We start from the raw sequence: 55,895 nt of genomic DNA, 5'->3' as shown, positions 1-55,895 counted from the left end.
GGACTCCGGCACGCCGGCAAACAGCTCGCGGATCGGCGTGAACAGCCCGGTGTAGGTCGCCGGGTTGGAGCGCGGCGTGCGACCGATCGGGCTCTGGTCGATATCGACGACCTTGTCCAGATGCTCCAGGCCCTTGATGCTGTCGTGCGCTGCCGCTTCCAGAGTGGTCGCGCCATTGAGGGCCGTGGCGCTCAGCGGAAACAGCGTGTTGTTGATCAGCGTCGACTTGCCGGAGCCGGAAACACCGGTCACGCATGTCAGCAGGCCGATCGGGATCTCGAGGTCGACATTGCGCAGGTTGTTGCCCCGCGCGCCCTTGAGCGACAGGACCTGTTTCTTGTTGCGCGGCGTGCGTTTGGCCGGCACTTCGATCTTGACCCGACCCGACAGGTATTTGCCGGTGAGCGAGTCCGGATGCGCCATGACTTCATCCGGCGTGCCTTCGGCGACGATCTGTCCTCCATGAACGCCGGCACCCGGACCGATATCCACTACGTAGTCAGCCAAGCGGATCGCATCTTCGTCGTGCTCGACCACGATGACCGTGTTGCCGATATCGCGCAGGTGCTTGAGGGTGCCGAGCAGACGGTCGTTGTCACGCTGGTGCAGGCCGATGGACGGCTCATCGAGGATGTACAGAACCCCGACCAGACCGGCGCCGATCTGGCTGGCCAGACGAATCCGCTGGGCCTCACCGCCGGACAGGGTATCGGCACTGCGATCCAGCGACAGGTAATCCAGCCCTACATTGACCAGGAACTGCAGACGCTCACGGATTTCCTTGAGAATCTTGTCGGCAATTTCGCCACGGCGGCCGGTCATCTTCAAATCGCCGAAGTAGTCGCAGGCATCACCGATCGGCAGGTTGGTCACCGCCGGCAGGGTTTTCTCGCCAACCCACACGTGCCGCGCTTCGCGACGCAGGCGGGTACCGCGGCAATCCGGGCAGGACTGGGTGCTGAGGAACTTCGCCAGTTCTTCACGCACACTGGCCGACTCGGTTTCGCGGTAGCGGCGTTCGAGGTTCGGCACGATGCCTTCGAACGGGTGCGAACGCTTGACGATGTCACCCCGGTCATTGAGGTACTTGAAGTCGACGTTCTGCGAACCGCTGCCATGCAGAATGTATTTCTGCTGATCCGCCGGCAGTTCGTTGAACGGCTGCTCCAGGCTGAAGCCGTAATGCGCAGCCAGTGAGCCAAGCATCTGGAAGTAATAGACGTTGCGCCTGTCCCAGCCACGTATTGCGCCTTCGGCCAGGGTCAGCTCACCGTTGACCAGACGCTTGATGTCGAAGAACTGCTTCACCCCCAGACCGTCACAGGTCGGGCAGGCGCCGGCCGGGTTGTTGAAGGAAAACAGCTTGGGTTCCAGCTCGCTGATCGCGTGGCCGCAGATCGGGCAGGCGAAGCGCGCGGAGAAGATCATCTCTTCACCCGGCTCGTCGTCCATCGGTGCCACCAGGGCGATGCCATCGGCCAGCTTCAGTGCGGTCTCGAAGGACTCGGCCAGACGCTGCTGCAAATCTGCGCGAACCTTGAAGCGGTCAACCACGACTTCAATGGTGTGCTTTTTCTGTTTATCCAGCTTTGGCAGCTCGTCGAGCTCACAGAGCCGGCCGTTGACCCGGGCGCGGACGAAGCCCTGGGCGCGCAGCTCTTCGAACACCGAAAGATGTTCACCCTTGCGCTCACGGATCACTGGCGCCAGAAGCATCAGCTTGCTGCCTTCCGGCTGTGCCAGCACCAGGTCAACCATCTGGCTGACGGTCTGGGCTTCCAGCGGAATGTCGTGATCCGGGCAGCGCGGCGTACCGACGCGTGCATAAAGCAGACGCAGGTAGTCGTAGATTTCGGTGATGGTGCCGACCGTGGAGCGCGGGTTGTGCGAGGTCGACTTCTGTTCGATGGAGATCGCCGGCGACAGGCCTTCGATGGTGTCGACGTCGGGTTTTTCCATCATCGACAGGAACTGCCGGGCATAGGCCGACAGGGATTCGACATAGCGGCGCTGACCTTCGGCATAGAGCGTGTCGAAGGCCAGGGACGACTTGCCGGATCCGGACAGGCCGGTGATGACGATCAGTTTGTCCCGTGGCAGGGTCAGGTCGATGTTCTTCAGGTTGTGGGTACGGGCCCCACGTATCAGGATCTTGTCCAAAGTGGCCTCGCTCGGCGGGCGTCGAAAACACAGGAGTATACGGCCAAATACTGGATGGATGCACACTATCGAATGAAGGGTTTTCCACCTTGCATGAAGAGAGTTTCATCTATACGCGTCATAGCGTCGCGATATACCCCGTCTTTCGATGGGACTGGTAGAATCGCCGCCGGTTCACACGAGGTTTTTCCATGCACGATCCCCACAGCGAACGCATGAGTGGCAGCGAGACCCGCGCGGCGAGCGGTCTGGCCCTGGTGTTCGCCTTCCGTATGCTTGGCATGTTCATGGTGCTGCCGGTACTGGCGACCTATGGCATGGATCTGGCGGGAGCGACCCCGGCCCTCATCGGGCTGGCGATTGGCGCTTACGGCCTGACCCAGGCGATTTTCCAGATCCCGTTCGGGATCATCTCCGACCGTATCGGTCGTCGCCCGGTGATTTACCTGGGGCTGATCGTCTTTGCCCTCGGCAGCGTGCTGGCGGCCCAGGCCGACTCGATCTGGGGCGTGATTGCCGGTCGGATCCTGCAGGGTGCCGGCGCGATTTCCGCAGCGGTCATGGCACTGCTTTCCGACCTGACCCGCGAACAGCACCGCACCAAGGCCATGGCGATGATCGGCATGACCATCGGCCTGTCGTTCGCCGTGGCCATGGTGGTCGGTCCGTTGCTGACCCGCGCATTCGGTCTTTCCGGCCTGTTCCTGGCCACCGGCGGCATGGCGCTGGTGGGTATCGTGATCGTGCTGTTCATGGTGCCGAAATCCACCGGGCCGCTGAGTCATCGTGAGTCCGGCGTGGCGCGCCAGGCATTGATGCCGACGCTCAAGCACCCGGACCTGCTGCGCCTGGATCTCGGCATTTTTGTGTTACATGCGATGTTGATGTCGAGCTTCGTCGCGCTGCCCCTGGCCTTGGTGGAAAAAGCCGGGCTGCCCAAGGAACAGCACTGGTGGGTCTACCTTACGGCCCTGTTGATCTCCTTCTTCGCCATGATCCCGTTCATCATCTACGGCGAGAAGAAACGCAAAATGAAACGAGTTTTGCTCGGCGCTGTCATGACGCTGATGCTCACTGAGCTATTCTTCTGGCAGTTCGGTGACAGCCTGCGGGCTCTGGTGATCGGGACGGTGGTGTTCTTTACCGCGTTCAATCTGCTGGAAGCCTCGCTGCCGTCGCTGATCAGCAAGGTTTCACCGGCAGGTGGCAAGGGCACGGCCATGGGCGTGTACTCCACCAGCCAGTTCCTCGGTTCGGCACTCGGCGGGATTCTTGGCGGCTGGATGTTCCAGCATGGCGGTCTGTCGGTTGTGTTCCTCGGATGTGCCGGGCTGGCTGCCATCTGGCTGGCCTTTGCTGTTACCATGCGCGAACCACCCTACGTGACGAGCCTGCGCTTGCCGTTGTCGCCCGAGGCGATCCGCGAAGCGGGTCTGGTCGAGCGCCTCAGGGCCCTCGTAGGGGTAACAGATGCAGTGATAGTCGCCGATGAAGCGGCTGTTTACATCAAACTGGATAAAGAATTAGTGGATCGCGACACCCTCGAACGCCTGGTGAACAACCCGGCCGGGGCTGCTTGCGAAGCCTAGGAGAACGTTATGGCCCGTGGGGTTAACAAAGTCATATTGGTCGGCACTTGCGGCCAGGATCCCGAAGTTCGCTACTTGCCTAACGGTAACGCCGTGACCAACCTGAGTCTGGCAACCAGCGAACAGTGGACCGACAAGCAGACCGGTCAGAAGGTCGAGAAGACCGAGTGGCACCGCGTATCGATGTTCGGCAAGGTCGCCGAAATCGCCGGCGAATACCTGCGCAAGGGTTCGCAGGTGTACATCGAAGGCAAGCTGCAGACCCGTGAGTGGGAAAAAGACGGCATCAAGCGTTACACCACCGAGATCGTGGTCGACATGCAAGGCACCATGCAACTGCTGGGCGGCCGTCCACAACAGGGCGACCAACAAGGCGGTGGCAACAACTATCAGCAACAGGCGCCACGCCAGCAGGCTCCGCGTCCGCAGCAGTCGGCTCCTCAGCAGCGTCCGGCCCCGGCTCCACAGCAGGCCGCACCGCAACCGGCTCCGGATTTCGACAGCTTCGATGACGATATTCCGTTCTGATCGAAGTCGCTGAACCAGGCCCGGTCTGGATTCGAAGCCCCCGCATTGCGGGGGCTTCGTCGTTTTGACGGTTGCACACGGCTTTGGGATGTTCGTGAACTGACTGAACAGTTCCGGCGCTCAGGGCGGTAAAGTTCCGCGAAGAGTCTTGAAGGCAGCGGCAAGCCGATCCATGATCGGTCCCGGCGCTTTCGGGCCCGTCCATTTTTGCAAGAGCGGGCTCCCCGGCATCGGGTGTCAGTTCTCATCACAAGAACAAGAGAAACCGATGAGCAGTAGCAAGAACAAGGAAATCGAGTACCTGCGCGGTGTGGCCATCCTGATGACGGTGTTTACCCACAGCACGCAGCTACTGCCATTTCATGGCGCGTTCATGGAAAAGCTGTTCAACGTGTATTCCCCCTGGTCAGGGGTGGATCTGTTCTTCTGTATTTCAGGTTTTGTCGTCAGCAAGGCCTACCTCGACTATTTCGACAGCAACCGCGAGCAGAGCCGCTTCGGTCTCGCCGCAACGTCATTCTGGATTCGACGGGCCTACCGCCTGCTGCCCACTGCCTGGCTGTGGGTGCTGATACCGTTGGTATTCTCGATCTTCTTCAACCAGTCCAATGCGTTCCAGTCGTGGTTCGACAATGTGCGCAGCTTCACCGCCGTCGCGACATTCACCGGTAACCTGGCGAACCAGTACGGTGCGATCCTGGGTCCAAACTCGGTGTATTGGAGCCTGGCGCTGGAGGAGCAGTTCTACTTCATTTTTCCGCTGTTCCTGCTGTTGATCACTTCGACACGCTGGCGGGTGATCGCCTTGATCACGCTGATCGCCGTGCAGTTTCCGCTGGATCGCAATGCCTTTGGCGCAGCGCCGGCCAGCATGCTGTTTTCGTTCCGTCTCGACGCCATGATGTGGGGCATCCTGCTCTGCCTGTTCACGCGCACATCCTTGTACAAGGACATCGAGCCTGTGGCGTTGGGTGGCAACCTGTTCAAGCGGCTGGGTATCACGCTGTTCCTGCTGTACATGTTGGGCGCCATTGCCGGTCAGCTCATCGCAACACCGATCGCGGTCGGGCTGTTGGCTATCAATGCATTGATCCTTGTCTGGCTCTCCAGTTACCAGAAGGGCTACATCTACTGCCCGGCCATCTTGAGCGGGCTCGGCCAATGGCTGGGTTCGCGTTCCTATGCCTTGTACGTCGTGCACGTATTTGCCTACCACTTGAGCACCGAGATCTGGACGCGTGTGGCCCGCGAGCGTGGCGTCGAACTGGGCAGCGAGTTCACGGTTCAGCTGTTGCTGACGTCGTTCGCGATCATGGTGGTGTGCAGCGAGTTGAACTATCGTTTTGTCGAAACCCCATTGCGTCGTCGCGGTGCGGAAATCGCGCGGCGGAGAATGGCCGGGGTCATCACCGCCGAGTCAGTCAAGGAAACGCCTGCGTCCGAGGTGCCGGCACGCCCGACCGAGCTGTCGTAACCGGCGCCGGAAACGAAAAAACCGTAGCGCGCAAACGCTACGGGTTTTTTATTGTCAGCCTCGAATCAGTCAAGAATCAGGTGCGGTAAAAAACGGCTCGAGTCCTTGGTGATCAGACTGTTGTCTTCGCGCACGCCGATTCCTGCGGCCTGGTCGCCAATCACCCAGGAACCGATCAGCGTGTAGCTGTCATCGAACCTTGGCAGTGGCGCAAATTCCTGCAGGATGAAGGGCGCATCCGTGTAGGGACCATCCTCTTTGACGATCAGACCCTCGGCAGTTTGCAGCTCGATGTTGGCACCTTCCCGGGAGAAGTACGGTTTGCGTACCCAGCCTTTCGGCACTGCGCTGCCCGGATTCGGATCGAGATGAGCGGCCAGCAGATTCGGATGGCCTTTGTGCATTTCCCAAAGCAGGGGCAGGGCGCCTTTATTGGAGAGAATGGCCTTCCATGCCGGTTCGAAAAACTGCGTATCGCAATCGGCAATGGCTGCGCCGAACGGCTCGTGGAAGATGAACTCCCAGGCGTGCAGCTTGAACAGGTGCGGGATCCAGCGATCTTCGAGGTCGACGAAACGTCCTTCGGTTGTCAGGCCGATGTCTTCAATATCGATGTGCCGCGATTCGATGCCGACCTTTTCCGCGATCAATCGCAGGTAGTCCGTGGTGCCCTTGTCCTCGACCGAGCCTTTCATCGAGGCAAAGTAGAACGGGCGCTTGAGCTTCAGCGCGGCAAAGGCCTCATGCAGTCGGGTGTCGATGCTGTTGAACTGGTCGGCATGGCGCGGCAGCATCCCGCGCTCGATGCACTGCTCAAGCCAGCCCCACTGGAATGCGGAGGCCTCATAAAGACTGGTGGGCGTGTCGTAATTGAGCTCCAGCAGTTTCGCCGGGCCGTTGCCGCTGTAGGAGAAGTCCATGCGTCCGTACAGATGCGGATGACCTTCCAGCCAGGACGTTCGGATCATGTCGTAGTACGGCGCGGGGATGCTCAGGCGATCGAGCAGTTCCTCACTGCGCACGACCCGGTCCACCAAGTCCATGCACATCTCGTGCAGTTCGGTGGTCGGATCCTCGAGATCGTTCTCGATCTGTGCAAGCGTGAACTGATAGTACGCGCGCTCGTCCCAGTAGGGCTCGTCGTCGATGGTGTGAAACAGAAAACCGAGGCTTTCGGCCGTCTGTTTCCAGTCGTGGCGCTCGGCGCAATGGATCTTCTTCATCAGCTGCTCGAACTGCCCCAGCCGCCCCAACCGCTGCGTGCGCTGGACTGGCTGCCGAAACCGCCCCGGGAGGTAGAGGATGCCACGTTGACCGATTTACTACGGGAGCTGGTGTAGTCCGAATTGCTGCGCGTGGTCGGAGCCGATTCGATCCGCCGGTTCAGCGTCGAAGTGTCGTACGTCTGGCGCGTATCGCGATCGCGATAAACCGTCCGCGAGTTGTTGCTCATGGCGTTACCGATCAGCCATCCGGTGAGCCAGCCGTTGCTCGATCCGCCACCGCTGGAGACGTGGGTCGTGTTCTGAGTGGTCTGCACTGGCTCGGCATTGCCTTCCGGCATCTGCGCATTGGCAATTGCATCGAGGTTCTGTGCCGGCTCGGTGTTTTGCGGCACCTTGAAACCACCGAGCTTCGGCACAAAGCGGCCGTCGGAATTTTTCTGACACCAGCCAGCGGCGAAGTCCGCGTCGCACTTCGCTTTGTCGTCATAAGCAGGGGCGATGCGCCGGTGTTCGGCCAGAGCCGCGACGTAGGCATTCGAGCAGGCATCGGCAGCCACTTCGGCGTCGACACACTGTTCCACGCTCTGGAAGTTGCGTTGTTCCTGGGCGGCCGCTTCACCGGAAATCGCCAGGGCCACCGAGGCGGCCAGGGATAGTTGAACGTACTTGCTTCGTTTCATCTCGGGCTTCCTGCCGATCAGTAGGACGGGGTCATGCACGCGGCGTTGAGCATGCCGACGCTGATCGCCACCGCAGCGACGTAGATGCCGGCGGCAACTTCACCGTTGGCGATGCGCTGGGACGTGCCTTTGAGCACCAGCCCGGTGGCCAGGAATGCCAGCAGTTGCACCGCAGCGGCGATCACGGCCCAGAGGACGAAATCGAGGACGTTGATCGAGTGGGCGATGATGTTGCTCGCCGGGATCGCGAAACCGATGATCGCACCCGACAGAGCGATGGCAGCAGCGTTGTTGCCGCCGCGAATCAGTTCGAATTCCTTGTGCGGCGTGATGCGGGTGTAGACGAACTGAAACAGCATGAACAGCAACACGGCGCCGATCAGATAGGCGGCGAAACCGACCAGCGCGGCCTTGTTCAGGGAAACGGACAGCACTTCCAGCATGGGGAACTTCCTTTTAAATGGTGCTCAGATCGGTGGTGTACAGCGAGATGCCCAGCGATGTGCTCAGGCTGACAGTGCCTTCTTCGTCCTGTTCGACGGAGAACAGCAGCAGTTCGCGACGGTCGGTCAGGCCGGTTTCCCGGGCGTACAGCATCGAGTGGTGTTCGATGGTGTAGGACTCGTCGGGATTGACCACTTGCTCCGTGAGCGGGACCAGTTCGGTCTGACCGCGTTCGGTGCCCCATTCCCGGGTGAAGGACACGCCGTCATGGGTGTAGGCCGGCAGGCCGATCAGGCTGTTCGGGCCCGCCAGGCGCTGCAGTTCGGCGTCACTGTTGACCGTGACATAGCTGACGTAATTGAACAGCGTCACCGATTCGATCTGATCGTCGCCGGTGACGTGGACCTGCAGCCAGAAATCTTCGTTGTCCAGGTAGTAGCGATACAGCTTGTTCGACTGGCCGAGGTCGATCCAGCCGGCGCTCCAGATGGCCTGGGCATCGGGGACCCGGACCGAGGTGCTGCCGTCGAGCAACAGGGCGAGGGTCGTATCGAAACGGATCGCCTTGCCCTGCGCCAGGCCCAACGGGCCGCTGGCCGCCTCGCGTGCAGGTGCCGAGCCGGTGCCGAGCAAGTTCTTTAACCATCCCATGGGTACATTCCTTGAAGCGGGTGGAGGTGTTCGTTGGCAAAACGCCGCTAGTGTACCGGCCTCGTGACAAACGAGCAGGCAAAAAAGAAGGGCACCCGGTGCCCTTCCTTTCGCTGGCTGCCCTTACTGGGTCGACTTCTGCTTCAGACGCTCAAGGATCGCGTTGGCGCTGCCCTCGTTCGGCGTGATGCCGGCGTCGCGCAGCTTGCGCTCCAGGTCGTTGCCGGTCGTGGCATCGGCCAGTTCGTCCTGAGCGTTCAGCTCGGCGGCGCGCTGCTTTTGCTTCTCTTGCAGACGGTTCAGGGTGCCGACTGCGGTTTCCAGCTTGCCATTGGCGCCGCCGCTGGCGATGGATGCGCTGACCTGGGCTTTCTGCACGCTTTCACGGGCCTTGGCCATGTCCACTTGCTGACGCAGGCTCTTGATCCGCGCTTCGGCCTTGTTGATGTCCTTGCGCATGTTGTCGGCGTAGGTGCCGAACTCGTCGCTCTGGGCCTTCTCGGTGGTCAGGTCGTTGGTCAGGGTCGAAATCGCTTCGGCCACTTCCATCGCCAGATCTTCACGGCCGGCGTTCAGTGCGGAGACAGCCTTGGCTTCCAGGTCCTTGATCTTGGCGTCGTACTCGCTCACGCGGTCGGCGGACAGCTTGTGCTTGGCCATGATGGTGACCAGTTCGCGACGGGCGTTGGACAGGGCGCTGTCGGCGTCACGGATTTCCTGATCGAGGATGCGCAGGGCCTGTTGGTCGACGATTGCTTCGCCGACTTCATTGGCGCCGCCGCGCAGTGCGGTGAACAACTTGTTCCAGATGGACTGAGTCATTGGACTTTCCCTGTTGATTACTTGAAGAAGTGTTCGAAGGCTTCGCTGGCGCGCTGCACGTTGTCGACCAGGGTTTTCACCTCGGTGACCACGTTGGTCAGGCTCGAATCCGCACTCAGCGCGCCGAACATGTTGTAGACGGTCTGACCGTTGGGCATGGTCTCGATGCCGATCGACGACAGCGGGAACATTTCCCGGCTGCGCAGCACCGCGTCGTTGAAGGTGCGCACGTCGGTAATCGAATCGATGTCCACCAGCACGGTGTCGACGATGATCTGCTGACCCGCGATGGCGATGTGAATCGGCAGGCCGCCGAATTCGTTCATTTCCAGCTTGAGGCTGGGTTCGGCGCTCTGGATCAGGGACAGCGTGATCTCGTGGGAAGCCACCTCGTCCAGTGCCTTGAAAGCGTTGTAGAGGCTATCGATGTTCCAGTTGTTGCCTGCGCTCATGTAATTCTCCGACATGAAAGAGCCAGCCAGAATCGGTTGGCGTAGCTGTTGCTCCATTTGCTTGAGCAAGCTTCGGTTTTCGGGAAGCACCCAAGTTTCGTGTTTCACATAACCGGCGGCAGCCAGGCCCGCGCGCATCTGCTTCATATAGAAGCTCGACGGTTTTTTCGCGGACGTTGTCGAGCGCACTCCCTTCGGGCTCTCCGATTTTGTTGCAGGGGAGTTGCTTTTCATGGCGATGACTCCGTTATGAACATCTCACGCGTGAGCCACACTACAACCAATTCAAAGTGCCATCAATGGCTCACGCGTGAGATTTTTTCAGCGCACGAAAAAAGGCCCGCAACGAGGCGGGCCGGGTTTCATTCGGAGACTGGCGACAGGCGCTCAACGATTGTTCGAGAGAAACTCCTGCGCGGAAACCACACTGGCGTAGGCAAACCCCAGCGAAGACATGAACGCCGCATGCACCTGGGCGGCCGGCACGATCAGACCATTGAATTCCAGGTCGCGGGTGGCGCAGGCATCGTGGATCACCGTGACGGTGTAGCCCAGATCCGCCGCTGCCCGGACAACGCCGTCGATGCACATGTGGCTCATGCTGCCTACCACCACCAGTGCCTTGATGTCTTGTTCATCGAGGATCGATTGCAATTCGGTTTCGCGGAACGCGTTGACGAAATGCTTGAGCACCACCGGTTCATCGGCGCGGTTGAGTACCTTGGAATGCAATTTTGCGCCCTCGGAGCCGGGGGTGAAGAACGGCGCATCCGCCGAGGTGAATTCGTGACGGATATGGATCACCGGATCACCCGCTTCACGGAACGCGGCGATTAGTCGGGCGGCGTTGTCGACGGCGGCGTCGACGCCTGCCAGCGGCCACTTGCCTTGGGGGAAGTAGTCGTTCTGGATATCGACTACGATGAGCGCTTGCCTGGCCATGGGTTTTTCCTCGAAGTGTTTGTTGGGAGTGGATTCAGTATCGGCGCCCGCTACGTCTTCGAGGATTGGCCGCACCGACAATAGACAGGGGAAAACTGACAATGGGTGTTGAAAGGGCCGTTGCCGAGCTGGGCGTGCTGATTTATCCCGGCGCGCAACTGGCGGCGGTGCATGGTTTGACCGACCTGTTCGGCGTGGCCGACCGGATCGCGGTCGAGCATCAGGCCGCGCAATTGCCGCGTCTGCGAGTGAGTCACTGGCAGGTCGAGAACGAGCAGGCACCGGTCAGGGTTTACGACAGTCATCCCGCTGCCGAAACGGGCTTGCTGGCGGTGCTGATCCCGCCGTCGATCGCCGGGTTCAGCGCAGAGCAGGCATCGCCGGGATTGCTGCAATGGCTGCGCGACCAACATGCTCGCGGTGCAACGCTGGGCGGCGTCTGCGTGGGCTCGTGGCTGCTGGCCGAAAGCGGCCTGCTCAACGGTCGCAGCGCCACCACTCACTGGGCCTCGGCCAAGGCCTTTGCCGAGCGTTATCCGCAGATCAGGCTCAAGGCCGACACACCGATTGTCGACGACGGCGACCTGATCACCACGGCCGGGTTGATGGCCTGGTCGGAACTGGGGCTGCGGCTGGTCGATCGTTTATTGGGGCCGAGCATCGCCAGCGCTACCGCGCGTTTCCTGGTGATGGAACACAGCGACAGCGCCAGTGCCTGCGGCAGCAATTTCGCGCCGATCCTCAACCATGGCGACGCGTCGATTCTCAAGGTCCAGCACTGGCTGCAAAGCACCGGCGCGACTGACGTTTCGCTGGCTGCGATGGCCGAGCGCTCGGGTCTGGAAGAGCGCACGTTCCTGCGTCGTTTCCGGGCGGCGACCGGCCTGAAACCCACCGAATACTGTCAGCACCTGCGGGTCGGTAAAGCCCGGGAAATGCTCGAGTTCACCAATGGCACCATCGATCACATTGCGTGGACGGTGGGTTATCAGGATCCGGGAGCCTTTCGCGCCATCTTCAAGAAAATCACCGGGCTGGCGCCGAGTGACTATCGCAATCGGTTCGGCGTGACCCCACCGACCGCGCTGGCGAGATAGCACCGCGCGGTCGTGCAAAATGCCGTGGCCATGGCGGCCATCGTGCAGATTGAAACGGGCGCAACGCCAGTACGAAAAGGCTAATCGACTGATCCGCAAAGGTTTTGGCGTCGTCATCGTTTGGCCTGATCTCTGCACCCTCTGACCTACACTCACCGAGCCGCTGGAAGGGGGACGCATGACCCCGACACCTTGCAACAGAATAGTGGTCGCCCATTCCGTACGCCCCGACGCGCCGCAACACGAAGTGCAGACCAACAAGGCGCTGGCCCGCTGGCTGGCGCAGATTCTCGGACTGAAATTCGGCGGCAGCTACGACGCGCAAAAGCACCATGGTCGCGACCTGTATCTGCTGCCGACCCAAACCATCGTCGGCGCCGCCAAGGCCCATGAGCTGGGCATCAAGGGCCCCGAGGATCTGTGGGGTGGTTTCGTCGAACACGATTTCATCTGCACCAAAGCCATCAGTCATGGTTTGCGCAGCCATCAGGCCAAAGCACCAGAAGGCTGGTCGCCGCTGTTCTCCGAACGCACGCGCAATGTCGTACTCGACGGGCTCAGTGTGTTTGATCTGAAAGATGCACGACCTGCCGCCGAGCACCTGTTGTACAGCGGCCCGATCCGTCTCAAACCGATTCATGCGTGCGCCGGTCGCGGACAGGAAGTGATCAAGAGCCTCGATGCGTTCGACGAAATCCTCGCGCGGCCCGATATTGCCAGACAGTTCAGCCAAGGCGTGGTGCTCGAACAGGACCTGAGCCAGGTAGTCACCCACAGCGTCGGCCAGTCGTTCATCGGCGACCGGGTGCTCAGTTACTGCGGTGATCAATACTTGACCGAAGACGCCCACGGCGAAGAGGTCTATGGCGGCTCGAACCTGCTGGTGGTGCAGGGCGGTTATGACGACTTGCTGAAACTGAAACTGCCGGACGATGTGCGGCTGGCTATCGAACAGGCGCAGGTGTTCGACCGGGCGGCGGACGAAGCCTATCCACGGTTCTACGCCTCTCGGCGCAACTACGACATCGCTCAAGGCCTGGACAGCGAAGGCCAGCCGCGTAGCGGCGTGCTCGAACAATCCTGGCGCATGGGTGGTGCCAGCAGTGCCGAAGTGGCGGCGTTGCAGAGCTTCGTCAACGACCCTGCGATGCGCGCGATCCGCGTGTCGTCGGTGGAAACCTATATCGACCAGGCCCTGCCGGCGGATGCCATCGAGGTCTATCGCGGCCCGGCCGAGAACAGCGACTTTCTCCTCAAATACGTAACGGTCAAATCCTATGACGGCTAGAAGCGAAAGCATTCAGATCGACATTGATGACGAACAGATGAGCGGGACTTTCCTCAGTCCCAAATCGAAAGTCCCCGGCGTGTTGTTCGTGCACGGTTGGGGCGGCAGTCAGGAGCGGGACCTGGAGCGGGCCAAAGGCATCGCCGGTCTGGGCTGCGTCTGTCTGACATTTGACCTGCGCGGGCACACCGGCGGCACCGGCATTCCGCTGAGCCGGGTGACCCGTGAAGACAACCTGCGCGACCTGCTCGCAGCTTACGATCGGTTGCTCGCCCACCCGGCGCTGGACACCTCGGCCATCGCAGTGGTCGGCACCAGCTACGGCGGTTATCTGGCTTCGATCCTCACCTCATTGCGCCCGGTACGCTGGCTGGCGCTGCGGGTGCCGGCGCTGTACCGCGACGAGCAATGGCACACGCCCAAGCGTGATCTGGACAAGGCCGACCTGCGCGATTATCGCGGCACGCTGGTGCGGGCCGACAGCAACCGGGCGTTGCATGCCTGCTCGCAATTCACCGGCGATGTGCTGCTGGTGCAATCGGAAACCGACGATTATGTGCCTCACGCGACGATCATGAGTTATCGCGCTGCGTGCCAGCAGACTCACTCGCTCACCCACCGGATCATCGATGGTGCTGACCATGCCCTGAGCGATCCGACTTCGCAGCAGGCCTACACCTCGATCCTGGTCGACTGGATCACCGAGATGGTGGTGGGCGAACGGTTGAGCATCATTCAATCGCGCTGATCAGGACTTGGGCTTTTTCTCGATCCGCAGCGCCTTGGCCTTGGCTTCCACCACCAGGTACATCACCACGGTGATCAGCAGCGGCAGCAGGAAATAGATCGCCCGATAGGCCAGCAACCCCGCCACGAGACTGCCGCGCGAAGCCTCGTGTTGCAGCAGCGCCACGAACACCGCTTCAAGCACCCCGAGCCCGGCGGGAATGTGGGTGATGACCCCGGCAATCGCGCTGATGAGCAGCACGCCGAGCACCAGCGGATAGTCGAGCTTGCCGGGCAGCAGGGTGAAAATCACCGCCGCCATCAACGACCAGTTCAGCGCGCCGAGCAGCAGTTGCAGGACCGCCATGCGCAGCGAGGGCAGATTGATTTCCACCCCGCGAATCGACCACTCGCGCCGTCGGGAAAACCGGCAGGCGACCAGGTAACCGAGGCTGATCAACAGCAGCAACACACCAATGCCCTGCAACGCTTCGCTGCTGACTTTCCAGCCCGGCGGCATGCTGACCAGCCCGCTGCTGAACACCGCGCCGGCGATGGTCATGTAGCCGAACCAGTTGGTCGCCAGGCTCAGCCCGAGAATCTTGGCGATGTTGCTTTTGCTCACGCCGAGCCTTGAATACAACCGATAACGCATGGCGATCCCGCCGACCCAGGCGCTCAGATTGAGGTTGAACGCATAACTGATGATGCCCACCGGCAGGATCTGTTTCCACGTCAGGTCCTGACGGATGTAAGTGCGGCCGATCAGGTCGAAACTGGCGTACACCAGAAAGCTCAACAGCGTCAGGCTGGAAGCGATGATCAGCGTGCGCACCTTGAAGTCGGCGAGGGTTTGCAGCACCTCGGACCATTCGATGCGGCTGGCGAACATTGTCAGCAGGACGATTAGCGCGAGGAAAAACAGCAATGTCAGCGGGCGCTTCCAGCGGCTCCAGCGAGACGTTGCGGCTGGCGGCGAATGCGTTGCGGACTGAGCATCGGAACGACTCATGACGGATCGCTCCCGCTCTTGCCGATGAAGGGTTTCAAACGAGGTTTATGCGCGGGGAGCCAACCGGCCATCGCTGGAAAATGACGCAGGAAGTGAAACACCAGAAAGCCCACGGTCATGTGCCAGAGGCGCCCGCGCGGGGACTTGCTGGCGTCCATCGTTTTGCAGTGGTTGTTGCTCAGATCTTCGAGACGTTCAAACAAATGAGCATTGAAGGCCCGGTCGCGGATCAGCACGTTGGCTTCCAGGTTCAGCGACAGGCTCAGAGGGTCGAGATTGCTTGAGCCCACGGTGCTCCATTCCTCATCCACCAAAGCGACTTTGCCGTGCAGTGGCCGCTGGCAATATTCGTGGATCTGCACCCCGGCCTTGAGCAGGTAGTCGTAGGTCATGCGCGCCGCGAGTTTGGCCACCAGCATGTCCGGCTGGCCTTGCAGGATCAGTCGCACATCGACGCCACGCCGGGCCGCGTTGCGCATCTCGCGCAGCAAGCGATAACCGGGGAAGAAATACGCGTTGGCGATTACCACCCGGCGTTTCGCACGACGCAGGACCTGCAAGTAAACGTCTTCGATATCGGTGTGGTGCCGGTCGTTGTCGCGAAATACCAATTGCACCTGACCGTCGTGCTCGGTGAACGCCATCTCCGCCCGACGCTGGCGCCGGCGTTGCCACCAGAAGCGTGCCCGGCCGGGGCGACCGCTTTGTAGCAGGGCAAAGTGATGGATGTCGGCCACCGCCGGGCCCTGAACTTCCACGGCGTAATCCTGCTTCGCCTCGGGGCCGAAATCAGCCAGGTGATCGCCGGAAAAATTGATCCCGCCGATGAACGCAATCAGCCCGTCGACCACCACGATCTTGCGGTGCAGGCGGCGGAACCAGTTGGTGCGAAAGCCCAGGCGTTTGGGTGCCGGGTCGAAGATTTGCAGGTGCACACCGGCCTCGCTCAACGCGGTGAGATATCCGGTGCTCAATTCTCCGCAGCCGAAGCCATCGAGGCTGACGGTGGTGCGTACGCCACGCCGGGCGGCATCGATCAGGATCTGCTGCAATTCGTTGCCGACCTTGTCTTCGAAAACGATGAAGGTCTCCAGCAGGATTTCACTCTTCGCCGCGCGCATGGCGTCGAAGACTCGCGGGAAGTATTCCTCGCCGTTTTCCAGCAGTTCCACGCGGTTGTTGCCCTGCCAGCCATAGTCGACATCGACGTGGCCGGGCTCGCGGATCGGCGGGGTGATGGTGATCGGTTCCACGGCGGATTTTTCCAGCGGCGCGCTGCTCATAGTTCGATCTCCACGGACAACGGCACGTGATCGGAAAGGTGCGACCAGGGCCGGTTGGCAAGCACCTTCGGCTGGCTGGCCTTGAGGTTGCGCACGTAGATCCGGTCCAGCCGCAGCGCCGGCCAGCGCGCCGGAAAACTGCGCGCCGGTTTGCCCTGATGTTCGGCAAACACTTCACGCAGACCGCAAGGTTCCAGCAGCGCATCGGCGCGCTGGCGCCAGTCGTTGAAGTCGCCGGCGACGATGACCGGCACATCGTCCGGCAGGTTGGCGAGGCGTTTGCCCAGTAGCCTCAGCTGTGCGTTGCGATGACTTTCGCGCAGGCCCAGGTGCACGCAGATCGCGTGCAGTTCGCGATCGTCTCCCGGCAGGCGCAGGACGCAATGCAAGAGGCCACGGTTTTCGTGGCCGCTGATGGAAACATCCAGGTTGTCGTGGCGCACGATCTGGAATTTCGACAGCAGCGCGTTGCCATGATCGCCCTCCGGGTACACCGCGTTGCGCCCGTAGGCAAACTGCGGCCACAGGCTGTCGGCGAGGAACTCGTACTGCGGCATCGTCGGCCAGTTGTTGTAGCGCTTGGGATGGTGTTCGTGGGTGCCGTGCACTTCCTGCAAAAACACCACGTCAGCGGACACACTGCGCACCGCATCGCGCAGTTCCGGCAGGATGAAACGCCGGTTCAGTGCGGTGAAGCCCTTGTGGGTGTTGATCGTCAGCACGGTAAAACGGGTGACGCCCGTGCTGATCGAAGTCTGCTCGTCGGTGACGCCGATGGGTTCGCGGATGCTCATGCCAGCACCCCTTCGGCAGCCGGTTCGCCGGGAGCGGTGGCGAGGTCTTTGTCGAGGTCGAATCGATGCAGCAGGCTGCGGGCATCGAAGGGCGCGCGGACTTTGATGTCGTTGTCGAAGTAGCAAAACACTTCCCGCGACTTGCGCGCCCGGGGTTTGAGGCGTGGGGCGATCAGGTGCGCATCGCCGGGTTGTCGACCGTGCTGCCAGGCGTCGATACGTTCGGCCCAGCGCTTGATGGCGGGCTCGGTGTAGCCGCTGGCGTAGAGCTCTTGCGCACCGTGCAGACGCAGGTAGACGAAATCGCTGGTGAGGTCTTCACGATACGGCCACTTGCCTGCGGTATCGGCGATCACCAGAGCGGTGTTGTAGCGTTTGAGCAGGCGCACGAAATCGGCGTCGATGAAACTGTCATGGCGGATTTCCACGGCATGGCGCAAAGGCTTCTTGCCGTGGGCCTTCAGGCTCGCATGGCCATGCAGGTGTGAGTCATGCCGGCGGGCGAGCGTGGCGGCAGCTTCGGTGTCGTGGGGGAGTTGGGCAAGGAAGTGTTCGAAGAGGGGCGGATCGAATTTGAAGCTGGGCGGAAACTGCCAGAGGATCGGCCCGAGCTTTTCCCTCAGTTCGAGAATTCCGGAGGCAAAGAAATTCGCCAGGGGTTTTTCGATCTCGCGCAATCGACGGATGTGCGTGATGAAACGCGGAGCCTTGACGCTGAACACGAAACCTTTCGGCGTCTCGGCATACCACTGGGCGTAGCGTTCCGGTCGTTGCAGGGCATAGAACGAGCCATTGATCTCGATGCTGTTGACTGCCCGCGAAGCGAACTGCAGTTCGCGTTTCTGAGCCAGTCCCCGCGGGTAAAAATCCCCGCGCCACGGGGCGTAGCGCCAGCCTGAAATACCGATGTGAATCGTCGCCATGCCGCCCTCCCGTCGAAAGTCCCCGTGTTGCCTCTGTCTGTGGATGACTGCGGGCGGTTCGGGAAAGTTTCGACGGGAGTACGGACGGTATGTGGGAGCGAGCCTGCTCGCGATAGCGGAGTGTCAGGCACATCAATTTTGAATGTGCTGCCGCAATCGCGAGCAGGCTCGCTCCTAAAAGGGTATTTCTGGATCAGTGGCCGGTGACGACTCGCGCCGAGCCGCCAGCAGGTTCGGCATACACCGGGCCCAGTCGGTCGAGGCGGCCGCTCAAGGCTGTCAGGGCCAATGCCACCAGCACCACCAGCCCGCCGATCCACGCGGTATGGATCAGGCCGATGTGTTCGACGATCAACCCGCCGCCCCAGGCACCGCCGGCAATCCCCAGGTTGAACGCAGCAATGTTCAGCCCCGACGCCACATCCACCGCTTGCGGCGTGTGATGTTCGGCCTGACGCACCACATACACCTGCAGGCCCGGCACGTTGCCGAAGGCGACCGCACCCCAGACCAGCACGGTAGCCAGTGCCAGCCACGGATTACCGGCGGTGAAGGTGAGCACGAACAGCACGGCGGCGAGCAGGGCGAAGATGATTTTCAGGGCGCTTATCGGCCCGCGCTTGTCTGCCAGTTTGCCGCCCCAGATATTGCCGACGGCCACCGACACGCCGTACACCAGCAGCACCAGGCTGACCGTGCCGGCGCTGAAACCCGAGATGTCCTGAAGAATCGGCGCGAGGTAAGTGAAGGCGATGAACGAGCCGCCGTAACCAATGGCGGTCATGGCGTAGACCAGCAGCAGACGCGGTTGCTTGAGTACTTGCAACTGTTGCAACAGCGAGGCCGGTTTGCTGTGGGCAATATTTTTCGGCACGTAGAGCAAGCTGCCGATGAACGCGATGACACCCAGCGCCGACACGGCGAGGAAGGTTTCACGCCAGCCGAAATGCTGACCGATGAAGGTGCCCAGCGGTACGCCGGTGACCAATGCCACGGTCAGGCCGGTGAACATGATTGCAATCGCGCTCGCGGCTTTTTCCTTGGGCACCAGGCTGGTGGCGATGGTCGAACCGATGGAGAAGAACACGCCGTGGGCCAGACCGGTGACGATCCGTGCCAGCACCAGCGATTCATAGCTCGGCGCCAGCCAGGCCAGCAGGTTGCCGAGGGTAAACAGCACCATCAGCGACAGCAGCAACAGTTTGCGCGGGACTTTGCCGGTGAGCGCAGTCAGCACCGGCGCACCGATTGCCACGCCAAGGGCGTAGAGACTGACCAGCAGCCCGGCGGACGGCAGACTGACACCGAGATCGGCGCCGATGGTGGGAAGCAGGCCAACGATGACGAACTCGGTCGTCCCGATGGCGAATGCGCTGAGAGTCAGCGCGAGCAAGGCAATGGGCATGACGGCACTCCGGTAAGGGGATTGGATGGAGCGCAGTGTCGGTGTTTGGCAGGGGACGAAAAATACAGGGATGGGCATTTGATATTTGACCTGAGAGCAAAGATCAAAAGCCGCCTTTTAGGCGTTCTTGAACTTTGCCGAGCAAAAAACGCTCAGTTCCTTACAGGTTCAACCAAGGGAGCTCTGAGTTTTGACCAGGTTCAGGATCGCGATTCTATTGGGGGCATTGCTGTTGTTCGGCGGCAATGCAGTGCAGGCCGCCAGCCTGCCGGGCGTCCCGGCAGCCACCGCAAAAGCCGCCGAACCCGAGCCATTGGTGCAGGGCGGACTGCTCGGTGCAATCAGTTCCAGCATCGACGACGTGCAGGACAAACTCGATCTCAACGAGCACCTGGTCGACGCCTGGCGCCTGCGCGCCGACCGGGCGGCGGATGAAGTCGACAGGCTGGTCAATCAGCCGTCGGATCGCTCGGGGTGGAGCGTGGCCGGGGATTTCATGATGCTGTCCGGCGTGTGGCTCGGCACCTTCGCCGTGTTGACTGTGCTTGGCAGCGTGCTGGCCAAGCGGATGCGCGAGGGCCGCTGGTTGCGCACCCGCCAGCGCAGTCAGGACCTGCTCGGCTACCTGTTGCCCTACACCTTGCCCGCACTGATTTGCCTGCCGTTGACCCTGTATGTCAGCCATTTCCTGCCAGCCTCGGTCGGCCGGGCACTGGCGCTGTGTTTTGCCTACGCCACCAGCAGCGGCATCTTTTCCACCTCGATGCTTTTGTGTGTGGTGGTGATGTTCAACACCGGCCACAAGCGCCGCGCGGTGCAGATCATTCGCGACTACTGCCCGAAACCGCTGTTCCTGATCGGCTTCCTCGCCGCATTGAGTGATGCGCTGACCAGCCCGCAGATCGCCCGGCAACTGGGCGGCAATATCACCAGCAGCATCGCGGTGTTCACCGGTCTGCTGGCGTCGATCATCTTCGGCTTGCTGGTGATTCGTCTGCGCCGGCCGGTGGCGCACCTGATCCGCAATCGACCGCTGGCCCAGCGTCTGAAACAACCGTCGCTGCAGGAATCGCTGCGGATCTTTTCCGGGCTCTGGTACTGGCCGATCGTGTTGATGGTGCTGGTCTCGGCGGTCAATCTGATCGGCATCGGCGAGGACAATCAAAAGGCCCTGCGCTGTGCGCTGTTCACCACGGTGCTGTTGATCGGCACGGTGTTTCTCAGCACGGTGCTGCAGCACCTGTTCAAGTCGCGCCGGGCCGAGGCGATCCAGCTCAGCAGCGCCTACAAGGAGCGTTTTCTCAGTCTGTTGCATGCGTTGCTGCGGATCGTCATCGCGATTGCGTTCATCGATATTCTCGGGCGGATCTGGGGTGTTTCGCTGATCGATTTTGCGCAAAGCAGCACGGTCGGCCGGGCGATCAGCAATGCCTTGAGCAGCATCGGTCTGATCTTCCTCGTGACCTGGCTGCTGTGGGTGGTGCTCGACACGGCGATTCAGGAAGCGCTGAAACCACCGGTCAGCAAACGCTCGGCGCGCCAGCCCAGCACCCGGGTGAAAACCATCCTGCCGCTGCTGCGCAACGCGATCAAAATCATCCTGGTGGTGATCTGCGCAATCACCACCATGGCCAATCTCGGGATCAACGTCGCGCCGCTGCTGGCGGGTGCCGGGGTGGTCGGTCTGGCCATCGGTTTTGGCTCGCAGCAATTAGTGCAGGACGTGATCACCGGGCTGTTCATCATCATTGAGGACACCCTGTCGATCGGTGACTGGGTGGTGCTCGATTCCGGGCATGCCGGCACGGTCGAAGGCCTGACCATTCGCACCCTGCGACTGCGCGACGGCAAGGGCTTCGTGCACTCGGTGCCGTTCGGTCAGATCAAGGCCGTGACCAACCAATCGCGGCAGTTTGCGTTCGCGTTTTTCTCGGTGCAGTTCACCTACGACACCGATGTCGAAAAAGCCATCGAGCTGATCCGCGAGACCGGAGACTCGATCCGCGAAGACCCGTTCCTCAAGTACAACCTGCAAGGGCCACTGGACGTGTTCGGCGTGGACAAGATGGACTTGAACGGCGTGGTCCTGACCGCGCAATTCCGCACAGTGTCGGGCGGACAATATGCGGTGAGCCGCGCGTTCAACCAGCGTTTGAAAAAGCTTGTGGATAACAGCCCGTGGGTGCATTTCGCGCAGACTTATCCACAGCAGGTTTTGTTGCCGAAGCGACAAGACGATGAGGTGGCGGCGCATTCGTCGGTGGTGCTGCCGGAACAGGCGCGGACTCAGTGACGGGTCAGTTTGCTGCGGATTTCGCCCATGGCGGGTTGCTCCAGTTCCACCCAGAGTTGCTGCTTTCCGGCAATTTCGGCAGCAACTGGCAATCCGTCGCGATACACCAGCCGATTGCTCGCCAGTGCCGGTACTTTTGCGCCCGGTAGCAAGGTGCCGGCGAGGTTCAGCGGATCGACCCCGCACACCGCGATCAGGCTGCCGTCGTGAGGGCGACGGCGCACTTCACGCAGCAGTGGTATCGCCTCGAGCAAGGCGAATTGTTCACCGGCCAGGCCACTGACAAACCGCCCGCCACGAATCTCGCCGCGGGCCTCCAGCCGGTGAAAAGTGCGCAGCAATTCGCGCCAGCTCGGCAGCCAGTCTGCCTCCCGTTCCAGCAGGCGCCAGAACACCACGCCGTAACGGCGCAACAAGGTCATGGCGATGTGTTCGAGGGTTTCGGGCGACGCTGTCTGGCTGGTTTCCACAACCGGCCCGCGACGCAGCAACGCCCAGCGTCCGGCATCGTCCATGCCCCCGACAAACGCCCCGCGCCCGCGTCGACTGCTGCGTTGCTGGCGCTTGCTCGCCGGGGTGATCAGTGCCCGCAACCCGGCAAAACTGTCGGCATTCACCAGACCGGCGCCGACCAGTTCCTGCAAGGCGATTTCCAGTTCGGTGCGCAGCAGGTGCGCTTCATGAATCAGCTCATCGAAAAACAGCGCGCCGTGCTGGCTGAGGGCCTCGAAGACTTTCTGCGTTTTAGGCGACAGTTCACTGATCGGCGTCTGTTCGGCCAGCGAACTCCACAACCCGACCTGACTGCGCGGCAATAGCACAACGGGCGTACTGCGCAGCGCCGTGCCGCTGGTTTTCTGCCGGGCGCTGAGGCGTGTCCACACCAGTTTTCCGCTGCGGCACAGATCATCCAGCCAGCTCGGTGAGTAGTCCTTGAGCCGCGCCGGGAGGATGTCGCTGTCCCACGCCGAAGCAGCAGCCGGATAGCCTTCGAACTGACCGACAATCGCCGGCAACACGGCGCTGCCCTGACCCCGGGTGGACGGGGACAGATGCTGCCAGTCGAACAGGAAACGCATGAAGTCCTGCAACGCCACCGGTTCGATTTCCCGGCGCAGGCGCTTGACCGTGTAGCGGTGAATTCGCGCCAGCAGATGCCGTTCGCACCATTCTTCAATGCCCAGCCCCGGGGTGAACCGGCCGCGCAGCACGTAGCCTTCACGCTCCAGTCGGGCGAGGGCTTGATGGATGTGTGCGGGTGGCAATGACAATGGCTGGGCAATGGCCTCCAGTGGTAGCGGGCCGAATGCACTCAGCCGTGCGCGGATGACTTCCACCAAGGCATCGTCGGCGGTCCAGACCTCATCGAAACCGGGTAGCGCTGGCAGTGCCGAATGCGCCTGTGGATAAAGCGCTTGCAGGCAGGTCAGGCGTTCCCGTGCCAGCCACAGCGAGTGCTCGGGATCGATCTGCAATCGGCAGGCTCGACCGGTGTCGGCCAGGGCATTCAGCCAGTCGCGCCAATGCGGGTTGGCCTCGACTTCGCGGTCGCTGATGCAGGCCATACTCATCAGCGCTTCGTGCATTTCATCGGCGCTGTTCGGTGACGGCCAAGCCTCTTCGCGTACGGCGGTGATCGCGTCGGCGTCCAGCGCACCGAGGTCATCGGTGGATTGCGGATCGCTCCAGCGGCGATTCAGCACGGCCTGGGTGCGACGCTCTTCCAGCGGCGCGTCGTCGAGAAAGGTGTAAGGCCGGGCGCTGAGAATTTCCGCGGCCAGCGGCGAAGGGGCGGGAAGGTCACGGGCGATCAGCCGCACTTCGCCGCGCTCCATACGCCGCAGCAATTGCAGCCAGCCTTCGCTGTCCATCGCCTCGTGCAGGCAATCGTCGAGGGTTTGCTCCACCAGCGGATGCTCGGGAATTTCCCGTTCACCGGCGAGGTTTTCCAGGCAGGCGATCTGATCGGGAAACACGCTGGCAATCAGGTCTTCGCTTTTCATCCGCTGCAATTGCGGCGCGACTTTGCGCCCGCCGGTGTAGCGCGGCAGGGCCAGCGCCACCCCGGCGTTCCAGCGCCAGCGCACACCGAACAATGGCGCATCCAGCACCGCTTGGATCAGGATGTGTTCGGCGCTGTTGCTGTGCAGATAACGCCAGACCTCGTCGAGTTCGAAACTGTGGCTGGTGGACAGCGACAGCACGATCGCGTCTTCGCTGGCGGCGGCCTGCAATTCGAAGTTGAAGGTGCGGCAGAAGCGCTTGCGCAGGGCCAGGCCCCAGGCGCGGTTGATGCGGCTGCCGAACGGCGAATGGATGATCAGTTGGGTGCCGCCGGACTCGTCGAAAAAACGTTCCATCAGCAACGTGTCCTGGGACGGCAACGCGCCGAGGGCGAGGCGTGCCCGGGCCAGATAATCCACAAGCTGTTCGGCGCTGGCCTGAGCCAGTCCCAGGGTTGCGCTCAGCCAGTCGAGGGCCGGTTGCAGATTGCCGGGGCTGGCGCTCAGCAGTTGATCGAGTTGTGCTTGCAGGCGTGCCACAGCCATCGACAATTCGGCGCTGCGACCGGGCGCTTCGCCGAGCCAGAACGGAATGGTCGGCGGCTGGCCCTGAGCGTCCTCGACCCGCACCTTGCCGGTTTCCACCCGCAGGATTCGGTAGGAGGTATTGCCGAGCTGGAACACATCGCCGGCAATGCTTTCCACGGCGAAGTCTTCGTTGACGCTGCCGATGTTCAGGCTTTGGGGTTCCAGCAGCACGCTGTAGTCGGCGTTGTCCGGGATGGTGCCGCCGCTGGTAACCGCCGTCAGCCGTGCGCCGCGCCGCCCACGCAGGGTTCGACTTACCGCGTCGCGATGCAGGTAGGCGCTGCGGATGCCCTGACGACCGTTGTAGCCCTCGGCGAGCATGGTCAGCAGCGCCTGATAATGCTTTTCGTCGAGGCGGGCGTAGGGCTCGGCCCGACGGAACATTGCGAGCAAATCTACCTCGGCCCACTCCTGGCAACTGACCTCGGCGATGATCTGCTGGGCCAGTACGTCCAGCGGTGCTTCGGGGATGTGCAACGTATCGAGTTCGCCCCGGCGCACGCAGTCGAGCAGGGCCGCACACTCGATCAGGTCGTCGCGGGTGGTGGCGAACAGGCGTCCCTTGGGTGTGCCGCCGACCTGATGTCCGGAGCGGCCGACCCGTTGCAGAAACCCGGCAATCGAACGCGGCGAGGCGATCTGGCAGACGAGGTCGACTTCACCGATGTCGATCCCCAGTTCCAGCGACGCGGTGGCGATCAGCACTTGCAGTTCGCCGCGCTTGAGTCGTTGTTCCGCATCAAGGCGAAACTCCTTGGCGAGGCTGCCGTGGTGCGCGGCTACGGCGTGTTTTCCGAGGCGTTCGCTCAGGTGCCGGCTCAAGCGTTCGGCCAGGCGCCGGGTGTTGACGAAAATCAGCGTGGTGCGGTGTTCACGGGCCAGCGTGGCGAGGCGGTCGTAGACCAGTTCCCAGACATCATTGGCCATGACCGCCGACAACGGCACCGGCGGCACTTCGATGCCCAGATCCCGTGGGCGGGCGTGGCCGATATCGATGATTTCGCAGGGGCGCTCATGGCCCACCAGAAACCGTGCGACCGCATCGATCGGTTTCTGCGTGGCCGACAGGCCGATGCGGGTCAGTGCTTCAGGACACAGCGCCTGCAAGCGTTCGAGGCTCAAGGCCAGGTGGCTGCCGCGTTTGCCGGCAGCGATGGCGTGGATTTCATCGACGATGACTGTACGTGTGGTGCCGAGCATCTTGCGTCCGGATTCCGAGCCAAGCAGCACGTAGAGCGATTCCGGAGTGGTCACCAGAATATGCGGCGCGCTTTTGCGCATGGCGGCGCGGTCTTTTTGCGGGGTGTCACCGGTGCGCACGGCGGTGGTGATTTCCAGCGGCGGCAGGTCCATCTGGCGCAATTGCTCGGTTATCCCGGCCAGCGGATTCTGCAGGTTGATGCGGATGTCGTTGGACAGCGCCTTGAGCGGTGAAACGTAGACCACCAGTGTCTCGTCCGGCAGGCCGTCCGGGCTTTCCAGGCCACGGTGGACCAGATCGTCGAGCACGGCGAGGAAAGCGGTGAGTGTCTTGCCGGAGCCGGTGGGCGCGGCGATCAGCGTCGAGCGGCGCTGGCGGATCAACGGCCATGCGCGGGCCTGGGCGGCGGTCACCGTCGGGAATGTGCTGCTGAACCAGGCGCTGATGGCGGGGTGGAAGCCTGTCAGGGCCGCGTCCTTGGGGAGGGGCAGATTCATGGCTTCAGTTATGCGGGTGGGCGGGCGAAGTTGCAAGTACCGCCGGGGATCTACACTTTACGGGTGACGGTTGCGCACTAAACCCGCAAAATGCAACGATTCCGGCAATTATCGACGACGCTGCCACGAGCAACGTCGCCAAAGCCATCGTTCCAATCAGACTGGGCCTGCTGACTCTATGCGAATGCGCCTTATGTTACTGGGCGGCGGAAATGCCCTTGGGCAGGCGCTGATTCGCCTCGGTGCGGAGGAAGACATCGGTTTCCTCGCCCCCCGCCCGCCCGAAGACGGCTGGGATGCCGCGAGCCTGACTCAACTGCTCGACGACACCCGTCCCGATGCATTGATCAACCTTGCCTACTATTTCGACTGGTTCCAGGCCGAGACCGTCAGCGAAAGCCGTCTGTCGGGCCAGGAACGCGCCATCGAGCGTCTGGCCGAACTGTGCCAGCACCACAATATTGTGCTGGTGCAACCTTCCAGCTACCGGGTATTCGACGGCTCCCGCGCCACCGCCTACAGCGAAAAGGACGAGCCGGTGCCGTTGGGCCTGCGCGGTCAGGCGCTGTGGCGGATCGAGCAGAGCGTACGCGCCACTTGCCCGCAGCACGTGTTGCTGCGCTTCGGCTGGCTGCTCGATGACAGCCCGGAAGGCACCCTCGGACGCTTCCTCGCTCGCGCTGAAAAGCCGGAGGAATTGCTGCTGGCGGACGACCGTCGCGGTAATCCGACGCCGGTCGACGATGCGGCCCGGGTGATCATTTCGGTACTCAAGCAACTCGATTGCGCCGCGCCGCTGTGGGGCACTTACCACTACGCCGGCCACGAGGCGACCACACCGCTGGCGCTGGGTCAGGCGATTCTCACCGAGGCCCGCAGCCTGCATCCGCTGGCGATCGAAGAGCCGACCGCCCAGGCCCACGCCGCGCGTGAGGATGCCGCCGAAGAACCGCAACACGCAGTGCTGGCCTGCAAGAAAATTCTGCACACTTTCGGGATCAAGCCGCGCGCCTGGCGTGCCGCGCTCCCGGGCTTACTGGATAGGTTTTATCGTCATGGCTGAAGGCCCTGTTTTAATCACTGGCGGCGCCGGTTTCATCGGTTCGCACCTGACGGACGCGTTGCTCGCCAGCGGCCATTCGGTACGGATCCTTGATGACCTGTCGACCGGCAAACGCAGCAACCTGCCGCTGGACAATCCCAAGGTCGAACTGATCGTCGGCGACGTCGCCGATGCCGCGCTGGTCGCCCGGGCGATGCTGGGTTGCAGCGCGGTCGCGCATCTGGCCGCCGTGGCGTCGGTGCAGGCGTCGGTGGATGATCCGGTGAAGACTCACCAGAGCAACTTCATCGGTACGCTCAACGTCTGCGAAGCCATGCGCGAGGCCGGCGTGAAGCGTGTGCTGTTCGCTTCCAGCGCAGCGGTCTACGGCAACAATGGCGAGGGCGAGTCGATCAGCGAAGACACGCCGAAAGCGCCGTTGACGCCGTATGCATCGGACAAACTGGCGGGCGAGCAGTACTTCGATTTCTATCGTCGCCAGCACGGTCTGGAACCGGCGATCTTCCGTTTCTTCAACATTTTCGGCCCGCGCCAGGATCCGTCCTCGCCGTACTCCGGCGTTATCAGCATCTTCAGCGAACGCGCGCAGAAAGGCCTGCCGATCACCGTGTTCGGCGATGGCGAGCAGACCCGGGATTTCATGTACGTCCAAGACCTGGTCGATGTGCTGGTGCAGGCGATCGAAAAGCCGCAAGTGGATGTCGGTGCGGTGAACGTCGGCTGGAATCAGGCGACCAACCTCAAGCAGATGCTGGCCGCGCTCGAAGCGGTGGTCGGCGAGTTGCCGCCCGTCAGCTACGGCCCGGCGCGCTCCGGTGACATCCGTCATTCGCGGGCGAACAACAGTCGGTTGCTCGAGCGATTCAAGTGCCCGACGCCAACACCGATGAGCGTCGGCCTGGCCCGTCTGCTCGGCCGCTGAGCTTTTCGCAGACATGAAAAAGGCGCCTTTTGACAGGCGCCTTTTTCACGGCCGGAATTCGGGTTTCAAACCTGTTTCCTGTAGCGAGGGAGCTTGCTCCCCGGTCGATTGCGTAACATCGCCGTCAGTTCTGAGTCTGCCCGCCACCAAGCCTCATTCACCACCACGTGAACGTTCTTTGATTGCTCGCTTAGAACTTGTAGCCCAGACCGACCATGTACACAAATGGATCGACGTCGACATTCACTTTGGCGCGAGTGCCCGGAGCCACGGCGTTGTTCTCGACGGTGGCGCGGGTATCGATGTCGATGTAGCGCACCTGGGCGTTGAGCATGATGTTGTCGGTCAGCATGTAGTCGGCGCCGACCTGCCAGGCCAGGCCCCAGGAGTTTTTCGCCTTGAAGTTGCTGAAGCCGTTGGACTGGGCTTCGCTGCCGACGTGCTCGTCGTAGATCCAGGTGTAGTTGATGCCGCCGCCGATGTACGGCTGGAACGCCGACTTCGCGTCCAGCGGGTAGTAAACGACGCTCAGGGTCGGCGGCAGGTGTTTCAGGGTGCCGAGCTTGCCGTTGGCGGCCGGCAGGGCAGTGCCCTTGAGCTTCACGTCATGCTCGAACGGCGATGCGGCCAACAGCTCGATACCGATGTTGTTGGTCAGCATGTAGGCGAAGTTCAGACCCAGTTGGGTGTCGCTGCTCATGGTCGCCTTGCCGCCCAGGTTGGTGCCGCTCAACGGACCCTGATCGACCTTGACGCTGGAGCTGTCGGCCTTCGGGTTGACGGTGATCGCACCGGCACGAACGATGATGTCGCCGGCTTCGTGGGCGTGGGCGAGCGGGGCTGCGAGCGCGAGGGCAAACAGCGAAGCGCTGAGCAAGGACTTGTTCATGGAAGCTCCCAAAGGACGTTAAAAATGTTTGATGTCCTATGGTACGAATCCGTCTGATACGGTCTTTTGACTCAGCTCAATGAAACAGTGAAGGGGTGATTTTTTATGGAACCTTTGCCGACCCCATCGCGAGCAGGCTCGCTCCCACAGGTGATCGCGCTTTAATGTGGGAGCGAGCCTGCTCGCGAAAGGGATGGATCAAGCAGCACAGAACTGGCCGGAATTACTCCGGCAGCTCATAAACGTAAATCTTGTCCGCATCCATCTGATAGCCGGCATCCGCCAGCTCGCTGGTGGACGGCTTGACCTGCAACGGCCCTTCGACCCAGTACGGCTGATACAGCTCGTCGAGCTTCACGCCGACTTCACTTTTCACGTGCACGATCTGGTTCGACGGCGGTGGCGGCACGTGGATGCAGGCGCCGAAATACGGCACCAGCAGGAAGTCCGTTGTGCGTCCTTCCTCGCTGACTTCCAGTGGCACGATGTAGCCCGGCAGGCGGATGTTCTGCCCGTCGAGGCTCTGCACCACCGGCGCGTTGGGCATGTCCTGCTTGGCGGCTGGCGCCGATTCGGCGGACAGCGCATCGCTCATCTTCGACAGGTCATGCAGCGGTGTCATGTTCGGTACTTCGGGCGCCGCGTCCGGAGGGATCATCTCCGACCAGGTCAGGTCTTTCGGTGCCGCTGCCCACACGGGCAGGGCGACCAGCAACAGCAGCGCAAGGACAGCGCGGGGCATGGTGAACATCCTCATAAACGGATCGACAGGCCATCGGCCAAGGATTGGCGATACGCACGCCAGGCCGGCACGCTGCCCATCAGCAGCGCGGCAGCCAGAATGCCACCGAGCAGCGTCCATTCATACTCGCTTGGCCAGGTCAGCGGCAGATACAAGCCGTAATTGGCCTGCACATAACCCTGTGCTGCGGCGATGCCGAGGTACAGCAACGCCAGCCCGGCGATCACCCCGCTCAGCGCCAGAGCGAACGCCTCCAGCACCAGCAGACTCGCGATATGCCACGGCCGCGCGCCCACCGAGCGCAGGATCGCCATCTCGCGGCGGCGTTCGTTGAGGCTGGTGAGAATCGCCGTGAGCATGCCGATCAACCCGGTCAGCACCACGAACAGCGAGACTACGAACAACGCTTTTTCAGCGGTGCTCATCAGGCTCCACAGTTCCTGCAAAGCCACGCCCGGCAGGATCGCCAGCATCGGCTCGCCACGGAATTCGTTGATCTCGCGTTGCAGCGCGAAGGTCGAAATCTTGCTGTTGAGGCCGAGCATGAACGCGGTGATCGCTTGCGGCGTCAGGTCCATGTTGCGCGCCTGATCGGCGCTGATCCGCCCGTTGCCACGGGCCGGTACGCCGTTGTGCCAGTCGATGTGGATCGCCTCCATGCCGCCGAGGCTGATGTGCAACGTACGGTCCACCGGCGTGCCGGTGCGCTTGAGAATTCCGACCACGGTGAACGGTTTGTCATCGTGCTTGACCAGACTGATCGCCGCCACGCCGTGGGCCAGTACCAGTTTGTCGCCGAGCTTGTAATGCAGCGCCTCGGCCACTTCGGCGCCGAGTACCACTTCGAACGGATCGGTAGCGAAGGCACGGCCGTTGGCCAGTTCCAGATGCTGCTGGCGGCCGTACTGGTAATGCTCGAAATAGGCTTCGGTGGTGCCCATAACGCGGTAGCCGCGATGGGAATCGCCGAGGGACATCGGGATCGCCCACTTCACTTTCGGGTTGCTGGCGAAGTGTTCGAAGCTGTCCCAACGAATGTTGTTGGTGGCGTTGCCGATGCGGAACACCGAATACAGCAGCAGGTTCACCGAACCGGAGCGGGCGCCGACGATCAGGTCAGTGCCGCTGATGGTGCTGGCGAAACTCGCTTTGGCTTCGGTGCGCACCCGTTCCACCGCCAGCAGCAGGCAGACGGAGAGGGCGATGGCGAACGCGGTGAGCAGGGCGGTGAAGCGGCGGTTGGCGAGGCTGGCCATGGCCAGACGGAACAGATACATCTCAGACCTCGGCAGACGTGGCGGCGCGATTGAGTTCGGCCAGGGACAGGTGACGGTCGAACAGCGGCGCCAGGCTCTGGTCGTGGCTGACGAACAACAGGCTCGAACCGGCCTCGCGGCACTCAGCGAATAAAAGGCGAATGAAGCTTTCCCGGGCGTCGTAGTCCAGCGCCGAAGTCGGCTCGTCGGCGATCACCAGTTCCGGCTGACCGATCAGTGCACGTGCAGCGGCGACCCGTTGCTGCTGACCGATCGACAGCGAGTCGGCGCGGCGCCCGAGAATGCCTTCGTCCTTCAGACCCAGGTGGGCGAGCAGGGTGGCGGCCGCCTGATCGACGCTGCCATGACGTTGCTTCGCACGGTCTGCCCGCAGCTTCGAAAAGTGGCAGGGCAGCTCGACGTTCTCGCGCACCGAGAGAAACGGCAGCAGGTTGAATTGCTGGAAGATGTAGCCGGTGTGATCGACACGAAAGCGATCGCGAGCGCCGGCACCCAGTTCGGTCAGTTCCTGGCCGAGCAGGCGAATGCTGCCGCGCCCGGGCTTCTGCACCCCGCCGAGCAGGCCGAGCAGGGTGGTCTTGCCGCTGCCGCTGGGGCCCTTGAGGAACAGGGTTTCACCCGGTTCCAGGCGGAACGCCGGGATGTCCAGCAGCGGCGGGTGACCGGGCCAGTTGAAGCCCAGGTCGGACAGTTCGATGAGTGCTTGGGTCATGGTGCCGGTTCGTGATCAGAATTTCAGGGCGGCGGATTTGGCCGTCACTTCCGTGCCTTGCTGGCCGTTCGGGCTGATCAGTTGTACCTGAATTTTCTGGGTCGCCGGGAAGGTATTGAAAATGTTCGCCAGATCCAGAGTAGTCAAGGTGCCCGGTGCTGCGCAGGTGAACTGGTAGTGAGCGTGGATTTCGCTGTGATCGTGGTGATGCGCTTCGCCGCCCTTGGCGTCTTCGTCGTGCTCATCGTCGTCGTGATTGTCGGCATCCGGCTTGTCACCGAACAGCGGGCTTTCCAGTTTCTGACTGGCGACTTTGCAACCGGCAGCGGCCGGCAGGCTGAACAGCGCCAATGGCTTTTCCAGCTGCGCACGGGCCGCAGCGACCTTGGCCTTGTCGGCATCGCTGGTGGCAGCGTGTTCGAAACCGACGAGGTTCATCGCCGGGCTTTCCAGCTCCAGCTCCAGGGTCTGGCCGTCGAGCGCCGCGTTCAGGCGACCGACGCCATGCTCGTGGGCACCAAGGCTGCCATGTTCGTGATCATGATCGTGCTCATCGGCAGCCTGGGCGATGGCCAGCGGCAACAGGGCAAACGGCAAAGCGAGCAGCAGACGACGCATGGCGAACTCCGGGAAGTAAAGTGAAGAGTTTGTTATGTAATCTTATAACGAAAGTGCGCAGAGTTTGCCCGCCCGAAACGCTTTGCGCAAGGCATGACTGAGCACCGTCCGGGATGTTCCCGGAGCGGTACATAGATTGAATGTCACGATTTTTGAATCAGAATCCGGCGCCGGGATGGTCGAACCAGTAGCCTCCCGTCAGCACATGGCGGATCAGACTTTCGTCGAGCAGATTCGGAGCATCGCGAGTGAAGCGCTGGCGCCAGGCTGGAAGCCACCAGTAGTTGATCGCCGTGCCGCGCGGAAGTACCACCACCTTCATGACCTCCGGATCGATTCTGTGCTCTGAGTAGAGTTGATGGCTGCGATCCATGAAGCCCATGTACTGACTGATCGGCAACTGGAACATCAACGCCGTAGTGAAGATTTTTTCACTTTCACTGAGCGCGGGATTTTGCAGTATCTGTAACGCTTCACAGGCGTACGGCATTGGTTGGCCGGCAACTTTTTGGCCTTCGGGAGTAGAAAGTATGTCGAAGCGGTCATCCATATCCCGCCATCCGATACGCCTATTACTTTCAAAGTAATTGTGAACGATGGCGGTCAACGGCCCTGGCGCTGTGCCTTCGGAGGTGCAGGCTGAGAGGTTGGCAGGCGACCAAAAGCGCCATGCCACAACGAGCAGGAGTGAAGCAGCCAGGATTATCCAGAGTCGTTTCATTGTGGTTTGCTGAACTTGTAACGTCGGAAGATGGTGAAGTCGTGGTCACTGCGAGCAGCATTACCCGATGCGATTCGAAAGCCTACGTCGTTGACTTCGATTTTGTCCCAGCTTGCTGAAATGCAGACACCCTGAGTCAGAACAAATCCGACGTGACCGCTGGCATCAGAGTAATTGACAGCATACGCACCAACGTCTCCGGGCAGGGGGGATTTTTCTGCGCTCCAACTATTGAGCAGCCGGTTCTCATCTGCCCATTCCCCAGCGGTTGGCGGGCTCACTTTGGAATAGCCCGGGATGTATTTCGAAGAGCCATGTTCGATCATTGCCACGTTGACACCGATGGCAGTCAATACGTCATAGACGAACACATTGCACTTGTTTGATTCCGCCCTGAACTCCACGCTTTTCTTAAGCGTTGGATGCGGTAAAGAATGTTTGACTTTGTTGCCGGCCCATTCAGTCGAACCTCGGTGTGATAGCGCCTCCATCAGTATGCGGCGCGGCATGTCCTGGATGACCACCTTTACGGTGCGTGTTTCATCCCTCCGTTTGACGCCATACTCGACCTCGTAGAATGTATCGTTAGAGACTTTGCCGCTGGTGGACAGGGGCACTTTTACCCAAGGTGACACTGCAACTATCGACAGCGATTTACCTGAATTCAGCGTGGCTGTATGCATTGCCTTTTTTGCGCCGGAGTTACCAACAATTTGAACAGTGACTTCGTAGCTGTCACGGCTCTTTATCGAAGGTAATTTCTGGGCGTCCGAGCGAGTAATAGCGGTTTGAGTCTTGTCCGAAACGAGCGAGTAGATGCGGGGTTTGTCATCGTTTTGAACGATGTTGTCATCAATGACAAGTCCGTCGATCAGCAACTGAAACTTCACGCCTTTTGGTGGCTGCATCAGAAAGTCTTTAAAGACGAGTTTGATTTCCGACTTCATGGCAAGTCCTGATTCAGGGGTTCTTCATAAGCGTAAAACGTCCACTCGGACTCTTCACCGACCAACAGAGTGTCGTAATCCGAATGGCTTTCCACAGGGTGTTCGCAGCCTTCGCCTGTTGCATTACAGGTGATGTCTTGCAGGACGGCTGTTTTTTTCTTGTCTTTGAGTCTGTAGGCAAGTCCTGGTTTCTGGGAGTCGTCCAGGCGTTCGATGATGACTTGCAGATAGCGACGTGAAGTCGGGGCGGTAATCGAAGGGCCCATATCGATGGGAGCTGGACGGCCAATGCCGGCGAAGCCGCTGTGTTGCTGAGTGAGCAGTTTGTTGGCCATGGGCGGGCAGCCGCAGGCGATATAGTCACCCTCCAGTGCAGCCGGGCCGGCGGGCAGGATCAGAGTTCTTTCGCCAACGGCGACAATCGGTCCTTGGCCAGCGCTGCATGCCGGGCAACTGGCAAGTTGCCCGATCGAGGCGATGATTTTGCCTTCGATACGCAGGTTTTCGTTTCCTTCGAGAATCACACCACCTGTAGAGGTGGGGCCTCCCTTCGACGCCAGTTTTCTTCCTGAAGACATGGGGTTCCTTCCCATGAAAAAAAGAAGAAATGTAGCCGATAAGGCAAGCGTCGCCAGCTCCTGACACTTGGCGTTACACAAGTCCCATGGGAGCATGCAGGTCAGAAAAGTGCGGGAGCGAAGTTATGTTGCGGATACGCGGAACCGTCGGCGAGTTGCCGGTGGATTTGACCCTGGAACTGGATGAAAGCGACTGGGCGCGGCTCGGTGCGCAGTTTGGCGTGCAGGTGCAAACGGCCGAGCCGCAAGCAGCAGCGACGGCGCCTGTAGCGAAGCCGGTCAATCAGGATGACGCATTGTGGCAGGTTGCCAGGGATTTGCTGCGCAAGGCCGGGCAACTCAGCGGACCGGAGCTGCTGGATCAGCTCGAAGGACTGACCGGCAGCGCGGCGGCGGGCAAGCGCCTGCTGGTGCGCCTGAGGCATTCGTCGGACGTGAAAGTGGCGAGCGGCGGGGACACGCCGCTCTACAGCTGGATCGAGTAAGCGCTTAGTAAAGCGCGGCAAACACCTTGCGCCGGTAAGCGGTCACCAGCGGGTGATCGTTGCCCAGCAGTTCGAACACTTGCAGCAAGGTCTTGTGCGGCAGGCCTTCACCGTAGCTGCGGTTGCGGATGAACAGCTTGAGCAAGGCATCCAGCGCCGCTTCGTATTGCTGGCGGGCCAGTTGCTGGATCGCCAGTTGATACACCGCTTCATCGTCCTGCGGATTCTGCGCCAGACGGCTTTTCAGGTCGGCGGCGTCCGGTAGGTCGCGGGCCAGGCCGAGGAACTTGATTTGCGCCTTGGCACCGGCCAGCGCGGCTTTGTGTTCGTCGCTCTTGACCGCGTCGAGCACGGCTTGCGCTTCGCCCAGTTCACCGCGTTCCGTCAGGCAGCGGGCATACAGGATCAGCGCCTTGGCGTTGGTGTTGTCTTCGTTGAGCATCACCACCAGCGCGGCTTCGGCATCGGCGTAACGGCCTTCGTCGAACAGCGCCTGGGCTTGCTCGAACGGATCAGCCGCTGCCGGCGGTGGCATTTTTACGTGAGGTTCAAGCAGGGCACGCACGGCGGATTCCGGCTGGGCCCCGGCAAAACCGTCCACCGGTTGACCGTCCTTGAACAGCACCACGGTCGGCAGGCTGCGGATACCAAAGCGGGCGACGATGTCCTGTTCAACGTCGCAATCGACCTTGGCCAGCAGCAACTCGCCCTGATAGCTCTCGGCGATGCCTTGCAGCATCGGCATCAGCGCCTTGCACGGCGCACACCATTCGGCCCAGAAATCCACCAGCACCGGTTTTTGAAAGGAAGCCTCGATCACCGACTGGTCGAAGTCGGCCGTCGTGGCGTCGAAGATGTACGGCGTTTGCTGACTCATGGGGTATCTCGTAAAAGCGTGAATGGGGCAACTATACGGTCAGGCGCGGGCCGCGTGGTAGAGGCTGACATGGCGAAACTCTTCGGGCTCGGCCAGATCCGGCAAGGTCATGGCTTCGAGCATTTCGATACGCCGGTACAGCGGGTGACGGAAATCCCTGACCCGTGAATCCGCTACCAATGCTTCGCGGCCGCGACTGAGAAAGGCGTCGAGCAGCGGCAGGTTCTCGCGGTCGTACAGAACGTCGGCCACCAGGATCAGATCGAAGCGATCCGCCTCGGCGAAGAAATCCGTGGAATAGCTCATCTGCACATCATTGAGTTCGGCATTCGCCTGGCACGCGGCAATCGCCAGCGGATCGAGGTCGCAGGCCACCACCTCCAGCGCGCCGGCCTTCACGGCGGCAATCCCGGCGATCCCGGAACCGGCACCGAAATCCAGTACGCGTTTGCCACGCACCCACTCGGGAAATTCCGCCAGATAGCGTGCCACCGCCAGACCACTGGCCCAGCAGAAACTCCAGTACGGCGGCTCGTGCAGGATCCGCCGGGTTTCGTCCGGGCTGAATTCCCGGGCCATGTTGTCGCCGTCGATCAGCCACAGCTGCAAATCGGTATCCGGCAACGCACAGGCTTTCAGTCTGGCGTCGCCGAGCAATTCGCCCAGCGCCTGTTGCAGGTCCAGCGGTGCATTCATGGCGCTTTTACAAATTGCAGCGGGCCCAGGGCCTGGGTGGTCGGCTGGCTGATGGTCTGCGACGGCAGGTGCAGGATCAACTGACCCGATTGAGTGGCGCGGCCACGCAGTTCGACCCGCGCGCCGACCGGGAAGGCATCAGGATTGAAGCGCAGGCGAAACGGCAGAACCTGGTTGTTGCCGATCAGGCTGGAGCTGGCGAGCAATTGTTGCGGGCGACCTTTTTCGTCGATCACCAGCAGCGCCAGTTCGACTTCGGCGCCCGCCGGCACGCCTTGCAGGGTGCCGCTCAGTTCCCGTTGATACGCGGGCAGCGGGCCGAGGTCGGCTGCTTCCCTGGCCTTTTTCTGCGCCTGTTGCGGCGCCGGGCCCGGCGCTGGCGGCTGCGGCTTGGGCTTATCGCTGCCACAGGCCACCAGCAGGGCGAAAACACTGAGCAAAACGAGCGGTCGTAGCGACATTGGTGGCTCCGTCAAAATGAAATCCATGGATCAAACGATCATGGCAGTCTGTATACCGCAAAGCCTATGGCTTGTCTTGCCACCGGGATGCGCTACCATGGCCCTCCCTTTTTTTGTTGCCAGCCACCATGCACTGTCCCTTCTGCGGTGCCAACGACACCAAGGTCATCGACTCGCGTCTGGTCGCCGAGGGCGAACAGGTGCGCCGCCGGCGTGAATGCCTGGCCTGCGGCGAACGTTTCACGACGTTCGAGACGGCCGAACTGGTGTTGCCGCGCCTGATCAAAACCGACGGCAGCCGTCAGCCGTTCGACGAAGAAAAACTCCGCGCCGGCATGCAGCGCGCCCTGGAGAAACGTCCGGTGAGCGTCGAGCGTCTCGAGTCCTCGCTGGTGCACATCAAACACAAGCTGCGCGCCACCGGCGAACGCGAGGTCAAATCCCTCGTGGTCGGAGAACTGGTGATGGCCGAGCTGCAAAAGCTCGATGAAGTCGCCTACATCCGTTTCGCTTCCGTGTACCGCCGCTTCCAGGACCTCAACGAGTTCCGCGAAGAGATCGACCGTCTCGCCCGTGAACCGGTGAAAGAATGACCACCGCCGCCGAGCAGGCCATCCTCGACGCCCGTTTCATGGCCCGGGCCCTGGAGCTGGCGCGCAAGGGGCATTACACGACCCATCCCAACCCACGGGTCGGCTGTGTGATCGTGCGCGACGGGCAGATTGTCGGCGAAGGCTGGCATGAGCGCGCCGGCGAACCCCACGCCGAAGTCCACGCCCTGCGCGCCGCCGGTGAGCTGGCCCGGGGCGCGACCGCTTACGTCACCCTCGAACCTTGCAGCCACCACGGTCGTACACCGCCCTGCGCCGATGCGCTGGTGAATGCCGGTTTGGGTCGGGTGGTCGCGGCGATGCGCGATCCCAATCCGCAAGTCGCCGGACGCGGTCTGCAACGTCTGGCCGATGCCGGCATCGCCACTGAAAGCGGAGTGCTGGAAAGCGAGGCGCGCAAGCTCAATCAAGGTTTTCTGAAACGCATGGAACACGGCTTGCCGTTCGTGCGGGTCAAGTTGGCCATGAGCCTTGACGGCCGCACAGCGATGGAAAGCGGCGAGAGCCAATGGATCACCGGCCCGGCCGCGCGTTCTGCGGTGCAGCGTTTGCGCGCCCAGGCCAGCGTGGTGCTGACCGGCGCCGACACGGTGCTGGCCGATGGCGCCCGCCTGACCGTGCGCGGCGATGAACTGGGGCTGGATGCCGAACAAACCGCGCTGGCCCTGAGCCGTCCGCCGCTACGGGTGCTGATCGATGGACGTCTGCGAGTGCCGCTGGATGCACCGTTCTTCAAGGCCGGCCCGGCGCTGGTCGCCACTTGCGTGGCCATCGAAGAACAGTACGCCCATGGCCCGGAATGCCTGATCGTGCCGGGTGATGACGGTCAGGTCGATCTGCATCAATTGCTGATCGAGCTGGCCAATCGTGGCGTCAACGAAGTGCTGGTCGAGGCCGGCCCGCGACTGGCCGGCGCGTTTGCCCGGCTCGGTCTGGTCGACGAGTTCGTGATCTTCATCGCCGGCAAGTTCCTCGGCTCCACGGCGCGTCCGCTTTTGGACTGGCCGCTAGCCTATATGAAGGATGCGCCGGAGCTGAAAATCACTGAAATTCGCGCGGTTGGCGATGACTGGCGAGTCACTGCAATCCCTGTCTCATCGGCGAGCGTATAATTCCCGGCCATCGTGTTAGCGCTGGCTTCGTTCTCAAGGAGAACCCCATGTTTACCGGCATCATCGAATCCATCGGCAGTATCCGCGCACTGACCCCAAAGGGCGGTGATGTGCGGGTGCATGTCGAAACCGGCAAGCTCGACCTGAGCGACGTCAAACTCGGCGACAGCATTGCGGTCAACGGCGTGTGCCTGACCGCCGTGGAACTGCCGGGCGACGGCTTTGCCGCCGACGTCAGTCGCGAAACCCTCGACTGCACCGCCATGAATGACCTGAAAAGCGGCAGCCCGGTCAACCTGGAAAAAGCCCTGACCCCGACCACGCGTCTCGGCGGGCATCTGGTCAGCGGTCACGTCGACGGCGTCGGCGAAGTGGTCTCGCGCAGCGACAACGCCCGCGCCGTGGAATTTCGCATCCGCGCACCGAAAGAGCTGGCCAAGTACATCGCCCACAAAGGCTCGATCACCGTCGACGGCACCAGCCTGACCGTGAACGCGGTCGATGGCGCCGAATTCCTGCTGACGATCATTCCGCACACCCTGAGCGAAACCATCATGGCGTCCTACAAGCCTGGTCGCCGGGTGAACCTGGAAGTCGACTTGCTGGCGCGTTATCTGGAGCGTCTGCTGTTGGGCGACAAGGCAGCAGAGCCGACCGCCGGCGGTACGATCACCGAAAGCTTTCTGGCCGCCAACGGCTACCTCAAATCCTGACTGAAGGGGGTGCCTTGTGGCGCTCAATAGCATCGAAGAACTGGTTGAAGACATCCGCCAAGGCAAGATGGTCATCCTCATGGATGACGAAGACCGCGAGAACGAAGGCGACCTGATCATGGCCGCCGAATGCTGCAAGGCCGAGCACATCAACTTCATGGCCAAGCACGCACGTGGCCTGATCTGCATGCCGATGAGCCGCGAGCGCTGCGAAACCCTGAAGCTGCCGCTGATGGCCCCGCGCAACGGTTCCGGTTTCGGCACCAAGTTCACCGTTTCGATCGAAGCGGCCGAAGGCGTGACCACCGGCATCTCCGCCGCTGACCGCGCGCGCACCGTGCAGGCGGCTGCCGCGAAAGACGCGAAAGCCGAAGACATCGTCAGCCCTGGCCACATCTTCCCGCTGATGGCCCAGGCCGGTGGCACCCTGGCCCGTGCCGGCCACACCGAAGCCGCCTGCGACCTGGCGCGCATGGCCGGTTTCGAGCCGAGCGGCGTGATCTGCGAAGTGATGAACGACGACGGCACCATGTCCCGTCGCGCCGAACTGGAAGCCTTCGCGGCCGAGCACAACATCAAGATCGGCACCATCGCCGACCTGATTCACTACCGGATGATCCACGAACGTACCGTTCAGCGGATTGCCGAGCAGCCACTGGACAGCGAACTGGGCCAATTCAACCTGGTGACCTATCGTGATTCCGTGGAAGGCGACGTGCACATGGCACTGACCCTGGGCACAGTTTGCGCTGAAGAGCCGACCCTGGTTCGCGTGCACAACATGGACCCGCTGCGCGACCTGCTGATGGTCAAGCAGCCGGGCCGCTGGAGTCTGCGCGCCGCCATGGCTGCGGTCGCCGAGGCCGGCAGCGGTGTGGTGCTGTTGCTCGGTCACCCGCTCGACGGCGACGTGCTGCTGGCGCATATCCGCGAAACCGGCGATCAGGCGGCGGTGAAAAAACCGACCACCTACAGCATCGTCGGTGCCGGTTCGCAGATCCTGCGTGACCTCGGCGTGCGCAAAATGCGCCTGATGTCGGCACCGATGAAGTTCAATGCGATATCCGGTTTCGATCTGGAAGTTGTAGAATACGTGCCCTCCGAATAATGACCGGTTGTTTCCGGACCCGAATTCGCGGCAAATAAATCACTGAGGGACGCGAAACAGACGCGTCCCGGCTCTTTAAGAGATCTGACGAATGACCCTGAAGACCATCGAAGGTACCTTCATCGCCCCTAAAGGCCGCTACGCTTTGGTAGTGGGCCGTTTCAACAGCTTCGTGGTTGAAAGCCTGGTCAGCGGTGCAGTTGATGCCCTGGTTCGCCACGGCGTGAGCGAAAGCGACATCACCATCATCCGCGCACCTGGCGCCTTCGAAATCCCGCTGGTTGCGCAAAAAGTCGCCCAGAAAGGCGAGTTCGCAGCAATCATCGCCCTGGGCGCGGTCATTCGTGGCGGCACTCCGCACTTCGAATACGTGGCTGGCGAGTGCACCAAGGGCCTGGCCCAGGTGTCCATGGAGTTCGGCGTACCGGTCGCTTTCGGCGTCCTGACCGTTGATTCCATCGAGCAAGCCATCGAACGTTCCGGCACCAAGGCCGGCAACAAAGGTGCTGAAGCTGCCCTGTCCGCTCTGGAAATGGTCAGCCTGCTGGCGCAGTTGGAGGCCAAGTGATTAGCGACGATAGCGATCGTTTCAACCCGCGCGATCCGAAACCTGCGGATGCCGGCAAGCCATCGAAGAGCGCCAAGCGCCGCGAAGCCCGTCAGCTCGCGACTCAGGCCCTGTATCAATGGCACATGGCCAAGGCTTCGCTGAACGAGATCGAAGCGCAGTTCCGGGTCGATAACGATTTCACCGATGTCGACGGCGCGTATTTCCGCGAAATCCTCCACGGGGTTCCGGCCAACCGCACCGAAATCGACACCGCGCTCAAGCCTTGCCTGGACCTGGCGATCGAAGAGCTGGACCCGGTTGAACTGGCGGTTCTGCGCCTGTCCACCTGGGAACTGCTCAAGCGCGTCGACGTGCCGTACCGCGTTGTGATCAACGAAGGTATCGAACTGGCCAAGGTCTTCGGTTCCACCGATGGCCACAAGTTCGTCAACGGCGTGCTCGACAAGCTGGCCCCGCGCCTGCGTGAAGCTGAAGTGAAGGCGTTCAAGCGCTAAAACGCGCTTGAGACCTCATGGGCGAGTTTGAGCTGATCCGCAATTTCTTCGCCGCCGCGCCTTGTGCGCAGGGCGGCGAGGGCGTTGCACTGGGGATCGGCGACGACTGTGCCTTGCTGGCGGTTCCTTCCGGGGAACAGCTGGCGATCTCCACCGATACGCTGGTGGCCGGCGTGCATTTCGCCGATCCCTGCGATCCGTTTCTGCTCGGTCAGCGTTCGCTGGCCGTGGCGGTCAGCGACCTCGCTGCCATGGGCGCCACACCCGTCGCCTTTACCCTTGCCCTGACTCTGCCGACGGTGACTGCCGATTGGCTGCAAGCCTATGCCCGTGGTTTGAACCGCATGGCCCAAGGCTGCGGCGTGGCATTGGTTGGTGGTGACACGACGCGTGGGCCGTTGAGCCTGACCGTCACCGTGTTCGGTCGTGTCCCGGCCGGACAGGCCCTGACCCGCAGCGGCGCGCAGCCCGGCGATCTGCTGTGCGTCGGCGGCGAGCTGGGCAACGCCGCCGGGGCCTTGCCGCTGGTGCTTGGCCAGCGTGACGCCGAGCCGCACATCGCCCAGCCGCTGCTCGATCATTACTGGTCGCCGCAACCGCAACTGGCCCTCGGTCAGGCCCTGCGGGGCAAGGCCACCGCGGCGCTGGATATCTCCGATGGCCTGCTCGCCGATTGCGGCCATATCGCACTGGCCTCGAAGGTTCGCCTCGAAGTCGAGCGTGAGCGTGTCCCGTTGTCGGACGCGCTGGTGGCGTTTCTTGGTCAGCGCGGTGCCGAGCGTGCGGCGTTGAGCGGTGGCGATGATTACGTGCTGGCCTTTACCTTGCCGTCCGTCGAATTGCCGGCATTGCTGGCCGATGGCTGGCCGATCCATGTGATCGGGCGTGTGGCCGAGGGGCAGAGCGTGGTGCTGCTGGACCGCGAAGGGCATGACATCACCCCGCAAATCCGGGGTTATCAACATTTTCAGGAGTCACCGTGACAGATCACCCGAAACAGGTTCCCGGCGAATTCGTTCCGCCGTCGGTCTGGCGCAATCCCTGGCATTTCATTGCGTTCGGCTTCGGTTCCGGCACGTTGCCGAAAGCGCCGGGCACGTGGGGCTCGTTAGTTGCGCTACCCTTTATTCCGTTGTGGCAGATGTTGCCCGACTGGGGCTACTGGCTGATGCTCGGGATCACCATGCTGTTCGGCTTCTGGCTGTGCGGCAAGGTGGCCGACGATCTGCGGGTGCACGACCACGAGGGTATCGTCTGGGACGAGATGGTCGGGATGTGGATTACCCTGTGGCTGGTGCCGGAAGGCTGGTACTGGTTGCTCGCCGGGTTCCTGATGTTCCGCTTCTTCGACATCCTCAAGCCGTGGCCGATCCGCTGGATCGACCGGCATGTGCATGGCGGCGTCGGCATCATGCTCGACGACGTGCTGGCGGGCGTGTTCGCCTGGCTGGCGATGCAGGGGCTGGTGTGGATTTTCGCCTGATTTCAAGGCGTGGATGAGGGACACAGGGATGGCTCGACGCTGGTTGGCGATTCTGGTTTTCACCTTGCTCGGTGCGACGGCCCTGGCACAGGAGGCGCCGCCGTCGGTCATTCACCTGGCCAGCGAAGACTGGGAAGACTACACCGCCGCCGACGGCCACGGCCTGGGCTGGGACGTCCTGCGCAAGGTGTTCGAACCGGCCGGCGTGACCCTGGACATCCGCACCGTGCCATACACCCGCTCGGTGGGGCTGGTGCAGCTGAAGGAAGTCGACGCACTGGTCGGCTCCTATCGCGGCGAGGCCGAGCAGGTTCTGTATCCCAAATGGAACTTCGATTCCGATCACATCTACGCGCTGGGTCTTGCCAGCAATCCGGCACCGACCGAGGCCACCCTCGGCAAGTACAGGCTGGCCTGGGTTCGGGGTTATCGTTATGAGACCTACCTGCCGAACATCAAGCGCTACAACCAGATCGAGCGCCGCACCGGGATCCTGTCGATGCTCAAGCAGGGGCGGGCGGATTACTACATCGACGCCCTGACGGAAATCGAAGCGGTGCTGAGAAATGCCGCCGACCCTTCGCAATACCGTTATTCGCATCTGGCTGAGTTGCCACTGTACCTCGGCTTCGCCGACACCCCTCAGGCCCGTGCGCTGATGTCGATCTACGACCAGCGCATGGATCAACTGGTGAAAAGCGGCGAACTGAAGCCCATCTTCGAACGCTGGAAACAGCCGTATCCGTTCGACCGGGGGCAATGACGGCTGGCCAGTCATCAAACTTTTTGATCGTTATGGCCGATAATTCAGCCTAAGCGTCTGCCGGAACCTGCTGTTACAATGCCGCCCAGCGAATCTCGGACTTTTTAGATCAGGAGCACACCGGTGCCTGTCGTTTTTGTCGCCGCTTCCAAGCTGCCAACGCCTTTTGCGCAATTCACCATGCACGGTTTTCTCGATGAAGCCACCGGCCGCGAGCACGTCGTGCTGAGCCTGGGTGAGATTGCCGACGGTGCCCCGGTACTCGGCCGGTTGCACTCCGAATGCCTGACCGGCGATGCCTTGTTCAGCCAGCGTTGCGACTGCGGCTCGCAACTGGAGGCCGCCCTCAAGGCGATCGCCCGTGAAGGTCGCGGCGTATTGCTGTACCTGCGTCAGGAAGGTCGTGGCATTGGCCTGTTGAACAAGATCCGCGCCTACGAATTGCAGGACGGCGGTGCCGACACCGTTGAAGCCAACGAGCGTCTGGGCTTTGCCGCTGACCAGCGTGACTACGCCATGTGCCTGCCGATGCTGGAGCATCTGGGCGTGAAATCCCTGCGCCTGATGACCAACAACCCGCGCAAGGTCAAAGCCCTGACCGACATGAACATCGTCGTCGCCGAGCGCGTGCCGCTGCACACCGGCCACAACCCGCACAACAAACTCTATCTGGCGACCAAGGCCAGCAAGCTCGACCACATGATGGGCAACGAGCATCAGGGCGAGGTAGACCGGGCGTGACCCGCGGTCAGGTGCGCCGCCGCCTGTCGGTCGCCTGGTGGAAATACCTGGCGCTGGCACTGGTGCCGCTGTTCGTGCTCAACGCCGTATTCGGCGAGAGCGAAGCGATCATGCCGGTGCTGGCGATGCCGTTGTTCATTGCCGGCGTCGCCTCGATGTTTGTCAGCCTGAAATTCTTCGGCCGCTACAAACACGCACTGATCGCCACACAAAAAACCCTCGATACCCCGGATGAACCCGCTGCGTGGATTGCCCTCGCGGCCCGTCGTCGCACGGCGTTTCTGGCGGCGGGATTACCGGCGTGGATTGGCGCACTGGCGGTGTTCGTCGGCCTCGAAGCGGTGCCGCTGATGCTGCTGGCGTTGTCCACGGCGGTGCTGTTCTACCTCTACCGTATCCCGCGTCAGCTCGGTTGATGCGTCGTCTCTGGCTGGCGGTTCTGCTGCTGGCCGTCAGCAGCGAAGCCCTGCCTGCCCTACGGGTGGTCAGCCTCGCGCCATCCCTGTCTGAAATCGTTTTGGAGCTGAATTCGGCCGACCTGCTGGTGGGCGTGCTGGATGCCGGTGAGCGGCCGTCCGCGATCAAGGATGTGCCTTCGGTGGGCCGTTACGGCCAGCTCGACATGGAGCGGCTGCTCAGTCTCAAACCTGACCTGTTGCTGCTGTGGCCCGGCAGTGTCGGCGCGGCCCAGCGCGATCAGCTCAAGCGCCTGAACATCCCGACCTTCGTTGCCGAACCCCACAGTTTCGAGCAGTTGACCACGCAGATCGAAGCCATCGCTGCGCAGCTCGGTCGCCCTGAACGCGGGGTTGAGCGAGCGACCGAGCTGCGACTCAAACTCGATGAGCTGCGCCAGCGCTATCGGCGGGAAACGCCGCTGCGGGTGTTCTATCAAGTCTGGGACAAGCCGCTGTACACCATCGGTGGCGGGCAGATCATCAGCGATGCGCTTGAGGTGTGTGGCGCACGCAACGTGTTTGCCGACCTGACGCTGCCGGCGCCGCAGGTGAGCATCGAAGCCGTTTTACAGCGTGATCCCGAAGTGATTCTGGCCGGCGACCAGCCACAACTGAATGCGTGGAATGCCTGGCCGCAGGTGGCGGCGGTGAAGCACAGGCAGTTGCTGCTGGTCACCGACAAAGGTCTGGAGCGTCCGAGCGGGCAGATGATCGAAGCGACCGCCAAGCTCTGCCAACTGATCGAGCCGGGCCGTTAGAGCTGCGGCGTCCAGGTCACGCCGAATATGAATGTCCGGCCTTCCTCACGATAGCCATACTGACTGCCGTCATGGCTGTACAGCGCCCGGCTGTAACCCTTGTCCAGCAGGTTATCCACCTTGAAATCCAGCTTGATCTCACGGTCCAGCGCCCAGCTGCTGCGCAGTCCCAGCAACGCATAACCACCCAATGGCTGCTGATTGTTCAGGTCGTCGTAACTGCTGCTGACGGCCTGCCAACTGGCGCCGAGGCCGAGGCGATCGAATTGCCGATCCAGATCCCAGCTCAAGGTGCGACGGGCACGGCGCGCCAGGGTGTGGCCGGTGTCGCGGTCGCGGGGATCGATGATTGCCACGCCGAGATTGCTCTGCCAGCCCAGCAGCTCCTGTTTCAGCGCTGCTTCGAAGCCGTTGATCCGCGCCGAGGCGACGTTTTCCGGGCGTGAGTTGCTGCCGAAGATGATCGCGTCTTCCAGATCGGTCCGATACAGCGACGCTTCGAGGCTGCTGCTGTCGCTCAACTGGCTGCGCCATTGCAGCTCGTAGCTTTTCGAGGTTTCCGGTTTCAGGTTCGGGTTGCTGAAGTCCGGGTAATACAGGTCGTTGAAGGTCGGCGCACGGAAGCCTTCGCTGTAGCTGAGCAACAGATCGTTGTCCGGGTTGACCGGCAACGTCAGCGTGCCGCTCCAGCTGTTCTGGCCACCGAACTGCTGGTTGTCGTCACGGCGCAGGCCCAGTTCAGTGGAGAAACTGTCGGCCTGGAAGCGATGCTGGACGAACGCGGCGCGGTTCCAGCGGCTGTCTTCGTCGAACGCGGTGCTGCTGTTGACCCGGTCTTCGTACCAGTCGCCGCCGAGGATCAGGCTGTTGCGTGCATCGAGGGTCAGGTCGTTCTGCCAGGTCACCGAGTCGCGGTAGGTGTTGAACACCGAGCGTTCGTCACTGAGCTTGTCGAGGGACTTGTCGCGGTTTTCGCTGTGGCCAAGCTCCAGGCGCGACTTCCAGCGCTCGTTGATCCGCGCATCGATGTAGCTGCTGAAACTGCTGACAGCGAAATCGCTGTAGGGCTGTTGCTGGACGGAGTCGAAGGTGACCGGGTCAAAGCGCCCGAACGGGTTGTCGAACTCGCTTTTGCCACGGTTATCCAGCAGGTTGGCGCCGACTTCGATGTCATCGGTCAGCGCATGGCTGAGGCTCAGGCTGATGGATTTGTTGCGGTAGGCATCGTGATCGCTGTCGCTGGGATACGACTCACGGGTGCGGTCGATCCCGGCGGTTTCATCGAGGCTGGCACCGAGGTTGAAGCGGGTTTTCTCATCGCCGCCGGACAGGCCGACACTGCGCTCCCAGGTCTGGTTGCTACCGAAACCGACATGCATCCGCGGCTGCATGCCTTGCTCAGCGCCGCGCCGGGTGAAGATCTGAATCACCCCGCCAATCGCATCGCTGCCGTAGATCACCGAACGCGAACCGCGCAGCACTTCGACGCGTTCGATCTGCTCGATGTTGAGGTGCTGCAGGTTGCTGTCGCCGGACGTCGAGTTGCCGATGCGCTGGCCATCGACCAGCACCAGGCTCTGCGCCGATTGCGTGCCACGGATGTAAATACCCGGAAGACTCCCGCGCCCGCCGGTTTGCGCCACTTGCACCCCGGGTACCCGTTGCAGCAGATCGGTGACGCTGCTCGGTTGCAGGCGCTCGATGTCTTCGCGGGTGAATACGGTGTTGGCAGCGCTGCTGTCGTTGCGAGCTTCCACCTGGCGGTTGGCGCTGATCAGCACGTCCGGCAGCTTCAGGGCCTGATCGCGTTCGAAGGTGTCGGCGAGGGCGTTGGCGGTGGGCAGCAGCAGGAGGGGCAGGGCGAGACGCGAGAGGTTCATCGGCAGTCCATTGATCTTTCAGGTGTACACAAATCAAATGTGGGAGCGAGCCTGCTCGCGATTGCGGTGTGTCAGTCGGCATTGAAGTGACTGACAGTGCGCTATCGCGAGCAGGCTCGCTCCCACATGGGTTTTGCATGTATCTATTGTTTAGCGGTTAAGCAGCTCCAGGCGCTCACGCACCGCCGCTTCGATCCCGGCTTCGTCCAGACCGCACTCAGCCAGCATCTGCGCCGGTTTGGCGTGCTCGACGTAAATGTCCGGCAAGCCCAGGTGCAGCACCGACTTGAGAATGTTCTCGCGGGCGAGGAATTCACTGACTGCGCCACCGGCGCCGCCCATGATCGCGTTCTCTTCGATGGTCACCAGCAGGTCGTGGCTGTTGGCGATCTCGCAGACCAGCGCTTCGTCCATCGGTTTGACGAAACGCATGTCGACCACGGTGGCGTCCAGGGTTTCGGCGACGTTCAGCGCTTCGGCCAGTTGCACGCCGAACACCAGTAGGGCGACCTTGCTGCCCTGACGGCGAATCACGCCCTTGCCGATCTCGATCGGTTCGAGGTTCTTCTCGATGGTCGCGTTCGGGCCGGTGCCGCGCGGGTAACGCACCGCCGCCGGGCCGTTGTACAGGTGACCGGTGGTGAGCATCTTGCGCAGTTCGTTTTCATCGCTCGGGGTCATGATCACCATGCCCGGGATGCAACGCAGGAACGACAGATCGAAACTGCCGGCGTGGGTCGGGCCGTCTTCGCCCACCAGACCGGCACGGTCGATGGCGAACAGCACGTCGAGGTTTTGCACTGCGACGTCATGCACCAACTGGTCGTAACCGCGTTGCAGGAACGTCGAGTAGATCGCCACCACCGGTTTCGCGCCTTCGCAGGCCATGCCGGCCGCGAGGGTTACGGCGTGCTGCTCGGCAATCGCCACGTCGAAGTAGCGCAGCGGGAAGCGTTCGCTGAACGCCACCAGGTCCGAGCCTTCCTTCATCGCCGGGGTGATGCCCACCAGACGCGGGTCGGCAGCGGCCATGTCGCACAGCCATTCACCGAACACGCCGGAGTACTTCGGCCCGCCGGCCTTTTTCGGTGCAGCGGCCGGGGCGTCCAGCGGTTCGAGTTTGGTGATGGCGTGGTAGCCGATCGGGTCGACTTCCGCCGGGGCGAAGCCTTTGCCTTTCTTGGTGACGATGTGCAGGAACTGCGGGCCCTTCAGATCGCGCATGTTGCGCAGGGTGGCGATCAGGGTCGGCAGGTCGTGGCCGTCGATCGGGCCGATGTAGTTCCAGCCCAGCTCTTCGAACAGGGTGCCGGGAACCAGCATGCCTTTGGCGTATTCTTCGGTACGACGGGCGATTTCCCAGGCGCCGGGCAGGCGCGACAGCACTTTCTTGCTGCCTTCACGCATGCTCGCGTAAGTGCGGCTGGAAAGGATCTTCGCCAGATAATTCGACAGGCCGCCGACGTTGCGCGAGATCGACATGTCGTTGTCGTTGAGGATCACCAGCATGTTGGCGTTCACTTCCGGCGCATGGTTCAGCGCCTCGAAGGCCATGCCGGCGGTCAATGCACCGTCGCCGATCACGGCAATCGCCTTGCGATCGCTGTTCTGCAGGCGGGCGGCGATGGCCATGCCCAGTGCGGCACTGATCGAGGTGCTGGAGTGGCCGACGCCAAAGGTGTCGTACTCGCTCTCGGAGCGGCGCGGGAAGGCGGCGATGCCGTCCTTCTGGCGCAGGGTTTCCATGCGCTCGCGACGACCGGTGAGGATCTTGTGCGGATAGGCCTGATGACCAACGTCCCACACCAGCCGGTCGTCCGGGGTGTCGAAGACGTAATGCAACGCGATGGTCAGCTCGATGACGCCCAGGCCGGCACCGAAATGCCCACCGGTCTGGCCGACCGTGTAGAGCAATTCCAGGCGCAACTCATCAGCCAGGGTTTCCAGCTCGGCTTCGCCTAACCGGCGCAGGCCGTCCGGCGTGTTCGCGCGGTCGAGCAGGGGCGTGGTCGGGCGCTTGCGGGGAATCTCATGGAACGTCGTGGGCATCAGGCGAATCGTTATAGGTATAAAAGATGCGGCAGTTTACCTGATGCATCGTCCCCTGCCCACGCGTTGGTCTTTTTTGGCTGATTAGCCTTTAGTTGCGCCGGTCGACGATATACCGGGCCAGATCGCGCAATGGCTCGGCCGCCGCGTCAAACGGTCGCAGCGCATGCAGGGCCTGATCGCGCAGTTCCAGGGCGTAAGCCTTGGCCGCGTCGAGGCCGAGCAGGGCCGGGTAGGTCGGCTTGTCGCGGGCAATGTCCGCGCCCTGGCGTTTGCCGAGGGTTTCGGTATCGCTTTCGACGTCGAGGATGTCGTCCTGCACCTGGAACGCCAGGCCGATGGCCTGTGCATAACTTTGCAGGGCCTTGAGTTCATCCTTCTCGGCGCGGCCGCTGGCCAGGGCGCCGAGTTTGACGCTGACTTCGATCAGCGCGCCGGTCTTGTGCCGGTGCATCTGTTCGAGGGCTTTTTGATCGAGCTTGAGGCCGACCGAACCGAGGTCGATGGCCTGGCCGCCGACCATGCCGGCCGGGCCTGCCGCGTGCGCCAGCGCCGTGACCTGTTGCAGGCGGATATCCGCGCTCAGGTCGCTCAGGCGCGGGTCGAGCAGGGCGCTGAAGGCCAGGCTCTGCAAGCCATCGCCGGCAAGGATCGCGCAGGCTTCATCGAATTTCTTGTGGGTGGTTGGCTGGCCGCGACGCAGATCGTCATCGTCCATCGCCGGCAAATCGTCGTGTACCAGCGAATAAGCGTGGATCAACTCCACTGCACTCGCCGCGCCGTTGGCCTGCTCGGCCTTGCCGCCGAGGGCTTCGCAGGCGGCGTAGGCCAGCAGCGGGCGCACGCGTTTGCCGCCGTTCATCACGCTGTAGCGCATCGCTTCGTACAGCCGCGCCAGTTCCGGCAGCGGCGCGTTGAACAGGGTTTCCAGTGCCGCATTGACCCGCGCCTGGCTGGTCGCCGAATACGCCGCGATCATTCTGGCTGGTCCGCGTCGAAGGGTTCCTCGGCGAGTTCGCCATCGCGCTCCAGCAACACCTGGACCTTCTGCTCGGCCTGGGCCAGCGCTGCCTGGCAGTCACGGGTCAGACCGATGCCCTGCTCGAAAGCGGTCAGCGAGTCTTCCAGCGACAATTCACCGTTCTCCAGACGCTCGACCAGCGTTTGCAGGTCGGCGAGGGACTGTTCGAAATCCAGTGCAGCTTTTTTGCGGGCCATGGCGGCTAATTCCGGTTGACGTTAAACCGGCGCGACACTAGCAGATAGGGGGTTTATGGGCAAATGAGCGGGCCGACGGACAAGGGTGTCAGTCGGTCGATTCGTCCGGATATTGAATCTGATACCGAGTGCTGCGTCCGCCGCCCGGAAGACGTTGCAGACAACCCTTCTCCAGCAGTTCCGCCAGATGTCGGGTCGCGGTAGCTTTGGAGACCTTGGCCACACTCTGGTATTGCGCCGCACTGATGCCGTGCTCGAAACCACGTTCACCACCATCGAGCAAGCGATTGAGCACTTTGATCTGCTCCGCCGACAGCCCGGATTCCCGGTGCGCCTGCCAGAAGCGTGATTTTCCCAACACACTTTCAATCCGCGCGATGGCCTGTTGCAGACTGCGCAGCAAGGTTTGCAGGAACCATGTGAGCCAGTCAGTAATGTCCAGCGTGGCTTTCTGGCTCGATTCGAGTATCCGGTAATAGCCCGCACGATCATCGAGAATGCTGGCAGACATCGCATAAAAACGAATCGCCTGCGCTTCGCCCTGAGCCAGTGCCAGATCGGTAAGGGTGCGAGTCAGGCGCCCGTTGCCGTCGTCGAACGGGTGCAAGGTGACGAACCAGAAATGTGCGATGCCGGCTCGCAGCAAAGGATCGAGGCCTGCCTGATGCCGACTGGCGTCGAACCACTTGAGAAAACTGTCGAGTTGTCGCTCAAGGCCTTGTCGCGGTGGCGCCTCGAAGTGCACGGTCGGACGGTCGATTCTCCCGGAAACCACCTGCATCCGCTCGTCGCCGCGTAATGCGCCGACATTGATTGCACGCGAAAGGAAGCCACTCTCCTGTTCTGGAAACAGCCACGAATGCCATTCCAGCAATCGTTCCAGCGTCAGCGGTTCGGCAAAGCGCTGAGTGGCATCGAGCATCAGTTGCGCCAACCCCTCGCTGCGCTTGCTGACGTTGTCGCCATCAGGCGATTCCAGCCCCAGGCGTCGTGCCAGTGAAGAACGCACGGATTCAACATTCAATTGTTCCCCCTCGATGGCCGAGGAGGTCACGATGTTCTGCAGCAACGCGTCCAGCTCAGTCTGAGCGCTCAGTGAATTGCCCACTGATCCTGCCATGCCCATCAATTGTCCCTGCGCCTGAACGCATTCGCGCAACAGCGCCGTGAGACGCTCTGCCTGCCAGTTGAAGTCGGGCCAGTCGGGCTGCTGCCAGATCCAGTGAGTTGCCATGAAATGCCATTCCTGAATGCGTGAGCCGAATACAAACGCTATTCGGCTCATTTAGTGAGCCGAATATGACGCCTATTCGGCTCATCGTCCACCCGAGGGCGTGATTCCTACCGCATTTCAAGATGTATCCGATTGTTAAAAAACTGCCGAATCGCTAACCTTCGCGCCTTCTACGACCCGACAGTCACGGGTCTTTCAGACGAAACGCAGTTTTCACCGCTGTGAAGTACCGAGGATCGGGTGCAAGGTTTCGTTCAGGCATGGCAGGAGGCATTACATGCGTTCATTTCTTTTGCTGCTGATCGGCCTGGCCTGCGTGCCGGCGCTGTGGGCTGCGCAGACCAACCCGATCAGCGCCGAGATGTCGGAACCGGTGGGCGGCTGGCGCTACAACGGTTTGCTCGACCGCAGTGAAAACCCGCAAGTCGCCTATCCCACGCCGCCGATCGATCGCGGCATCCAGCGCAATCGCACGATGATCCAGGGCCAGCTCAAGGCCATCGGCAATCAGCGCGGGCCGCACACCCTGGCGGTCAACGGCAATCCGCTGAACCTGTACACCGACGACGATGGACGTTTCGCCCGGCCCTATGCGTTCGGCGCCGGCTCCAACAGCGTCGAAGTGCGCAGTGCCGAAGGCCAGTCGCTCAAGCGCGTTCAATTCTATGAAGCGAACAACCTGCGCACACCGGCTCGGATTCGCGTGGTGCTCGGCTGGGACGATCCGAAGGCCGAGCTCGACCTGCACATCATTACCCCGGACGGCCAGCATGCGTTTTTCGCCCACACGGCGTTGACCAGCGGCGGCGGTCTGGACCCGGACGGCGTCGATGGCCCCGGCCCGGAAATGTTCACCATGACCGCGCCGCTGCATGGCACCTATCTGGTTTACGTCAACTATTGGGGCAACTTCGGCGACGGCGGCTATAACTTCGAGGAGGCCAGCAACCAGAACGAGGTCATCACCTCGCAGATCACGCTGGTGCTCAACGAAAACACCGTCGACGAAAAACGCGAAACGTTCATCGTGCCCCTGCGGGCCATCGGTGATCTGCTGCTGGTCAAGACTTTCAACTATTAAGCATCCCGCACCACGGATGAACTGCCGAGCTTTGGGAACATGAGCGAGAAGATGAGCGAAAACACTGAGACCCCGGCGACCGCCGCACCCACCGCCAAACCTTCCCGGCGCTGGCCGTTGCTGGTGGCCGGGCTGTGCCTGGTGGCCGGCGTGGCGGGCGGGCTCGGCTGGCTGATGCACAAGCCCAAGTTGCCGGCGGCGGCACTGGCCAGCGACAAGCTCGGCCTGAGCCGCCCGGACGCGCTGCTGGAAACCCGCTCCCTGAGCCAGTTGCCCAAGGACCTGCTGACGGTGCCGTTCCTCAAGGCCACGCTCACCGAGGATTTCGTCTTCTATTACGAAACCCATGCCGACCGTCTCGGGTTGATCGGCAGCCTGCGACGGATCATCTATGAGCATGACTTGAAGCTGCAGGACAGCCTGATCGAGCAACTCTTCGATCAACCGGCAGACGTGGCGCTGTGGCGCGGCGCCGATGGTCGCCTGAAGGATTTCCTGCTGGTGATGGATCGCGGCGGGCTGGCCAAGCTGCTGGAGCCGCTGGCGAAAGTAGCGCTGGATGACTCGCAACTGAGCGTCTTCAGCACCCTGAAAGTCGGCGGTGATGACGTGCCGCTGTATCAACTGACCTACAACGCCAGCAAATCCCTGTTGTTCGCTTCCCGTGGCGACAAGCTGGTAGTGCTGTCGAATCCGGCCAAGTTCTACGACCCGGAAAGTGGTGCTTCCGAAGAGTCCGGCCACGTCTCGCCGCAAGCATTGGCGGCGCTGCTCAACGGTGAAAAACTGTTCCCCGAAGCGTTCGGGTTACCGGCCAAGACGCCTGAAACCAGGCAGCGTCTGTCGGTCAATTCCAGCGTCCTGGCCATGGGTTACCAGCGCTTCATCCCGAATTTCGCCGGGCTGCGTTTCGACATGGACGACAAGGGCTGGCACAGCTTCCTGGCCATGGATGAACTGGACAACCAGCCGGACTTCGATTTCAAACCGGTCTGGCAAGCCATGCCGCTGGGCGCCAGCGCCTGCGTAACCTTGCCGGTGGCGGCCGAGCCGCAGAAACCGTTGCTGGTGAAACTCGGCGCCGAGGAAGCGGTGGCACAGAAACTCACCGAGCATGTGGCCGGCGCGGCGGGCCTGTGCTGGTACGCCGATTCGCGGCTGTACACGCCGTTGCTGGTGGCCAGTCTGAAGGACGAGGACAGCGGCAAGCTCGACGCTGATATCGGCACGCTGTTCGATTCGATGGTCGGCGCCTACGAAAGCAAGGTCGACGACCATGCGTTCCCGGTGGTCGAGAAACAGGAAGGCCAGAGCCATCTCTGGCAGCGTCAGGTCAGCTCCAACTTCGGCCCTTACGCGGCCAAGGATGCCGAGAACCCGGACGCGATCACCGGCCGTGCCTTCATGAAAGTCAGCCTCGCGCGCCACGGCTCGACACTGCTGTTTTCCCTCGACGACAAACTGGTCGACAAGGCCCTCGGCACCCTCGACAAGCGCTTCCCGCCGATGGCCGATGTGTTGCCCAAAGACGTGCTGATGCCGATCTACTTCGGCCCGGACTCGATGGCGCAGTTGATGCAGCAGGAAACCCTCGACAGCCTGCCCCAGGACATGGAGCCGGTGTTCTACAACGCCGCGCAAACCTACCTGATCCCAAAACTGCGCACCCTCGGTGGCATGGGCAAATACGCCCTGACCTTGCCGGAAGGCAGTGAGCCCGACGGCCACTGGCAATGGCTGCCGCTGGAGTGGAAAGCACTGTGACGGCACTGATCCGCAGCCTCGGCTTGCTCGCGCTGTTACTGAGCGCGGATGCCCGAGCAGTCGAAACGCCGGCGCTCGATCCTGCGCAATCCCAGGTCTTTCGCGCCTGGTTCGTGCGCATCGCTCAGGAGCAGTTGAGCAAAGGCCCGAGCCCGCGCTGGTATCAGCAGGACTGTGCCGGGCTGGTGCGGTTTGCCGCCAACGAAGCGCTGAAAGTCCATGACGACAAATGGCTGCGCAGCAACGGCGTGTCCAACCGCTACTTGCCGCCGGAGCTGGCGTTGAGCGACGAGCAGCGCAAGTTCGCCCAGCAATGGCAACAGGGCGGCGGCAAGATCGGGCCCTACGTCAATGCGATCAAACTGATTCAGTTCAACAGCCATCTGATCGGCCGCGACGTGTCCCAGGCACGGCCCGGCGATCTGATGTTTTTCGATCAGGGCGACGATCAGCACCTGATGATCTGGATGGGCCGCTACATCGCCTATCACACCGGCACGACCACCCCAACCGACAACGGCATGCGTTCGGCAAGCCTGCAGCAACTCATGACATGGAAGGACACCCGATGGATACCCGACGCAGCCAACCCCAACTTCATCGGCGTCTATCGACTGAACTTTCTCTCCCAATGACCGGTGCCCGCATGCTGCGTTTACTGCCTTTTCTGTTGCTGTTAGCCCTGCCGTTTTCGGCGGTGAATGCCGAAGACTCCGTCGAGCCGAGCGGCTATTCGCCGATCTCCGGTGAAAGTTTCTTCCTGCTGGCTGACAGCAGTTTTGCCAGCGACG

Annotated in this window: 56 protein-coding genes (2 of these 56 running past the window's edge); 26 read left to right on the top strand and 30 right to left on the bottom strand. The window is 61.9% G+C overall.

The annotated features are described in order from the left end of the window. Positions 1-2,160, bottom strand: the 5' portion of a protein-coding gene (uvrA, locus tag DXT77_RS20560) for an excinuclease ABC subunit UvrA (protein WP_119428953.1). It extends 675 nt beyond the left edge of the window; the window shows 2,160 of its 2,835 coding nt (coding positions 1-2,160); it begins with the start codon at positions 2,158-2,160; its stop codon lies beyond the left edge, outside the window. Positions 2,161-2,351: 191 nt separating this feature from the next. On the opposite strand from uvrA, the gene DXT77_RS20555 reads away from it, so the two are divergent. The 3 genes from DXT77_RS20555 (at position 2,352) to DXT77_RS20545 (ending at position 5,751) form a co-directional block, all read left to right on the top strand. Beyond that, positions 2,352-3,749, top strand: coding sequence for an MFS transporter (locus DXT77_RS20555; protein WP_119428952.1), 1,398 nt, complete (start codon positions 2,352-2,354; stop codon positions 3,747-3,749). Between the two features lie 9 nt (positions 3,750-3,758). Further along, entirely contained in the window at positions 3,759-4,277 is a 519-nt protein-coding gene (locus DXT77_RS20550) for a single-stranded DNA-binding protein (protein WP_007966163.1), read from the top strand. Positions 4,278-4,545: 268 nt separating this feature from the next. Further along, complete coding sequence (locus DXT77_RS20545; RefSeq protein ID WP_119428951.1) at positions 4,546-5,751, top strand: acyltransferase; 1,206 nt, start codon at positions 4,546-4,548, stop codon at positions 5,749-5,751. 65 nt (positions 5,752-5,816) lie between these two features. Here the strand turns inward: DXT77_RS20545 and DXT77_RS20540 are convergent, their stop codons facing one another. From DXT77_RS20540 to DXT77_RS20510, 7 genes are all read right to left on the bottom strand, one after another. Further along, a complete protein-coding gene (locus DXT77_RS20540) occupies positions 5,817-6,974 on the bottom strand; it encodes a glutathionylspermidine synthase family protein (RefSeq protein WP_119428950.1) in 1,158 nt (385 codons plus the stop codon). After that, positions 6,974-7,657 carry a DUF1190 domain-containing protein gene (locus tag DXT77_RS20535; RefSeq protein ID WP_119428949.1) on the bottom strand — a complete coding sequence of 228 codons (684 nt, stop codon included), beginning with the start codon at positions 7,655-7,657 and terminating at the stop codon, positions 6,974-6,976. The genes DXT77_RS20540 and DXT77_RS20535 overlap by 1 nt, the downstream gene beginning before the upstream one ends. 17 nt (positions 7,658-7,674) lie before the next feature. Next, positions 7,675-8,100 carry a DUF350 domain-containing protein gene (locus tag DXT77_RS20530; protein ID WP_085712345.1) on the bottom strand — a complete coding sequence of 142 codons (426 nt, stop codon included), beginning with the start codon at positions 8,098-8,100 and terminating at the stop codon, positions 7,675-7,677. Between the two features lie 13 nt (positions 8,101-8,113). Continuing rightward, positions 8,114-8,752, bottom strand: a complete 639-nt coding sequence (locus DXT77_RS20525; protein ID WP_119428948.1) for a DUF2491 family protein — start codon at positions 8,750-8,752, stop codon at positions 8,114-8,116. Positions 8,753-8,875: 123 nt separating this feature from the next. Next, positions 8,876-9,574 (bottom strand): PspA/IM30 family protein, encoded by a 699-nt coding sequence (locus tag DXT77_RS20520; RefSeq protein ID WP_119428947.1) that lies wholly within the window; start codon positions 9,572-9,574, stop codon positions 8,876-8,878. Between the two features lie 17 nt (positions 9,575-9,591). Continuing rightward, the gene (locus tag DXT77_RS20515) at positions 9,592-10,260 is read right to left on the bottom strand and encodes a YjfI family protein (protein WP_085712342.1); all 669 of its coding nucleotides are present in this window, start codon (positions 10,258-10,260) and stop codon (positions 9,592-9,594) included. Between the two features lie 153 nt (positions 10,261-10,413). Then, positions 10,414-10,968, bottom strand: coding sequence for a cysteine hydrolase family protein (locus DXT77_RS20510; protein WP_119428946.1), 555 nt, complete (start codon positions 10,966-10,968; stop codon positions 10,414-10,416). A gap of 101 nt (positions 10,969-11,069) precedes the next feature. Between DXT77_RS20510 and DXT77_RS20505 the strand changes: the two genes are divergently transcribed. From DXT77_RS20505 to DXT77_RS20495, 3 genes are all read left to right on the top strand, one after another. Further along, positions 11,070-12,065, top strand: coding sequence for a GlxA family transcriptional regulator (locus DXT77_RS20505; RefSeq protein WP_119428945.1), 996 nt, complete (start codon positions 11,070-11,072; stop codon positions 12,063-12,065). Between the two features lie 178 nt (positions 12,066-12,243). Next, on the top strand, positions 12,244-13,353 hold the full coding sequence (locus DXT77_RS20500) for a DUF3182 family protein (protein WP_119428944.1): 1,110 nt from the start codon (positions 12,244-12,246) through the stop codon (positions 13,351-13,353). After that, positions 13,343-14,101, top strand: coding sequence for a S9 family peptidase (locus tag DXT77_RS20495; RefSeq protein ID WP_007955615.1), 759 nt, complete (start codon positions 13,343-13,345; stop codon positions 14,099-14,101). The genes DXT77_RS20500 and DXT77_RS20495 overlap by 11 nt, the downstream gene beginning before the upstream one ends. On the opposite strand, the gene DXT77_RS20490 is transcribed toward DXT77_RS20495, so the two are convergent. The 5 genes from DXT77_RS20490 to DXT77_RS20470 form a co-directional block, all read right to left on the bottom strand. Then, positions 14,102-15,091, bottom strand: a complete 990-nt coding sequence (locus DXT77_RS20490; protein ID WP_119428943.1) for a lysylphosphatidylglycerol synthase domain-containing protein — start codon at positions 15,089-15,091, stop codon at positions 14,102-14,104. It lies immediately after the preceding gene. Beyond that, entirely contained in the window at positions 15,088-16,374 is a 1,287-nt protein-coding gene (gene clsB / locus DXT77_RS20485) for a cardiolipin synthase ClsB (RefSeq protein ID WP_119428942.1), read from the bottom strand. The genes DXT77_RS20490 and clsB overlap by 4 nt, the downstream gene beginning before the upstream one ends. Beyond that, complete coding sequence (locus tag DXT77_RS20480; RefSeq protein ID WP_119428941.1) at positions 16,371-17,168, bottom strand: endonuclease/exonuclease/phosphatase family protein; 798 nt, start codon at positions 17,166-17,168, stop codon at positions 16,371-16,373. The genes clsB and DXT77_RS20480 overlap by 4 nt, the downstream gene beginning before the upstream one ends. Further along, positions 17,165-18,091 carry a DUF72 domain-containing protein gene (locus DXT77_RS20475; RefSeq protein WP_119428940.1) on the bottom strand — a complete coding sequence of 309 codons (927 nt, stop codon included), beginning with the start codon at positions 18,089-18,091 and terminating at the stop codon, positions 17,165-17,167. The genes DXT77_RS20480 and DXT77_RS20475 overlap by 4 nt, the downstream gene beginning before the upstream one ends. A 193-nt stretch (positions 18,092-18,284) precedes the next feature. Beyond that, entirely contained in the window at positions 18,285-19,496 is a 1,212-nt protein-coding gene (locus tag DXT77_RS20470) for an MFS transporter (protein WP_119428939.1), read from the bottom strand. A 190-nt stretch (positions 19,497-19,686) separates the two neighbouring features. Here DXT77_RS20470 and DXT77_RS20465 point away from each other — a divergent pair, with 190 nt between their 5' ends. Continuing rightward, positions 19,687-21,789 (top strand): mechanosensitive ion channel family protein, encoded by a 2,103-nt coding sequence (locus tag DXT77_RS20465; protein WP_119428938.1) that lies wholly within the window; start codon positions 19,687-19,689, stop codon positions 21,787-21,789. Here DXT77_RS20465 and DXT77_RS20460 read toward each other — a convergent pair. Further along, a complete protein-coding gene (locus DXT77_RS20460) occupies positions 21,783-26,078 on the bottom strand; it encodes a DEAD/DEAH box helicase (protein ID WP_119428937.1) in 4,296 nt (1,431 codons plus the stop codon). The two genes, DXT77_RS20465 and DXT77_RS20460, sit on opposite strands and share 7 nt — an antisense overlap. A 178-nt stretch (positions 26,079-26,256) precedes the next feature. Here DXT77_RS20460 and DXT77_RS20455 point away from each other — a divergent pair, with 178 nt between their 5' ends. Both DXT77_RS20455 and DXT77_RS20450 read left to right on the top strand, forming a co-directional pair. Next, positions 26,257-27,141: a sugar nucleotide-binding protein gene (locus DXT77_RS20455; RefSeq protein WP_119428936.1), complete on the top strand. Its 885-nt coding sequence runs from the start codon at positions 26,257-26,259 to the stop codon at positions 27,139-27,141. After that, the gene (locus tag DXT77_RS20450) at positions 27,134-28,063 is read left to right on the top strand and encodes an NAD-dependent epimerase/dehydratase family protein (protein ID WP_119428935.1); all 930 of its coding nucleotides are present in this window, start codon (positions 27,134-27,136) and stop codon (positions 28,061-28,063) included. Before DXT77_RS20455 ends, DXT77_RS20450 begins: the two co-directional genes overlap by 8 nt. A 190-nt stretch (positions 28,064-28,253) precedes the next feature. Here DXT77_RS20450 and DXT77_RS20445 read toward each other — a convergent pair whose 3' ends face one another. From DXT77_RS20445 to DXT77_RS30165, 8 genes are all read right to left on the bottom strand, one after another. Then, positions 28,254-28,952 carry an OmpW family protein gene (locus DXT77_RS20445; protein WP_007955593.1) on the bottom strand — a complete coding sequence of 233 codons (699 nt, stop codon included), beginning with the start codon at positions 28,950-28,952 and terminating at the stop codon, positions 28,254-28,256. A 223-nt stretch (positions 28,953-29,175) separates the two neighbouring features. Further along, the gene (locus DXT77_RS20440) at positions 29,176-29,694 is read right to left on the bottom strand and encodes a DUF3299 domain-containing protein (protein WP_119428961.1); all 519 of its coding nucleotides are present in this window, start codon (positions 29,692-29,694) and stop codon (positions 29,176-29,178) included. Positions 29,695-29,705: 11 nt separating this feature from the next. Then, complete coding sequence (locus tag DXT77_RS20435; protein ID WP_119428934.1) at positions 29,706-30,971, bottom strand: ABC transporter permease; 1,266 nt, start codon at positions 30,969-30,971, stop codon at positions 29,706-29,708. Between the two features lies 1 nt (position 30,972). After that, positions 30,973-31,683, bottom strand: a complete 711-nt coding sequence (locus DXT77_RS20430; RefSeq protein WP_119428933.1) for an ABC transporter ATP-binding protein — start codon at positions 31,681-31,683, stop codon at positions 30,973-30,975. Between the two features lie 15 nt (positions 31,684-31,698). Further along, positions 31,699-32,301: a DUF2796 domain-containing protein gene (locus DXT77_RS20425; RefSeq protein ID WP_119428932.1), complete on the bottom strand. Its 603-nt coding sequence runs from the start codon at positions 32,299-32,301 to the stop codon at positions 31,699-31,701. A gap of 157 nt (positions 32,302-32,458) precedes the next feature. After that, complete coding sequence (locus tag DXT77_RS20420; RefSeq protein ID WP_119428931.1) at positions 32,459-33,022, bottom strand: hypothetical protein; 564 nt, start codon at positions 33,020-33,022, stop codon at positions 32,459-32,461. After that, a complete protein-coding gene (locus DXT77_RS20415) occupies positions 33,019-33,969 on the bottom strand; it encodes a CHAP domain-containing protein (RefSeq protein WP_119428930.1) in 951 nt (316 codons plus the stop codon). Before DXT77_RS20415 ends, DXT77_RS20420 begins: the two co-directional genes overlap by 4 nt. Continuing rightward, complete coding sequence (locus DXT77_RS30165) at positions 33,966-34,547, bottom strand: PAAR domain-containing protein (protein WP_256662989.1); 582 nt, start codon at positions 34,545-34,547, stop codon at positions 33,966-33,968. Before DXT77_RS30165 ends, DXT77_RS20415 begins: the two co-directional genes overlap by 4 nt. Positions 34,548-34,672: 125 nt before the next feature. Here DXT77_RS30165 and DXT77_RS20400 point away from each other — a divergent pair, with 125 nt between their 5' ends. After that, positions 34,673-35,032 carry a hypothetical protein gene (locus DXT77_RS20400; protein ID WP_119428929.1) on the top strand — a complete coding sequence of 120 codons (360 nt, stop codon included), beginning with the start codon at positions 34,673-34,675 and terminating at the stop codon, positions 35,030-35,032. Between the two features lie 4 nt (positions 35,033-35,036). Here DXT77_RS20400 and trxA read toward each other — a convergent pair whose 3' ends face one another. Genes trxA through DXT77_RS20385 form a run of 3 tightly spaced genes read right to left on the bottom strand, consistent with a single transcriptional unit; the run spans position 35,037 to position 37,066 of the window. Further along, positions 35,037-35,909 (bottom strand): thioredoxin, encoded by an 873-nt coding sequence (gene trxA / locus DXT77_RS20395; protein ID WP_096820749.1) that lies wholly within the window; start codon positions 35,907-35,909, stop codon positions 35,037-35,039. Positions 35,910-35,948: 39 nt separating this feature from the next. Continuing rightward, positions 35,949-36,605, bottom strand: coding sequence for a methyltransferase (locus DXT77_RS20390; protein ID WP_114885804.1), 657 nt, complete (start codon positions 36,603-36,605; stop codon positions 35,949-35,951). Further along, complete coding sequence (locus tag DXT77_RS20385) at positions 36,602-37,066, bottom strand: hypothetical protein (RefSeq protein WP_119428928.1); 465 nt, start codon at positions 37,064-37,066, stop codon at positions 36,602-36,604. The genes DXT77_RS20390 and DXT77_RS20385 overlap by 4 nt, the downstream gene beginning before the upstream one ends. A 128-nt stretch (positions 37,067-37,194) precedes the next feature. Between DXT77_RS20385 and nrdR the strand changes: the two genes are divergently transcribed. The 12 genes from nrdR to DXT77_RS20325 all read left to right on the top strand — a co-directional run bounded on the left by nrdR (position 37,195) and on the right by DXT77_RS20325 (position 45,878). After that, positions 37,195-37,659: a transcriptional regulator NrdR gene (nrdR, locus tag DXT77_RS20380; RefSeq protein WP_003228656.1), complete on the top strand. Its 465-nt coding sequence runs from the start codon at positions 37,195-37,197 to the stop codon at positions 37,657-37,659. Next, positions 37,656-38,789, top strand: coding sequence for a bifunctional diaminohydroxyphosphoribosylaminopyrimidine deaminase/5-amino-6-(5-phosphoribosylamino)uracil reductase RibD (ribD, locus tag DXT77_RS20375; protein WP_119428927.1), 1,134 nt, complete (start codon positions 37,656-37,658; stop codon positions 38,787-38,789). The genes nrdR and ribD overlap by 4 nt, the downstream gene beginning before the upstream one ends. 47 nt (positions 38,790-38,836) lie before the next feature. Further along, positions 38,837-39,502, top strand: coding sequence for a riboflavin synthase (locus tag DXT77_RS20370; RefSeq protein WP_102620871.1), 666 nt, complete (start codon positions 38,837-38,839; stop codon positions 39,500-39,502). A 16-nt stretch (positions 39,503-39,518) separates the two neighbouring features. Beyond that, on the top strand, positions 39,519-40,610 hold the full coding sequence (ribBA, locus tag DXT77_RS20365; protein WP_065259547.1) for a bifunctional 3,4-dihydroxy-2-butanone-4-phosphate synthase/GTP cyclohydrolase II: 1,092 nt from the start codon (positions 39,519-39,521) through the stop codon (positions 40,608-40,610). 91 nt (positions 40,611-40,701) lie between these two features. Then, on the top strand, positions 40,702-41,178 hold the full coding sequence (gene ribE, locus DXT77_RS20360; RefSeq protein WP_003228649.1) for a 6,7-dimethyl-8-ribityllumazine synthase: 477 nt from the start codon (positions 40,702-40,704) through the stop codon (positions 41,176-41,178). Further along, positions 41,175-41,675: a transcription antitermination factor NusB gene (nusB, locus tag DXT77_RS20355; RefSeq protein WP_085712321.1), complete on the top strand. Its 501-nt coding sequence runs from the start codon at positions 41,175-41,177 to the stop codon at positions 41,673-41,675. The genes ribE and nusB overlap by 4 nt, the downstream gene beginning before the upstream one ends. A 17-nt stretch (positions 41,676-41,692) precedes the next feature. Then, complete coding sequence (thiL, locus tag DXT77_RS20350; RefSeq protein ID WP_119428926.1) at positions 41,693-42,658, top strand: thiamine-phosphate kinase; 966 nt, start codon at positions 41,693-41,695, stop codon at positions 42,656-42,658. Then, positions 42,655-43,158 (top strand): phosphatidylglycerophosphatase A, encoded by a 504-nt coding sequence (locus DXT77_RS20345; protein ID WP_065259550.1) that lies wholly within the window; start codon positions 42,655-42,657, stop codon positions 43,156-43,158. Before thiL ends, DXT77_RS20345 begins: the two co-directional genes overlap by 4 nt. A gap of 28 nt (positions 43,159-43,186) precedes the next feature. Next, positions 43,187-43,921 (top strand): ABC transporter substrate-binding protein, encoded by a 735-nt coding sequence (locus tag DXT77_RS20340; RefSeq protein WP_119428925.1) that lies wholly within the window; start codon positions 43,187-43,189, stop codon positions 43,919-43,921. A gap of 123 nt (positions 43,922-44,044) precedes the next feature. Then, positions 44,045-44,662: a GTP cyclohydrolase II gene (gene ribA / locus DXT77_RS20335; RefSeq protein ID WP_065259552.1), complete on the top strand. Its 618-nt coding sequence runs from the start codon at positions 44,045-44,047 to the stop codon at positions 44,660-44,662. Further along, complete coding sequence (locus tag DXT77_RS20330; protein WP_119428924.1) at positions 44,659-45,078, top strand: MFS transporter; 420 nt, start codon at positions 44,659-44,661, stop codon at positions 45,076-45,078. The genes ribA and DXT77_RS20330 overlap by 4 nt, the downstream gene beginning before the upstream one ends. Continuing rightward, on the top strand, positions 45,078-45,878 hold the full coding sequence (locus DXT77_RS20325; RefSeq protein WP_119428923.1) for a cobalamin-binding protein: 801 nt from the start codon (positions 45,078-45,080) through the stop codon (positions 45,876-45,878). The genes DXT77_RS20330 and DXT77_RS20325 overlap by 1 nt, the downstream gene beginning before the upstream one ends. On the opposite strand, the gene DXT77_RS20320 is transcribed toward DXT77_RS20325, so the two are convergent. The 5 genes from DXT77_RS20320 to DXT77_RS20300 all read right to left on the bottom strand — a co-directional run bounded on the left by DXT77_RS20320 (position 45,875) and on the right by DXT77_RS20300 (position 52,259). Continuing rightward, entirely contained in the window at positions 45,875-47,758 is a 1,884-nt protein-coding gene (locus DXT77_RS20320) for a TonB-dependent receptor domain-containing protein (protein WP_119428922.1), read from the bottom strand. The two genes, DXT77_RS20325 and DXT77_RS20320, sit on opposite strands and share 4 nt — an antisense overlap. Before the next feature lie 150 nt (positions 47,759-47,908). Further along, a complete protein-coding gene (gene dxs / locus DXT77_RS20315; RefSeq protein WP_119428921.1) occupies positions 47,909-49,807 on the bottom strand; it encodes a 1-deoxy-D-xylulose-5-phosphate synthase in 1,899 nt (632 codons plus the stop codon). Between the two features lie 91 nt (positions 49,808-49,898). Next, positions 49,899-50,786, bottom strand: a complete 888-nt coding sequence (ispA, locus tag DXT77_RS20310; RefSeq protein WP_096820759.1) for a (2E,6E)-farnesyl diphosphate synthase — start codon at positions 50,784-50,786, stop codon at positions 49,899-49,901. Next, complete coding sequence (locus DXT77_RS20305) at positions 50,783-51,025, bottom strand: exodeoxyribonuclease VII small subunit (protein WP_007894317.1); 243 nt, start codon at positions 51,023-51,025, stop codon at positions 50,783-50,785. The genes ispA and DXT77_RS20305 overlap by 4 nt, the downstream gene beginning before the upstream one ends. Positions 51,026-51,113: 88 nt before the next feature. Further along, positions 51,114-52,259 carry a Fic family protein gene (locus DXT77_RS20300; RefSeq protein ID WP_119428920.1) on the bottom strand — a complete coding sequence of 382 codons (1,146 nt, stop codon included), beginning with the start codon at positions 52,257-52,259 and terminating at the stop codon, positions 51,114-51,116. A gap of 277 nt (positions 52,260-52,536) precedes the next feature. On the opposite strand from DXT77_RS20300, the gene DXT77_RS20295 reads away from it, so the two are divergent. The 4 genes in view from DXT77_RS20295 to DXT77_RS20280 are tightly spaced (at most 51 nt apart) and all read left to right on the top strand, a layout consistent with a single transcriptional unit that may run on beyond the window. Continuing rightward, positions 52,537-53,340, top strand: coding sequence for a YfaP family protein (locus DXT77_RS20295; RefSeq protein ID WP_119428919.1), 804 nt, complete (start codon positions 52,537-52,539; stop codon positions 53,338-53,340). A 51-nt stretch (positions 53,341-53,391) separates the two neighbouring features. Next, complete coding sequence (locus tag DXT77_RS20290; protein WP_119428918.1) at positions 53,392-55,104, top strand: DUF2138 domain-containing protein; 1,713 nt, start codon at positions 53,392-53,394, stop codon at positions 55,102-55,104. Continuing rightward, positions 55,074-55,739, top strand: coding sequence for a DUF1175 domain-containing protein (locus DXT77_RS20285; protein WP_178083479.1), 666 nt, complete (start codon positions 55,074-55,076; stop codon positions 55,737-55,739). The genes DXT77_RS20290 and DXT77_RS20285 overlap by 31 nt, the downstream gene beginning before the upstream one ends. Then, positions 55,736-55,895, top strand: the beginning of a protein-coding gene (locus tag DXT77_RS20280; protein ID WP_119428916.1) for an alpha-2-macroglobulin. The gene runs 4,406 nt beyond the window's last position; the window shows 160 of its 4,566 coding nt (coding positions 1-160); its start codon is at positions 55,736-55,738; its stop codon lies beyond the right edge, outside the window. Before DXT77_RS20285 ends, DXT77_RS20280 begins: the two co-directional genes overlap by 4 nt.

Origin of the sequence: Pseudomonas sp. 91RF (genome assembly GCF_003576265.1) — a bacterium.
Classification (GTDB): domain Bacteria; phylum Pseudomonadota; class Gammaproteobacteria; order Pseudomonadales; family Pseudomonadaceae; genus Aquipseudomonas; species Aquipseudomonas kribbensis.
This window is presented reverse-complemented; position numbering and strand designations above follow the sequence as displayed.

Coding starts and splice junctions, on each gene's coding strand:
- DXT77_RS20515 (WP_085712342.1), bottom strand. CDS start 10,260: ATGAAAAGCAACTCCCCTGCAACAAAATCGGAGAGCCCGAAGGGAGTG.
- dxs (WP_119428921.1), bottom strand. CDS start 49,807: ATGCCCACGACGTTCCATGAGATTCCCCGCAAGCGCCCGACCACGCCC.
- DXT77_RS20325 (WP_119428923.1), top strand. CDS start 45,078: ATGCGTCGTCTCTGGCTGGCGGTTCTGCTGCTGGCCGTCAGCAGCGAA.
- DXT77_RS20320 (WP_119428922.1), bottom strand. CDS start 47,758: ATGAACCTCTCGCGTCTCGCCCTGCCCCTCCTGCTGCTGCCCACCGCC.
- DXT77_RS20415 (WP_119428930.1), bottom strand. CDS start 33,969: ATGAAGTCGGAAATCAAACTCGTCTTTAAAGACTTTCTGATGCAGCCA.
- DXT77_RS20370 (WP_102620871.1), top strand. CDS start 38,837: ATGTTTACCGGCATCATCGAATCCATCGGCAGTATCCGCGCACTGACC.
- DXT77_RS20455 (WP_119428936.1), top strand. CDS start 26,257: ATGCGAATGCGCCTTATGTTACTGGGCGGCGGAAATGCCCTTGGGCAG.
- DXT77_RS20475 (WP_119428940.1), bottom strand. CDS start 18,091: ATGGCGACGATTCACATCGGTATTTCAGGCTGGCGCTACGCCCCGTGG.
- DXT77_RS20435 (WP_119428934.1), bottom strand. CDS start 30,971: ATGTATCTGTTCCGTCTGGCCATGGCCAGCCTCGCCAACCGCCGCTTC.
- DXT77_RS20420 (WP_119428931.1), bottom strand. CDS start 33,022: ATGAAACGACTCTGGATAATCCTGGCTGCTTCACTCCTGCTCGTTGTG.
- DXT77_RS20390 (WP_114885804.1), bottom strand. CDS start 36,605: ATGAATGCACCGCTGGACCTGCAACAGGCGCTGGGCGAATTGCTCGGC.
- DXT77_RS20510 (WP_119428946.1), bottom strand. CDS start 10,968: ATGGCCAGGCAAGCGCTCATCGTAGTCGATATCCAGAACGACTACTTC.
- nrdR (WP_003228656.1), top strand. CDS start 37,195: ATGCACTGTCCCTTCTGCGGTGCCAACGACACCAAGGTCATCGACTCG.
- DXT77_RS20295 (WP_119428919.1), top strand. CDS start 52,537: ATGCGTTCATTTCTTTTGCTGCTGATCGGCCTGGCCTGCGTGCCGGCG.
- DXT77_RS20285 (WP_178083479.1), top strand. CDS start 55,074: ATGGCTGCCGCTGGAGTGGAAAGCACTGTGACGGCACTGATCCGCAGC.
- ribD (WP_119428927.1), top strand. CDS start 37,656: ATGACCACCGCCGCCGAGCAGGCCATCCTCGACGCCCGTTTCATGGCC.
- DXT77_RS20555 (WP_119428952.1), top strand. CDS start 2,352: ATGCACGATCCCCACAGCGAACGCATGAGTGGCAGCGAGACCCGCGCG.
- DXT77_RS20525 (WP_119428948.1), bottom strand. CDS start 8,752: ATGGGATGGTTAAAGAACTTGCTCGGCACCGGCTCGGCACCTGCACGC.
- DXT77_RS20305 (WP_007894317.1), bottom strand. CDS start 51,025: ATGGCCCGCAAAAAAGCTGCACTGGATTTCGAACAGTCCCTCGCCGAC.
- DXT77_RS20550 (WP_007966163.1), top strand. CDS start 3,759: ATGGCCCGTGGGGTTAACAAAGTCATATTGGTCGGCACTTGCGGCCAG.
- DXT77_RS20300 (WP_119428920.1), bottom strand. CDS start 52,259: ATGGCAACTCACTGGATCTGGCAGCAGCCCGACTGGCCCGACTTCAAC.
- DXT77_RS20470 (WP_119428939.1), bottom strand. CDS start 19,496: ATGCCCATTGCCTTGCTCGCGCTGACTCTCAGCGCATTCGCCATCGGG.
- DXT77_RS20385 (WP_119428928.1), bottom strand. CDS start 37,066: ATGTCGCTACGACCGCTCGTTTTGCTCAGTGTTTTCGCCCTGCTGGTG.
- DXT77_RS20480 (WP_119428941.1), bottom strand. CDS start 17,168: ATGAGCATCCGCGAACCCATCGGCGTCACCGACGAGCAGACTTCGATC.
- DXT77_RS20440 (WP_119428961.1), bottom strand. CDS start 29,694: ATGCCCCGCGCTGTCCTTGCGCTGCTGTTGCTGGTCGCCCTGCCCGTG.
- DXT77_RS20505 (WP_119428945.1), top strand. CDS start 11,070: ATGGGTGTTGAAAGGGCCGTTGCCGAGCTGGGCGTGCTGATTTATCCC.
- DXT77_RS20490 (WP_119428943.1), bottom strand. CDS start 15,091: ATGAGTCGTTCCGATGCTCAGTCCGCAACGCATTCGCCGCCAGCCGCA.
- DXT77_RS30165 (WP_256662989.1), bottom strand. CDS start 34,547: ATGTCTTCAGGAAGAAAACTGGCGTCGAAGGGAGGCCCCACCTCTACA.
- DXT77_RS20500 (WP_119428944.1), top strand. CDS start 12,244: ATGACCCCGACACCTTGCAACAGAATAGTGGTCGCCCATTCCGTACGC.
- DXT77_RS20495 (WP_007955615.1), top strand. CDS start 13,343: ATGACGGCTAGAAGCGAAAGCATTCAGATCGACATTGATGACGAACAG.
- DXT77_RS20425 (WP_119428932.1), bottom strand. CDS start 32,301: ATGCGTCGTCTGCTGCTCGCTTTGCCGTTTGCCCTGTTGCCGCTGGCC.
- clsB (WP_119428942.1), bottom strand. CDS start 16,374: ATGAGCAGCGCGCCGCTGGAAAAATCCGCCGTGGAACCGATCACCATC.
- DXT77_RS20520 (WP_119428947.1), bottom strand. CDS start 9,574: ATGACTCAGTCCATCTGGAACAAGTTGTTCACCGCACTGCGCGGCGGC.
- DXT77_RS20430 (WP_119428933.1), bottom strand. CDS start 31,683: ATGACCCAAGCACTCATCGAACTGTCCGACCTGGGCTTCAACTGGCCC.
- thiL (WP_119428926.1), top strand. CDS start 41,693: ATGGGCGAGTTTGAGCTGATCCGCAATTTCTTCGCCGCCGCGCCTTGT.
- DXT77_RS20400 (WP_119428929.1), top strand. CDS start 34,673: ATGTTGCGGATACGCGGAACCGTCGGCGAGTTGCCGGTGGATTTGACC.
- DXT77_RS20545 (WP_119428951.1), top strand. CDS start 4,546: ATGAGCAGTAGCAAGAACAAGGAAATCGAGTACCTGCGCGGTGTGGCC.
- DXT77_RS20340 (WP_119428925.1), top strand. CDS start 43,187: ATGGCTCGACGCTGGTTGGCGATTCTGGTTTTCACCTTGCTCGGTGCG.
- DXT77_RS20290 (WP_119428918.1), top strand. CDS start 53,392: ATGAGCGAAAACACTGAGACCCCGGCGACCGCCGCACCCACCGCCAAA.
- trxA (WP_096820749.1), bottom strand. CDS start 35,909: ATGAGTCAGCAAACGCCGTACATCTTCGACGCCACGACGGCCGACTTC.
- ispA (WP_096820759.1), bottom strand. CDS start 50,786: ATGATCGCGGCGTATTCGGCGACCAGCCAGGCGCGGGTCAATGCGGCA.
- DXT77_RS20460 (WP_119428937.1), bottom strand. CDS start 26,078: ATGAATCTGCCCCTCCCCAAGGACGCGGCCCTGACAGGCTTCCACCCC.
- DXT77_RS20535 (WP_119428949.1), bottom strand. CDS start 7,657: ATGAAACGAAGCAAGTACGTTCAACTATCCCTGGCCGCCTCGGTGGCC.
- DXT77_RS20540 (WP_119428950.1), bottom strand. CDS start 6,974: ATGAAGAAGATCCATTGCGCCGAGCGCCACGACTGGAAACAGACGGCC.
- DXT77_RS20450 (WP_119428935.1), top strand. CDS start 27,134: ATGGCTGAAGGCCCTGTTTTAATCACTGGCGGCGCCGGTTTCATCGGT.
- DXT77_RS20445 (WP_007955593.1), bottom strand. CDS start 28,952: ATGAACAAGTCCTTGCTCAGCGCTTCGCTGTTTGCCCTCGCGCTCGCA.
- ribE (WP_003228649.1), top strand. CDS start 40,702: ATGACCCTGAAGACCATCGAAGGTACCTTCATCGCCCCTAAAGGCCGC.
- DXT77_RS20530 (WP_085712345.1), bottom strand. CDS start 8,100: ATGCTGGAAGTGCTGTCCGTTTCCCTGAACAAGGCCGCGCTGGTCGGT.